The organism is Kribbella sp. NPDC051718 (genome assembly GCF_040681515.1).
Classification (GTDB): Bacteria; Actinomycetota; Actinomycetes; order Propionibacteriales; family Kribbellaceae; genus Kribbella.
This window is the reverse complement of record NZ_JBFAYZ010000004.1, coordinates 670,833-724,172: the sequence shown is the minus strand read 5'-3', so window position 1 is coordinate 724,172 and position 53,340 is coordinate 670,833. Positions and strand designations below refer to the sequence as shown.

At 67.3% G+C, this 53,340-nt stretch carries 63 protein-coding genes and 2 pseudogenes (2 of these 65 running past the window's edge); 33 read left to right on the top strand and 32 right to left on the bottom strand.

Annotation, left to right across the window (positions count from 1 at the left end; translation table 11 throughout):
* The 10 genes from AB0M15_RS19160 to AB0M15_RS19115 form a co-directional block, all read right to left on the bottom strand.
* A protein-coding gene (locus tag AB0M15_RS19160; protein WP_363820186.1) for a hypothetical protein crosses the window boundary here: on the bottom strand, window positions 1-569 show its 5' portion. Its footprint begins 67 nt before the window's first position; the window shows 569 of its 636 coding nt (coding positions 1-569); the start codon lies at window positions 567-569; the stop codon falls past the left edge of the window.
* On the bottom strand, window positions 566-1,153 hold the full coding sequence (locus tag AB0M15_RS19155; protein WP_363820183.1) for a hypothetical protein: 588 nt from the start codon (window positions 1,151-1,153) through the stop codon (window positions 566-568). Before AB0M15_RS19155 ends, AB0M15_RS19160 begins: the two co-directional genes overlap by 4 nt.
* 235 nt (window positions 1,154-1,388) lie before the next feature.
* Window positions 1,389-1,562, bottom strand: a complete 174-nt coding sequence (locus AB0M15_RS19150; RefSeq protein WP_363820180.1) for a CsbD family protein — start codon at window positions 1,560-1,562, stop codon at window positions 1,389-1,391.
* 88 nt (window positions 1,563-1,650) lie between these two features.
* Window positions 1,651-2,226, bottom strand: coding sequence for a hypothetical protein (locus AB0M15_RS19145; RefSeq protein ID WP_363820177.1), 576 nt, complete (start codon window positions 2,224-2,226; stop codon window positions 1,651-1,653).
* A gap of 1 nt (window position 2,227) precedes the next feature.
* Window positions 2,228-2,755 (bottom strand): DUF6286 domain-containing protein, encoded by a 528-nt coding sequence (locus tag AB0M15_RS19140; RefSeq protein ID WP_363820174.1) that lies wholly within the window; start codon window positions 2,753-2,755, stop codon window positions 2,228-2,230.
* Window positions 2,752-3,144, bottom strand: a complete 393-nt coding sequence (locus tag AB0M15_RS19135) for an Asp23/Gls24 family envelope stress response protein (RefSeq protein ID WP_363820171.1) — start codon at window positions 3,142-3,144, stop codon at window positions 2,752-2,754. Before AB0M15_RS19135 ends, AB0M15_RS19140 begins: the two co-directional genes overlap by 4 nt.
* A gap of 19 nt (window positions 3,145-3,163) precedes the next feature.
* Entirely contained in the window at window positions 3,164-3,346 is a 183-nt protein-coding gene (locus tag AB0M15_RS19130; RefSeq protein WP_363820168.1) for a hypothetical protein, read from the bottom strand.
* Between the two features lie 42 nt (window positions 3,347-3,388).
* Window positions 3,389-3,598 carry a hypothetical protein gene (locus AB0M15_RS19125; protein WP_363820165.1) on the bottom strand — a complete coding sequence of 70 codons (210 nt, stop codon included), beginning with the start codon at window positions 3,596-3,598 and terminating at the stop codon, window positions 3,389-3,391.
* Window positions 3,599-3,738: 140 nt separating this feature from the next.
* Window positions 3,739-4,266 (bottom strand): Asp23/Gls24 family envelope stress response protein, encoded by a 528-nt coding sequence (locus AB0M15_RS19120; RefSeq protein ID WP_363820162.1) that lies wholly within the window; start codon window positions 4,264-4,266, stop codon window positions 3,739-3,741.
* 17 nt (window positions 4,267-4,283) lie between these two features.
* Entirely contained in the window at window positions 4,284-4,520 is a 237-nt protein-coding gene (locus tag AB0M15_RS19115; RefSeq protein WP_363820159.1) for a hypothetical protein, read from the bottom strand.
* Window positions 4,521-4,720: 200 nt separating this feature from the next.
* Here AB0M15_RS19115 and AB0M15_RS19110 point away from each other — a divergent pair, with 200 nt between their 5' ends.
* The 5 genes from AB0M15_RS19110 (at window position 4,721) to AB0M15_RS19090 (ending at window position 7,132) form a co-directional block, all read left to right on the top strand.
* A complete protein-coding gene (locus AB0M15_RS19110) occupies window positions 4,721-5,284 on the top strand; it encodes an RNA polymerase sigma factor (RefSeq protein ID WP_363820157.1) in 564 nt (187 codons plus the stop codon).
* Window positions 5,275-5,850 (top strand): hypothetical protein, encoded by a 576-nt coding sequence (locus AB0M15_RS19105; protein WP_363820155.1) that lies wholly within the window; start codon window positions 5,275-5,277, stop codon window positions 5,848-5,850. The genes AB0M15_RS19110 and AB0M15_RS19105 overlap by 10 nt, the downstream gene beginning before the upstream one ends.
* The gene (locus AB0M15_RS19100) at window positions 5,847-6,263 is read left to right on the top strand and encodes an Asp23/Gls24 family envelope stress response protein (protein WP_363820152.1); all 417 of its coding nucleotides are present in this window, start codon (window positions 5,847-5,849) and stop codon (window positions 6,261-6,263) included. The genes AB0M15_RS19105 and AB0M15_RS19100 overlap by 4 nt, the downstream gene beginning before the upstream one ends.
* Before the next feature lie 423 nt (window positions 6,264-6,686).
* Complete coding sequence (locus tag AB0M15_RS19095; protein WP_363820149.1) at window positions 6,687-6,941, top strand: TraM recognition domain-containing protein; 255 nt, start codon at window positions 6,687-6,689, stop codon at window positions 6,939-6,941.
* The gene (locus tag AB0M15_RS19090; protein ID WP_363820146.1) at window positions 6,938-7,132 is read left to right on the top strand and encodes a hypothetical protein; all 195 of its coding nucleotides are present in this window, start codon (window positions 6,938-6,940) and stop codon (window positions 7,130-7,132) included. Before AB0M15_RS19095 ends, AB0M15_RS19090 begins: the two co-directional genes overlap by 4 nt.
* A gap of 435 nt (window positions 7,133-7,567) precedes the next feature.
* Here the strand turns inward: AB0M15_RS19090 and AB0M15_RS19085 are convergent, their stop codons facing one another.
* Window positions 7,568-9,571 carry a heavy metal translocating P-type ATPase gene (locus AB0M15_RS19085; RefSeq protein ID WP_363820144.1) on the bottom strand — a complete coding sequence of 668 codons (2,004 nt, stop codon included), beginning with the start codon at window positions 9,569-9,571 and terminating at the stop codon, window positions 7,568-7,570.
* A 64-nt stretch (window positions 9,572-9,635) separates the two neighbouring features.
* On the opposite strand from AB0M15_RS19085, the gene AB0M15_RS19080 reads away from it, so the two are divergent.
* Window positions 9,636-9,998: a metalloregulator ArsR/SmtB family transcription factor gene (locus AB0M15_RS19080; protein WP_363820141.1), complete on the top strand. Its 363-nt coding sequence runs from the start codon at window positions 9,636-9,638 to the stop codon at window positions 9,996-9,998.
* Between the two features lie 303 nt (window positions 9,999-10,301).
* Here AB0M15_RS19080 and AB0M15_RS19075 read toward each other — a convergent pair whose 3' ends face one another.
* From AB0M15_RS19075 to AB0M15_RS19060, 4 genes are all read right to left on the bottom strand, one after another.
* Entirely contained in the window at window positions 10,302-11,036 is a 735-nt protein-coding gene (locus AB0M15_RS19075) for a GAF and ANTAR domain-containing protein (RefSeq protein ID WP_363820139.1), read from the bottom strand.
* A gap of 246 nt (window positions 11,037-11,282) precedes the next feature.
* Window positions 11,283-12,533, bottom strand: coding sequence for a hypothetical protein (locus AB0M15_RS19070; protein WP_363820137.1), 1,251 nt, complete (start codon window positions 12,531-12,533; stop codon window positions 11,283-11,285).
* A gap of 48 nt (window positions 12,534-12,581) precedes the next feature.
* Complete coding sequence (locus AB0M15_RS19065) at window positions 12,582-13,835, bottom strand: HAMP domain-containing sensor histidine kinase (protein ID WP_363820134.1); 1,254 nt, start codon at window positions 13,833-13,835, stop codon at window positions 12,582-12,584.
* A complete protein-coding gene (locus AB0M15_RS19060) occupies window positions 13,826-14,479 on the bottom strand; it encodes a response regulator transcription factor (RefSeq protein WP_363820131.1) in 654 nt (217 codons plus the stop codon). Before AB0M15_RS19060 ends, AB0M15_RS19065 begins: the two co-directional genes overlap by 10 nt.
* 546 nt (window positions 14,480-15,025) lie before the next feature.
* Between AB0M15_RS19060 and AB0M15_RS19055 the strand changes: the two genes are divergently transcribed.
* The 3 genes and pseudogenes from AB0M15_RS19055 (at window position 15,026) to AB0M15_RS19045 (ending at window position 16,823) form a co-directional block, all read left to right on the top strand.
* Window positions 15,026-15,736, top strand: a complete 711-nt coding sequence (locus AB0M15_RS19055) for a GAF and ANTAR domain-containing protein (protein WP_363820128.1) — start codon at window positions 15,026-15,028, stop codon at window positions 15,734-15,736.
* 72 nt (window positions 15,737-15,808) lie between these two features.
* A pseudogene (locus AB0M15_RS19050) lies at window positions 15,809-15,919 on the top strand (helix-turn-helix domain-containing protein); the annotation flags it as partial.
* 46 nt (window positions 15,920-15,965) lie between these two features.
* Window positions 15,966-16,823, top strand: a complete 858-nt coding sequence (locus tag AB0M15_RS19045; protein WP_363820125.1) for an IS30 family transposase — start codon at window positions 15,966-15,968, stop codon at window positions 16,821-16,823.
* Window positions 16,824-17,284: 461 nt separating this feature from the next.
* Here AB0M15_RS19045 and AB0M15_RS19040 read toward each other — a convergent pair whose 3' ends face one another.
* Both AB0M15_RS19040 and AB0M15_RS19035 read right to left on the bottom strand, forming a co-directional pair.
* Window positions 17,285-17,455: a hypothetical protein gene (locus tag AB0M15_RS19040; protein ID WP_363820253.1), complete on the bottom strand. Its 171-nt coding sequence runs from the start codon at window positions 17,453-17,455 to the stop codon at window positions 17,285-17,287.
* Between the two features lie 91 nt (window positions 17,456-17,546).
* Window positions 17,547-17,969, bottom strand: coding sequence for a DUF1761 domain-containing protein (locus AB0M15_RS19035; protein ID WP_363820122.1), 423 nt, complete (start codon window positions 17,967-17,969; stop codon window positions 17,547-17,549).
* A 48-nt stretch (window positions 17,970-18,017) separates the two neighbouring features.
* On the opposite strand from AB0M15_RS19035, the gene AB0M15_RS19030 reads away from it, so the two are divergent.
* Entirely contained in the window at window positions 18,018-18,698 is a 681-nt protein-coding gene (locus AB0M15_RS19030; protein WP_363820120.1) for a helix-turn-helix domain-containing protein, read from the top strand.
* A gap of 640 nt (window positions 18,699-19,338) precedes the next feature.
* Here the strand turns inward: AB0M15_RS19030 and AB0M15_RS19025 are convergent.
* Together AB0M15_RS19025 and AB0M15_RS19020 are read right to left on the bottom strand one after the other, a co-directional pair.
* Window positions 19,339-19,752 carry a hypothetical protein gene (locus AB0M15_RS19025; protein WP_363820117.1) on the bottom strand — a complete coding sequence of 138 codons (414 nt, stop codon included), beginning with the start codon at window positions 19,750-19,752 and terminating at the stop codon, window positions 19,339-19,341.
* A gap of 51 nt (window positions 19,753-19,803) precedes the next feature.
* Complete coding sequence (locus AB0M15_RS19020; protein WP_363820114.1) at window positions 19,804-20,451, bottom strand: NAD(P)/FAD-dependent oxidoreductase; 648 nt, start codon at window positions 20,449-20,451, stop codon at window positions 19,804-19,806.
* An 83-nt stretch (window positions 20,452-20,534) separates the two neighbouring features.
* Here AB0M15_RS19020 and AB0M15_RS19015 point away from each other — a divergent pair, with 83 nt between their 5' ends.
* Entirely contained in the window at window positions 20,535-20,834 is a 300-nt protein-coding gene (locus AB0M15_RS19015) for a thioredoxin family protein (RefSeq protein ID WP_363820111.1), read from the top strand.
* A gap of 386 nt (window positions 20,835-21,220) precedes the next feature.
* On the opposite strand, the gene AB0M15_RS19010 is transcribed toward AB0M15_RS19015, so the two are convergent.
* Window positions 21,221-22,921, bottom strand: coding sequence for a phosphatidylglycerol lysyltransferase domain-containing protein (locus AB0M15_RS19010; RefSeq protein ID WP_363820108.1), 1,701 nt, complete (start codon window positions 22,919-22,921; stop codon window positions 21,221-21,223).
* 177 nt (window positions 22,922-23,098) lie between these two features.
* Between AB0M15_RS19010 and AB0M15_RS19005 the strand changes: the two genes are divergently transcribed.
* Complete coding sequence (locus tag AB0M15_RS19005) at window positions 23,099-24,493, top strand: ATP-binding protein (RefSeq protein WP_363820105.1); 1,395 nt, start codon at window positions 23,099-23,101, stop codon at window positions 24,491-24,493.
* Between the two features lie 107 nt (window positions 24,494-24,600).
* Here the strand turns inward: AB0M15_RS19005 and AB0M15_RS19000 are convergent, their stop codons facing one another.
* Window positions 24,601-24,864: a metal-sensitive transcriptional regulator gene (locus AB0M15_RS19000; RefSeq protein WP_363820103.1), complete on the bottom strand. Its 264-nt coding sequence runs from the start codon at window positions 24,862-24,864 to the stop codon at window positions 24,601-24,603.
* On the bottom strand, window positions 24,864-25,274 hold the full coding sequence (locus tag AB0M15_RS18995; RefSeq protein WP_363820100.1) for a DUF302 domain-containing protein: 411 nt from the start codon (window positions 25,272-25,274) through the stop codon (window positions 24,864-24,866). Before AB0M15_RS18995 ends, AB0M15_RS19000 begins: the two co-directional genes overlap by 1 nt.
* 246 nt (window positions 25,275-25,520) lie before the next feature.
* Here AB0M15_RS18995 and AB0M15_RS18990 point away from each other — a divergent pair, with 246 nt between their 5' ends.
* From AB0M15_RS18990 to AB0M15_RS18965, 6 genes and pseudogenes are all read left to right on the top strand, one after another.
* Window positions 25,521-25,853, top strand: a complete 333-nt coding sequence (locus AB0M15_RS18990; RefSeq protein ID WP_363820097.1) for a rhodanese-like domain-containing protein — start codon at window positions 25,521-25,523, stop codon at window positions 25,851-25,853.
* Window positions 25,854-25,891: 38 nt separating this feature from the next.
* Window positions 25,892-26,686, top strand: coding sequence for an MBL fold metallo-hydrolase (locus AB0M15_RS18985; protein ID WP_363820095.1), 795 nt, complete (start codon window positions 25,892-25,894; stop codon window positions 26,684-26,686).
* Between the two features lie 121 nt (window positions 26,687-26,807).
* Window positions 26,808-27,281: a rhodanese-like domain-containing protein gene (locus tag AB0M15_RS18980; RefSeq protein ID WP_363820092.1), complete on the top strand. Its 474-nt coding sequence runs from the start codon at window positions 26,808-26,810 to the stop codon at window positions 27,279-27,281.
* Window positions 27,278-28,030, top strand: a pseudogene (locus tag AB0M15_RS18975) (sulfite exporter TauE/SafE family protein); the annotation flags it as partial. The gene AB0M15_RS18980 and the pseudogene AB0M15_RS18975, both read left to right, overlap by 4 nt.
* Before the next feature lie 581 nt (window positions 28,031-28,611).
* Window positions 28,612-28,734: a hypothetical protein gene (locus tag AB0M15_RS18970; RefSeq protein ID WP_363820090.1), complete on the top strand. Its 123-nt coding sequence runs from the start codon at window positions 28,612-28,614 to the stop codon at window positions 28,732-28,734.
* Window positions 28,731-29,135 (top strand): ATP-binding protein, encoded by a 405-nt coding sequence (locus tag AB0M15_RS18965; protein WP_363820087.1) that lies wholly within the window; start codon window positions 28,731-28,733, stop codon window positions 29,133-29,135. Before AB0M15_RS18970 ends, AB0M15_RS18965 begins: the two co-directional genes overlap by 4 nt.
* Here AB0M15_RS18965 and AB0M15_RS18960 read toward each other — a convergent pair.
* From AB0M15_RS18960 to AB0M15_RS18950, 3 genes are read right to left on the bottom strand one after another with little or no spacing between them, the layout of a single operon-like run.
* Window positions 29,101-29,793, bottom strand: a complete 693-nt coding sequence (locus tag AB0M15_RS18960) for a phosphatase PAP2 family protein (protein WP_363820085.1) — start codon at window positions 29,791-29,793, stop codon at window positions 29,101-29,103. The two genes, AB0M15_RS18965 and AB0M15_RS18960, sit on opposite strands and share 35 nt — an antisense overlap.
* A gap of 3 nt (window positions 29,794-29,796) precedes the next feature.
* Window positions 29,797-30,474 (bottom strand): response regulator transcription factor, encoded by a 678-nt coding sequence (locus AB0M15_RS18955; RefSeq protein ID WP_363820082.1) that lies wholly within the window; start codon window positions 30,472-30,474, stop codon window positions 29,797-29,799.
* A 15-nt stretch (window positions 30,475-30,489) separates the two neighbouring features.
* Window positions 30,490-31,305 (bottom strand): PIG-L family deacetylase, encoded by an 816-nt coding sequence (locus AB0M15_RS18950; RefSeq protein ID WP_363820079.1) that lies wholly within the window; start codon window positions 31,303-31,305, stop codon window positions 30,490-30,492.
* Between the two features lie 108 nt (window positions 31,306-31,413).
* Here AB0M15_RS18950 and AB0M15_RS18945 point away from each other — a divergent pair, with 108 nt between their 5' ends.
* From AB0M15_RS18945 to AB0M15_RS18915, 7 genes are read left to right on the top strand one after another with little or no spacing between them, the layout of a single operon-like run.
* Window positions 31,414-32,400, top strand: coding sequence for a YbhN family protein (locus tag AB0M15_RS18945; RefSeq protein ID WP_363820076.1), 987 nt, complete (start codon window positions 31,414-31,416; stop codon window positions 32,398-32,400).
* Complete coding sequence (locus AB0M15_RS18940; protein ID WP_363820074.1) at window positions 32,397-33,500, top strand: glycosyltransferase family 4 protein; 1,104 nt, start codon at window positions 32,397-32,399, stop codon at window positions 33,498-33,500. Before AB0M15_RS18945 ends, AB0M15_RS18940 begins: the two co-directional genes overlap by 4 nt.
* Complete coding sequence (locus AB0M15_RS18935; protein ID WP_363820072.1) at window positions 33,497-34,096, top strand: DedA family protein; 600 nt, start codon at window positions 33,497-33,499, stop codon at window positions 34,094-34,096. Before AB0M15_RS18940 ends, AB0M15_RS18935 begins: the two co-directional genes overlap by 4 nt.
* The gene (locus tag AB0M15_RS18930) at window positions 34,093-35,466 is read left to right on the top strand and encodes an FAD-binding oxidoreductase (RefSeq protein WP_363820070.1); all 1,374 of its coding nucleotides are present in this window, start codon (window positions 34,093-34,095) and stop codon (window positions 35,464-35,466) included. The genes AB0M15_RS18935 and AB0M15_RS18930 overlap by 4 nt, the downstream gene beginning before the upstream one ends.
* On the top strand, window positions 35,463-36,170 hold the full coding sequence (locus AB0M15_RS18925) for an SDR family NAD(P)-dependent oxidoreductase (RefSeq protein ID WP_363820067.1): 708 nt from the start codon (window positions 35,463-35,465) through the stop codon (window positions 36,168-36,170). Before AB0M15_RS18930 ends, AB0M15_RS18925 begins: the two co-directional genes overlap by 4 nt.
* 47 nt (window positions 36,171-36,217) lie before the next feature.
* On the top strand, window positions 36,218-37,342 hold the full coding sequence (locus AB0M15_RS18920; protein ID WP_363820063.1) for a phosphodiester glycosidase family protein: 1,125 nt from the start codon (window positions 36,218-36,220) through the stop codon (window positions 37,340-37,342).
* A complete protein-coding gene (locus tag AB0M15_RS18915) occupies window positions 37,339-38,247 on the top strand; it encodes a decaprenyl-phosphate phosphoribosyltransferase (RefSeq protein ID WP_363820060.1) in 909 nt (302 codons plus the stop codon). Before AB0M15_RS18920 ends, AB0M15_RS18915 begins: the two co-directional genes overlap by 4 nt.
* Here the strand turns inward: AB0M15_RS18915 and AB0M15_RS18910 are convergent.
* The gene (locus AB0M15_RS18910) at window positions 38,244-39,572 is read right to left on the bottom strand and encodes a HAMP domain-containing sensor histidine kinase (protein WP_363820057.1); all 1,329 of its coding nucleotides are present in this window, start codon (window positions 39,570-39,572) and stop codon (window positions 38,244-38,246) included. The genes AB0M15_RS18915 and AB0M15_RS18910 overlap by 4 nt on opposite strands.
* 131 nt (window positions 39,573-39,703) lie before the next feature.
* Here AB0M15_RS18910 and AB0M15_RS18905 point away from each other — a divergent pair, with 131 nt between their 5' ends.
* From AB0M15_RS18905 to AB0M15_RS18875, 7 genes are all read left to right on the top strand, one after another.
* Window positions 39,704-40,393 (top strand): hypothetical protein, encoded by a 690-nt coding sequence (locus AB0M15_RS18905; protein ID WP_363820054.1) that lies wholly within the window; start codon window positions 39,704-39,706, stop codon window positions 40,391-40,393.
* Entirely contained in the window at window positions 40,390-41,058 is a 669-nt protein-coding gene (locus tag AB0M15_RS18900) for an ATP-binding cassette domain-containing protein (protein ID WP_363820051.1), read from the top strand. Before AB0M15_RS18905 ends, AB0M15_RS18900 begins: the two co-directional genes overlap by 4 nt.
* Complete coding sequence (locus AB0M15_RS18895; protein ID WP_363820048.1) at window positions 41,055-41,726, top strand: ABC transporter ATP-binding protein; 672 nt, start codon at window positions 41,055-41,057, stop codon at window positions 41,724-41,726. Before AB0M15_RS18900 ends, AB0M15_RS18895 begins: the two co-directional genes overlap by 4 nt.
* The gene (locus AB0M15_RS18890) at window positions 41,726-44,383 is read left to right on the top strand and encodes an FtsX-like permease family protein (RefSeq protein WP_363820045.1); all 2,658 of its coding nucleotides are present in this window, start codon (window positions 41,726-41,728) and stop codon (window positions 44,381-44,383) included. The genes AB0M15_RS18895 and AB0M15_RS18890 overlap by 1 nt, the downstream gene beginning before the upstream one ends.
* A gap of 40 nt (window positions 44,384-44,423) precedes the next feature.
* Window positions 44,424-45,143 carry a response regulator transcription factor gene (locus AB0M15_RS18885; protein WP_363820042.1) on the top strand — a complete coding sequence of 240 codons (720 nt, stop codon included), beginning with the start codon at window positions 44,424-44,426 and terminating at the stop codon, window positions 45,141-45,143.
* A 153-nt stretch (window positions 45,144-45,296) separates the two neighbouring features.
* Window positions 45,297-46,124 carry an undecaprenyl-diphosphate phosphatase gene (locus AB0M15_RS18880; RefSeq protein ID WP_363820039.1) on the top strand — a complete coding sequence of 276 codons (828 nt, stop codon included), beginning with the start codon at window positions 45,297-45,299 and terminating at the stop codon, window positions 46,122-46,124.
* A gap of 161 nt (window positions 46,125-46,285) precedes the next feature.
* The gene (locus AB0M15_RS18875; RefSeq protein ID WP_363820036.1) at window positions 46,286-46,474 is read left to right on the top strand and encodes a hypothetical protein; all 189 of its coding nucleotides are present in this window, start codon (window positions 46,286-46,288) and stop codon (window positions 46,472-46,474) included.
* A 24-nt stretch (window positions 46,475-46,498) separates the two neighbouring features.
* Here the strand turns inward: AB0M15_RS18875 and AB0M15_RS18870 are convergent, their stop codons facing one another.
* From AB0M15_RS18870 to AB0M15_RS18850, 5 genes are all read right to left on the bottom strand, one after another.
* Entirely contained in the window at window positions 46,499-46,822 is a 324-nt protein-coding gene (locus AB0M15_RS18870) for a heavy-metal-associated domain-containing protein (RefSeq protein ID WP_363820033.1), read from the bottom strand.
* Entirely contained in the window at window positions 46,705-48,840 is a 2,136-nt protein-coding gene (locus AB0M15_RS18865) for a heavy metal translocating P-type ATPase (protein ID WP_363820030.1), read from the bottom strand. The genes AB0M15_RS18870 and AB0M15_RS18865 overlap by 118 nt, the downstream gene beginning before the upstream one ends.
* Window positions 48,841-49,008: 168 nt before the next feature.
* A complete protein-coding gene (locus AB0M15_RS18860) occupies window positions 49,009-49,656 on the bottom strand; it encodes a DUF305 domain-containing protein (protein WP_363820028.1) in 648 nt (215 codons plus the stop codon).
* Window positions 49,657-49,749: 93 nt separating this feature from the next.
* Window positions 49,750-50,274 carry a hypothetical protein gene (locus AB0M15_RS18855; RefSeq protein ID WP_363820025.1) on the bottom strand — a complete coding sequence of 175 codons (525 nt, stop codon included), beginning with the start codon at window positions 50,272-50,274 and terminating at the stop codon, window positions 49,750-49,752.
* Window positions 50,275-50,416: 142 nt separating this feature from the next.
* Window positions 50,417-51,877 carry an MFS transporter gene (locus AB0M15_RS18850; RefSeq protein WP_363820023.1) on the bottom strand — a complete coding sequence of 487 codons (1,461 nt, stop codon included), beginning with the start codon at window positions 51,875-51,877 and terminating at the stop codon, window positions 50,417-50,419.
* A 176-nt stretch (window positions 51,878-52,053) separates the two neighbouring features.
* Here AB0M15_RS18850 and AB0M15_RS18845 point away from each other — a divergent pair, with 176 nt between their 5' ends.
* The gene (locus tag AB0M15_RS18845) at window positions 52,054-52,350 is read left to right on the top strand and encodes a metal-sensitive transcriptional regulator (RefSeq protein WP_363820021.1); all 297 of its coding nucleotides are present in this window, start codon (window positions 52,054-52,056) and stop codon (window positions 52,348-52,350) included.
* A 23-nt stretch (window positions 52,351-52,373) separates the two neighbouring features.
* Here AB0M15_RS18845 and AB0M15_RS18840 read toward each other — a convergent pair whose 3' ends face one another.
* A protein-coding gene (locus tag AB0M15_RS18840; RefSeq protein WP_363820018.1) for a cation diffusion facilitator family transporter crosses the window boundary here: on the bottom strand, window positions 52,374-53,340 show its 3' portion. Its footprint extends 110 nt past the window's final position; only the last 967 of its 1,077 coding nucleotides appear in the window; its start codon lies beyond the right edge, outside the window; its stop codon occupies window positions 52,374-52,376.

Here is a 53,340-nt window from a genome sequence, read left to right as displayed (position 1 = left end):
GTGCCTCCCTGATCCAGGGAGGCACCACCGTCTGCGTTACCCCTGCGCCGGATTCGAGCACGTCGACGGATCGCTACTTGGAGTTCGAGCCTCTGGGTGCTCTGTAGCCAACTGGTGAAGGCTTCTACGTGTTTGACGTGGTCGCGGGTGATGTCGATACGGCGGGGCCTGTGGTGTGCTTGGACCCGTACCCATGGTGGGCCGAAGCCGAGATAGCGCAGTACGGCAGAGGTCGGTCGGAGGGTGATGTCGTGGATGTCGGCCCAGTTGAGCTGGTGCTCGCCGAGGGTGATGCCTTGTGGTCCGATGGTCAGCCTGGATCGACCGGTGATGATTCCGTAGTACATGCGTAGTGCCCCGGCGCCGTAGACGCCGACACCCGCCGCGGTGACGTAGAGGGCGAACCGCATCGGGTCGCCCATCGGGTCGTGGCCGCTGGAGACGATGAGGTAGGTGGCGAAGCCGGCGAACAGCGTCGCTCCGATCAGGTAGAAGAGCCGCTGGGCGCGCCGGACAGGGATCTCGATCGTCTCGCCGGTCGGCAGCGGGCGTGTCCAGTCTTCCTTCATCGGCTGGCGGAGTTTCGTTGTTCTTCGAGTCTGGCGCGTAGCCAGAGTGCGAAGAGGTGCAGTTCGTCGACGTATGCGTGGTTGATGGGGATCCGTTGGGGCTTCTCGTTGTACGGGCGGATGTTGACGTAGGCGAACAGCCATGTGCCGATCGGATCGCTGATCGTTTCGATGCGCTCCCAGGGGATCTGGTAGCGCCGTCTGGTTCCGTAGTGGATGCCTATCTGATCGATCCTGAGGATCGGCCGTCCGGTGACCAGTTGCCATGTCGTGTAGCCGAAGAACCAGGCCCAGCAGGGGATCGCGAGGACCATCACCACCAGGTAGATGAGAGGTTCGTCGCGGTCCTGCAGGTTGTGCACCAGACTGAGGCTCGAGTTGGCAGTCAGAACGAAGGTCAGGCCGGCTCGCCACCACAGAGTACGTCGGCGGTGGGGCAACACCACCTCACCGTGGGCTTGCCACGCTGCGATCCACTCGGCTGGACCTTCATTTTCCTGTTCGCGCACGCCGCCCCCTTTGAGTCTCAGGCGTCTGGTACCCCTTGGGGCGACGCGAAACCGCTTGAGGCGTTGCAACAACATGCAGGTCGATGACCGCGAGGGACAGCCGGGCCGGTCAGCTCTTGTGCGGGAGGTCAGCGTCTCGGCCTTGCCTACCAGGACTATGGCGCGACGACGAAGCCGAGGACGTTGAGTTCGCAGATACCGCCGGTGCCGAGCATTGCGCTGCCTGCTCACAGTGCTCCTCGAGAGGTGGATGCCGTTGTCCGGACGGTGAGGCGGCCGGACAACGGCACCGCCAGGAGCCCCGTTGGGCTTACTTCTTGAAGGCGTCCTTGATGTTCTCGCCGGCGTTCTTCACGTCGGCCTTGGTCTGATCGGTCTTGCCTTCGGCTTCGAGGTCCTTGTTGTCGGTCAGGTCACCGATGACCTCTTTGGCCTTGCCGGCCAGCTCTTCTGCTGCGTTCTTGGCCTTGTCTGCGATACCCATTGCTGTCATCTCCTGTTGATCGACCGGCCTGGTGAGGTCGGTGCTCGTGGTGGCCCTGGTCGGGCCTGCTGGTCAGCCGTGGGCGAGGTCACGTCACGCGGCTGGGTGTGGTGGTCTTGTCGGTGCGTGCGACGCGTAGTTCGGTGCGGTGGTGGAGGTCGTCGCGGCTGATGACCTGGTGGAGTTTCTGGCTGGTGAGTTCCGCGGCGGCTCGTACGACGTCAAGGTCGGCGCTGGGCTCTAAGGTCGCTGTCAGTTCTGCGACGAGTTGGCCGCGGTCCAGGACGATTCGTCCCGAGCCGTCGCGGACGCCGATCGTCTGGGCCAAGACCTGCCCGGCTGTCCGGGCGGCGGCGTTGGCGTCGGTTGTGAGACGTCCGCTCGAGTCGCTGCCGGTGAGGCGGAGTTGTCCAGTCCCACGGCGAGGCAGATGCCTGGCGAGCCAGGTGAGACCGAAGAGAACCAGGAGCACCCCGCCGGCTCCGATTGCCCACGACCACCATGCGGTCTGCGATAGGTCGCTGAGTCCGTCGATCTCCAGCCGCTGACTTGAGCCGGGGATGAGGTCGTAGCGCCAGCCGAGTGCGGCTGCGCCGGCCGCCATCAGCACCACGGCGATGATCAGGGCGGCCAGACGATCGAAGGTGATGAGTCCGCGGCGCATGTCAGTTCTCCTCGACGTTGATCCGGGTACGGACCCGGGGGAGAGGCGTGATGGTCTGCAGGCGTTGACTGATCGCGGCGGTCAGGTCGTCGCGGACCCGGCTCACATCTCCGGTTGCTGTCGCGATGACGTTCAACTTCCGTCCCTTGGCTTTTGTGTCTGCCGTGATGACCGAGTCGATCGTCGTCGCGGTGTTGTTGGCCAACCGGGCGGCGTCGCGGTTCCTGATCCAGATACCGGCGTCACCGACGGCCAGGTGAGTGGACTTTCTCGGCTTGAGTGCTGCGATGAGGATCCACAAACCGATCAGCATTGCGGCGATCCCGGCCGGGATCATCCAGTCGACGGGCTTCAACACTTCCGCCTTGCTGAACAGCCATTCCAGCCACGAAGTACCAGTGATCGTTCCGGTGGAGACGAGCGCATCGCGAATCCCGACGGCACCGATAGCGGTGACGCCGACTGCGGCGATGATGCCGACGGTCGCTGCGGCGGGTGCTGCGACCGGTTTCTTGGCCGGGTTGCTCATACGACCCTCCTCGGGTTCTTGCCTGCCCGGTTGACGGACTCGGGAAGTTCGACGGCGGAGATGTCGACGCTAACTGCGTCGACGGCCAGCCCGGTGAGCTCGGCGACTGTGCCGGTGATCCGGCCGCGGATCTCGGCAGCCAAGTCAGCCAGCGGGTATCCCCACTCGACGGCGATCTCCACGTCCAGCCGGACCCGTTGCCCCGCCAGTTGAGCCTTGGCTGCGGGGAGCCCGCGTCCGAAGGTTGCTTGCTGCCGAAATACGCCCCGGGCCTTGAGTGCGGTCGCCTCGGCGATCCGCTCTACCGCCCGAGGACTGATCTCCAGCCGGCCTCTGTCACCGCTGTTGCTGTCCCTGACCTCCTGGGAGCGCGCGGGATCCGCTTTCACAGGTTCGAGGGTGGAGGTGTCAGCCACGGCCGCGGCGCGACATCAGGTCGTCGAGACCTTTGGTGCCATCGGTCAGGTACCGGCCGACAGCGAGCCCGGCGGCGCCGAGGACGAGGGCGAGCAGGAATCCGCCGAAACCGCCGGCTGCCGCGGCGATGGCGATCAGCAGGCCGGCGAACAGGCCGATGGTCGAGGTGTTCACGAGGTTCTCCTTCTGGTGACCCGGGCTCCGTGCCCGGTGCCGCTACTGCGCTTGGATCAAGGGGGTGCTGGTGAGTACGAGGTCCTCGACGGTGATGTCGACCGGCGTGCTGGTCAGTTGTCGGACTGAGGTCCGTACTGCGTCGGCGAGGTCGTGAACCGCGTATCCCGCTAGTACCGTGAGGTGGATTTCGGCCCGGTGCTCCGTGAGCCGTACGCCGGCGATCTGACGGCCGGCCAGGTAGGTGGCCACCTCTCCGAAGGTGCCCCCATGGAGTCCGGCGACTCCGGGTACTTGCCGGACTGCCGCCGCGATTCGCTCCGCGAGTTCAGGTGGCCCGGCCGGATCAGGCCAGCCTGCTCGGACGCCGGAAGTCAGGCTGGTCGGGGTGGTCACTGGACCCGGCGCTCGGCGGGCTCGATGTCGGCGTCGGCGGTGTTGTCGTCTTCGCCTTCGAGGTGGATGTCGCTGACGGCGATGTTCACCTCGGTGACCTCCAGGCCGGTCATTCGCTCGACCGCGGAGATCACGTTGCGGCGGATGCCGTCGGCGAGGTCGGCGATGCTGACGCCGTACTCGGCGATGATCTGCAGGTCGATCGCGGCCTGCTTCTCGCCGACCTCGACCGTCACGCCCTGGGACAGGTTGGTCTTCGAGCCGGGGATCCGGTCGCGGATCATGCCGACCGTGCGTGCCGCGGTACCGCCCAGGTCGTAGACGCCGCCGACCTCACGGGTCGCGATCCCGGCGATCTTTGAGACCACTGTGTCCGCGATGGTGGTCTTGCCCTGCGCGCCGCCCAGGTTGCCGTCGGCAACGAGATCCTTGGTGCCCGGCTTGAGCGAAGTGCCGGTGGTGGTGTCAGTCATCAGATCGTCCTTCGGTTGGTGGTTCTGGATGGTCTGTCTCTGGTTGGACATCGGCAGGTAGTGATTCGTCACGGTCGACCGGCCGGCTGGTTCGACTTGCCGACGTGTTCGTGATCACGTGCCAGCGGTCCGCGGGCTTTGCCGCCGATCGTGCTGCTGCTCCTACGCAGAACGTTGCTGATCCGCGTGGGGCCGTTCCGGGTCTCGAGCTGCTGCCCGATCCGGGCGAGCAGCCATGACGCAAGGGGAGCGCCGACGGCGAGCACGAGCCAGAGCTGGAAGCGGCGGGACAGGAAGGCCCACATGGTTTCTCCTCGGCGGTCGGAGTTGATTCGGTTTCGTTGCCAGTGAGACATCGGCGGGCGGCCAGATGTCATGGTGGTGTGCTTGTGAGCACGATCACTGGGGCAATCCCGGGTTGTGCCGTGACATCTGCGACCCTGGCGTCGTCTCCACTTCAATGGGCCTGCCAGGCTCCAGAGTGGGAACACGGAGGAGGAGATCGGTGACGCCGGCTGGGATGGTCGAGCTCGACGAGGCGACGCTCGTGGCCCGAGCACGCGATCGGGATCCCGCGTCCTTCGAGATGCTCGTACGCCGGTACCAGCGGCGGATCTACTCGTTGTGTCTACGGATGCTCAACGGCGCGAGCGGCGAAGCCGAAGATGTCGCGCAAGAGGTCTTCGTGACCGCCTGGCGCAAACTGCCGGAGATCCAGCAGGACGGTGCCTTCGGGAGTTGGCTGTACCGGACGGCGACGAACAAGTGCCTGACGATCCTGCAGCGGCGCAAGCCCGTCGACGAGCTCGACGACCACAACACCCCGGTCGCGACCGGCGCGGACAGCGATCCGGCCCGCGCGGTCAACAACAGCGAGGCCATGAACGCACTGACCCTGGCGCTGGCACAACTGCCACCACCACAGCGGGCCTGTTGGCTCCTGCGCGAGGTGCATGGCAGGTCGTACAACGAAATCGCCGACCTCGTCGGGGCGACGCCGACAGCGGTCCGAGGACGAATAGCCAGAGCACGCGCCGAGCTAGCGGAGGTGATGAAGCCGTGGAGATGAACCCCACCCAGGAGACCGGGCACCTGCTGCCGTGCGGCCGCTCGGTCGAGGAGGTCTGGGACGAGATGGAGGCCGGCCGCGCCAGCGCGCACAGCCTCGACTGTCCGCACTGCACCACGGCACGCGCCAGCCTGGACGAACTCAGTGAGGCCACCCGAGCGCTGATCGATGATCCCGCCGAGCCGTCGGCCGGCTTTCTGGACAAGATCATGACCGCGGTCCGCGCCGACCTCAGCCTCGGCCAGACCATCCCACTGCCGACCCCCACCGCACAAGTGGACATCTCCACCTCGGCGCTGGCCGCCGTACTGCGGTACGTCGTAGACGGCGTGGACGGGATCCGGGCACACCAATGCAAAATCGAGATGCCCCCGGCCAGCCCTGAGTCGGTGCGGGTATGGATGTCGGTGGCACTGCGCTTCGGATCCGGTCAGGTCGCAGCGTTGGACGAGGCGCGCCTGCGGGTAGCGGCAGCATTGCCCGAGCGGATCGGATTGGCGCTCGAGACCCTGGACTTCGAGGTAGTCGACGTCTGGACCGACCCCGATCGCCCGGAGGCACGATGATGACCCCGAAGTGGACTCCAGGAAAGCTGATCCCTTCCGGCCTGCTGACCGAGATTCGCGTCGCTGACGCCGCCGCCACAGCGGCTCGTGCGGTGCCGGGTGTCGTACGACTCCAGCCTGGAGTCCTCGGCTTGCTGCGCCAATTCGCCGCACAGGCCTGGACCCAGGCAACCGGGAAAGCCCTGCCGGACATCGGCGGGGTCGAAGTCGACCTCACCAGCGATCGCGAACATCTCCGCATCGAGTTGAGAATCGTGGTCAGCATCCACCACCAGAGCGCCCAAGTCGGCGAAGCAGTCCATCAGGCCGTAACCGCCGCGGTCGCTGGCATCACCGGCACACCTGCGCAGATCCAGGTACACATTGTCGAGATCGACCTCGAACCCCACTTGAACAGTCGACTGATCAGCTGAGCCGTATCTGACGGATTCGTCGAGGTCGCCGCGGACGGCTTAGAGCTCTGGCAGTAGTAGAGGTTCTAGTGCGGTGGCCACCTAACCTCGATGAGTCCTGCGTCGGCGATCGCGTGGGTGGCCTGACGGTCGATCAGGTGCGCAGAGGCGATGGTGTGGTCGCTAGAGGCTTGCGAGGACTTGCTGTGAGGCTCAGCAGGCCCTCGAACCGTGAACCATCGGTCAGCGGGATCTCCACGACCGACTGCGCCCCAGGAGCGTCGGCGAGGAGCCCGGCGGCAAGGGCAGTCTCGATGGACAGCCAACTGCCCGTGAGTAGGCGGGACTTCTGCGGGCGGTGTGGTGTGACCAACTCAGCTGACTCCCTTCGCCCGCCAAATTGCTGCCGGCAACTTGGGCGGCCGCCTCGAGCCGCCGTTGGGCATGATCCTCGACGGGATCGCCAACCTCTGCGCCGTGGGCGAACAGGTCGCTGCCGCGATGTGGGACGCCGCCACCCTCCGCCTTGTCCTCGGCGGCTCAGCCCAGCCTCGCGATCTCCAAGACCTCGCCGCCGTCTGCGGTGAACGCGACGAAGAAATCCGCAACTGGAGCCGCGGCAGCGACGGCGCCAGGACGGCCCGTCGCGGCGCCGACCAGATCCAACGAAGCATCGACCAAGCGACGCGTGCCCGATGACCTCCCAAGACGACCTGATCCGAGCCCTGTCGATGACAAGCACCGCCATCGACAATCCTTTCGTCGTCTGCTGGCGCGACCTGGACGACGCCACCACCACCGAAGAACTCTCCGCGCTACGCACATTCTGGGAATCCTGCTACCTGGAAGACGCCGCCCCCTCCGACCCCTCGCCGTCCACCGCGACCTAGAACACGCCCTTCGCCGCCTCCGCGAGTGGAGCTCCTACCTCGGCTGCTCACGCACCACCCACCGTCCAGAGCCCGACGACGGATAGCCGATCGTCTCTAGCGCACCGGGCGCCAGGTAGCGTCCGCGATGAGCTGAGGTCAGCCGTGCGGTCTGCTCCGGCCCGTCTGGTCCGGTACCCACGGTGACCACTTACCTCATGAAGAGAGGCCTCGCGGATCGGCGCCGCTAGGCCTCTCCCTTCATATTCTTCACCGTTCAGCGCGCAATTGCTTCGCTGGTGGCAGTGCCCGTGTCTCGATCAGTGCCGCGGCCACATCACGCAGCTTGCGGTTGTGCTGGGAGTACCGCTTCAGCACCTCGAACGTGCGCCACTGCGAAATCGTCGTCGCCGAACGCGTCCGACCGCGCCCGGCCCTGCCGGGGAGGTCATAGGGCTATCCATTCTGGTTGGTGGCGCGGTTCCAGGCGGCGTTGCGAAGCAGCCGCAGGCCGTTGAGGCCGACGATGACTGTGGAGCCTTCGTGGCCTGCGACGCCGAGCGGCAGGGGCAGGTGGCCTGCAAGGTCCCAGATCACCAGGACGGTGATGAAGGTGGCTGCGATGAGCAAGTTCGCGGTCACGACCCGGCGGGCCCTTCGCGACAGCGCGATCACGGCCGGGATGGTAGTCAGGTCGTCGCGGACGACGACCGCGTCGGCGGTCTGCAGGGTCAGGTCGGATCCGGCGCCGCCCATGGCAATCCCGGCGTGCGCGGCGGCAAGCGCTGGTGCGTCATTGATGCCGTCGCCGATGACGGTGACGCGCTCGCCGGCGGCTTGGAGTTCGCGGACCGCGGCGACCTTGCCGTCGGGCAGCAGCTCGGCATGGACGCTGGTGATACCGACCGCTGCTGCGACCTGGCCGGCGGTGGCGGCATTGTCGCCGGTGAGCAGGAGTGGCGGCTTCCCGGTGAGATGGGTCAGGCGCTGGACCGCTGCTCCCGCTTCGGGGCGGAGCTGGTCGACGATCCCCAGGATCGCAACCGGGGCTCTGTCGATCAGGACGACCACCGCGGTCGCTCCCGTTTCCTGGAGTTCGGCGATGGCCGAGCGGGCGGCTTGGTGGCGGCCGGTGGAGCTGGTGAGGAGCGTGGACGGCGCGCCGATCTGCACTTGCCGGCCGTCGATCGTGGCCGTCACGCCGAGGCCTGCGGTCGCGGTGAACGCCTCGACCGGCGCCAGGGTGAGTCCGGCGATGCGAGCGGCCGACACGACTGCCGCGGCGAGTGGGTGCTCGCTGGGGTGCTCGGCTGAGGCGGCGATCGCGAGCACTTCGTCGCGGGTGAACGAGATGTCGTCGAGGAGCCGGATCTCCGCCAGGTGCGGTGTGCCGCGGGTGAGAGTTCCGGTCTTGTCGATCGCGACCTGTGTGGTCGCGCCGAGCTGTTCCATCACGACCGCTGACTTCACCAGGACGCCGTGGCGGCCGGCGTTGGCGATCGCCGCCAGCAGCGGCGGCATGGTCGCGAGGACGACCGCGCAAGGTGAGGCGACGATCATGAAGGTCATCGCCCGCAGCAGCGTCGGCGTGACCGGTTGCCCGAGCAGCAGCGGGATCACGAACAGCGCGACGGTCGCTGCGACCATGCCGATCGAGTATCGCTGTTCCATCTTCTCGATGAACAACTGTGTCTTGGCCTTGGTCCGGGCTGCTTCCTCGACCAGTCCGGCGATCCGTGCGACCACAGACTCGGCGGCCGGGTGGTCGACCCGGATCCGCAGTGCGCCGGTGCAGTTGAGGGTGCCGGCGAACACCTCGTCACCGGCAGTCTTGTCGACCGGCATCGGTTCGCCGGTGATAGTGGCCTGGTCGACCTCGCCGGCGCCGCCGAGCACGGTCCCGTCGGCCCCGATCCGTTCGCCCGGCCGCACCAAGACGACGTCCCCGACGTCCAGGAGGGCGACCTGGACAGTCTCCTCCATTGACCCGGCGGCATTGACCGTCGCGATTCGGGTGGCGGTGTCGGGCGCCAGGTCGAGCAGTCCGCGGACGGAGTCCTCGGTGCGTTTGGTCGCGACCGCCTCCAACGCGCCGGAGGTGGCGAAGATGACGATCAGCAGTCCGCCGTCCAGGACCTGTCCGATCGAGGCGGCGCCGATCGCTGCCGCAACCATCAACAGGTCGACGTCGAGGCGCTTGTTCCTCAGCTCCTGTAGCCCCGCCCAGCCCGGTTCCCACCCGCCTGCGCCGTAGCAGGCCAAGAACAGCGACCAGTAGACCCACGTCGGTCCACCGCTCAGATGAACGACCAGCCCGGCCAGGAACAGAACCGTTGCCGCGGTCGCCCAGCGCACCGCGGGCAGCGTCCACGCGCTGCGCCACCATCCGCCACCGGGGGCCGTTCGAGCTGAAAGTGAGGTCTCGCTGCGGGCTGCCGCTGTGTCGGTATCTGTGGCCACCTATGCATGTTACCTGCGCATACATGCATATACGCAAGCAGGCGGGCAGTTGTAGTGTGGGTGGATGCACTCGTCAATCGAGAACTTCGAGATGCCCAACGAGGAACAGGTCCACCTCGCTGCGGAATCGTTCCGGCTGATGGCCGACCCGACCCGGATCAAGGTCTTGTGGGCACTGCTGCAGGGCGAGTCGTCGGTGGCCTGTCTGGCCGAGCTCGCGGGCGCCGCTCCCGCGGCTGTTAGCCAGCACCTGGCCAAGCTGCGCCTGGCCGGCCTGGTGAAGGGGCGCCGAGAGGGCACCTTCGTGTACTACTCGGCCGCCGACGATCACGTGAAGGGGCTGCTGGACCAGGCGCTCTTCCATGCCGATCACCTCGACCGTGATCTTCCCGACGCCGACAGCGAGCTGGCGGCTCGTCCAGTCTGACGCCGAATCTCTGGCTGATCTGGTGGAGGTGACCGCTGGATTCTGCGCCTACTGTGGGAGCGCCGTTGGTTGCTCGGTGTGGACGTCCAAGGATCGTCGTGGTGGCCCGTTGGCTGGTGGTTGGAGTGTCTTCCCTGAGGCCGACCTCGGGGTTGTGCGGGCGAGAGACTGGGCGGCGGTTCCAGCGCTGTTGTCTCAACGCCGGAACCTGGACCTCCCGGGCTGCTCGAGCAACCCGGTCGTCCTAGGGGGTAGGTGCCCCTGCGGATTCGCCGTCAACGCCGACGGCGAGTCTCAGTATTCCTATCGATCGGACAGCCCGGTTGTTACGCGGTCCGGGGTCAGGTGGGGGAGTTTGCGGGTTTCGATGAGGTGCTGGGCAACATCGCGCAGTTTGGTGTTGGTGTCCTGGGAATAGCGACGCAGGACCGCGAAGGCCTGGTCGCCGTCGAGGTCGAAGCGCTCCATCAAGATGCCCATTGCCAGCCCGACCAGTTTGCGGGCATCCACTGCCCGGGCCATCGTGTCTTCATGTCGCGCGGTCGCGACCGCGACCGACGCGTACCGAGCCAGGATGTGTGCGATCGCCTCGTCGTCGGCAGTGAACGCGTCCGGGTGAAGGGTGTAGAGCGACAACCCCCCGATCACCTTGTCACCAGCTTTCATCGGAACGTGCAGCACGCTGCGAACCTTCCCCGCGGCGACTTCGCTCAGCCAGCGTGGCCAGCGTGTTTCCTTGGCAACGTCGGCAACGTAGACGGTTGTCCCGGAGTTCAGTGCTTGCAGCATCGGCCCGTCGGCGGCGTCGATCTGTGCGGCATAGATCGCTTCGACGAGCGGATCGGTGACCGCGCCGATCTCGACCCCGCCGCCAGTCGTTGCGAGCGCGACGCCGGCGTACGAGCAGTTCTCGGCCTGGAGCGCGAACTGCACCACCGTCTCGACAGTCTCATCGAAGCCGTCAGCATCATGCAGCTCAAGAGCCAACCTGGCGAAGGCGTCAGCATCCAGCCGCGCAGCAGAATCAGAAGACGTCACAAAGCTCCCGGGCACGTCGAGGAACCCCCACTAATGAGAGTTCAACTCCCACATCATGCCCCGAAAAGACCGAGAACGCTGACTCTCGTCGCTAGGGCTGCTTGCCGCGCTCTTGGTTGATCCGCCCCGTCCAGGCTCCGCAGAAATCCTGGCGTGGCGCCGAGTCATGCATGACGACGTCCAGCGGGTTTGTCGGGCCGCTGGCGGTGCTGGGGCTGCTCCGCCCACGGCCCGACGTGGTGCGCCCTAACCGCCGAGGGTTTTCAGCAGCGTCTGGATGGCTGCCTTCTCGGTGTCCGGGTTCTTGGTTTCGCGGACCGAGGTGAAGACGGCGTCGTTCTGGCTGTCGATGAAGCCCCAGGCCTTCTTGTCCAGCTTCTCGAGCTTGGGCTGGTCGTCGTCCCAGGCTTTCTCGTAGCTGTCGACAGCGATGTTCAGGGCGGGCTGGTCGCCCTTGGCGAGGGCGGTGTCCATGCTGCTGACGAGGGTACGGAACTGGGCCACATCGGCCTTGGGGAAGGCGGCTGTCGACTGTTCGGGGGTGAGGTGAGCGTTCGCTGCGGGGTTCGGGCCTTCCTTCTCGGCGGCTGCGTTGGTGTGGGGTTGCGCGGAGGCCCAGCTCAGCAGCGCCCCGGCGGCGATGGCAGCGATCGCCATGACGGCGATGAGGGACAGTTCCCGGGCGGGGCGGTGGTACTTCGGCGTACGGGCGCGGTGGCCGTCGATGATGTCGCTCTTGGTGAAGGTCAGGTAGACGACGGTCGCCAGGATCGCGCTCAAGAAGATGAGGCTGGTGACGAGTGTGCCTAGGCCCAGACCCTGATCGGGGACCTTCGGAGCGGCCAGCCAGTCGCCGAGGTTCGCGCCGAGTGGGCGGGTGAGGATGTAGACGAGCCAGAAGGCAAGGACCGGGTTCGCGCCGAGTCGCCAGCAGCTGACGATGATCGCGATGAGAGCGAGGGGGAGGAGGACCGAGACGCCGGGGCTCCAGCCGGTGAGCTCGAGGGTCCAGTCGCCGGTCGCGGTACCGAGGGCGAAGGTGACCAGTACGGCCAGCCAGTAGAAGGCCTCGCGGGGCAGGCTGATGATGCTGTGGATCGAGAGGGTGCGTTCACGGGCGTACCAAATGCCGAAGACGGCAGCGAGCGCCACGGCGAACACCGAGGAGCTGAGCCACAGCGGTACGCCGAGCTGGTCGGTCAGGATGTCGGTGTAGAGCGTGCCGGTGACACTGACGACCACGACGGTGAGCCAGTAGGCGGCCGGCTTGTACTGCCTGGTGCTCAGTTGCCAGCCGAGGACGACTGCGAAGACCACGGTGAAGATGACCGCGGTGGCGACGAGTCCGACGCCGAGCTGCATGTTGATCCAGTCGGCGAAGCTCTCACCGACCGTCGTGCAGAGGATCTTGATCAGCCAGAACCAGATGGTTACCTCGGGCACCTTGTTCAGCAGCGCCCGGGGTACTGCCGAACGGGTCGCGGTATTAGTAGTCATGGCGGCTACCCTTGCGCGGATCACCTGCAGACAACCTGACTGCAGCTGTCAGGCCGGCGGGAACCGTACTTCGACATGGCCCCGGCCGTCAGCCACCGCCCGGACGCCGACACCAGTGGCGTTCGCGATCCGGCGGACCACTGCCAGGCCGAGGCCATGCCTGTCCGAAGCGCTGTGCCCGGCTTCGAAGACGCGCTCGAGTTCGTCCGGCCGGAAGCCGGGTCCGTCGTCGAGAACATGCACGAGGATGCCGTGGTCGGTCGTCTCCACCTGCAGGAATGCGGACGTTCGCGCATGGCGTATGGCGTTGTCGAGCAGGGGAGCCACGACGGATGTCACGACGCCGGCTGGGACGGCCACGGCGACGTCCGGTGCGCTGTCGACCCGCACCTCGCGACCCCTGCAGACATGCCGCAGGGCCACCGCAAGTCGGCAAGTCTCGGCTTGTCGGGTGCGCGAGCGGGCTGCGTCGAGGATGGTGCTGACGGCGGTGTCGAGCCGGTCTGCCTCGGTGAGGACGACTTGTGGCTCGATGTGTGTGCTCGAGAGCTCGGCCAGTTGGGCTTCGCCGCGGAGTACGGCGATCGGCGTCCGTAGCTCGTGAGCGATCTCGTCGGTCAGCCGCCGCTCGTCGGCGATGGTGTCCGAGACGCGATCGAGCAGGCGGTCGAGGGTCCGGGCCAGCGCGCCGAACTCGTCGCGGGACTCCAGCCCGAAGCGGCGGGTCGGGTCGTGATTTCCCCACTCATCAGCGAGGACCGACATACGCTGAACGACGCGTAAGGCACGGCTGACGCCGAGGTACGCGATGAAGCCGGCCAACGCGACCGCGAGGGCGCCGAGGGCGAGCGACATCACCAGGCTGCGCTGTTCCGAGTGCTCGTACGAGGTGAGGTCCACCGTGACGACGATGGTGACCTGGTGCCCCTTCACCGGCAGCGGTTCGGCGTGCAGCAGATAGCGATCGGTGATCAGGAATTCGTCCTGGCCGGTGCTGCCGAGCCGGTCGACGGCAGCTGCGACGGTTGGGTGATCGACCCCGTCGATGAGGTAGCCGTCCTCGAAGACCCAGGCGACTGTGTCGAAGGCGTCGCCAGTGCCCTCGACGAGCCGTACTTTTCCGTTGTGTACCTGGACTGTCCCGGCGACCGCCTCGACCCGGGTACGGGCCAGCGTCCGGATGTCCGCATCCGTCGATCGGGTCAGCAGGACATGGCTGAGCACCACGAAGACGGCCACGACCAGGGTCGCTGTCAGCACCGCGAGCGAGATGATCCGGGACTGGAAGCCGCTCAGTCCCATCGATAGCCCACGCCGCGGACGGTCGCGACCCGATCGGCGATCCCCAGCCGGTGAAGCTTCACGCGAAGGCGCCGCAGATACGAGTCCAGAGTGTTCTCGCTGACCGAGGCCCCATGTGGCCAGCCGGCGGCGACCAGCGAATGCCGGCGGACCACTTCGCCAGGCACCGAAATCAGCCGTCCGAGCAGCCGGAACTCGGTCGGTGTCAGCGCCTCCCCAGCCTTGCCTCGACGCACCTGGTGGCTGGTCGGATCAAGCTCCACTTCGCCGCTGGCCACCGTGACCGTGACCCGGCGCAGCAGGGCACGAACCCGCACGAGCAACTCCGGCAGGTCGAAGGGTTTGGTGAGGTAGTCGTCCGCGCCGGCCTCGAAGCCGCTGACCTTTTGATGCATGCCGCCCATTGCCGTGAGCATGAGCACCGGGGCGTCTACCCCTTGCGCTCGCAATGCCAGACAGACATCGCGGCCGTCGGCGTCGGGCAGACCGATGTCGAGGATTACGACATCGGGAGCTGGGTCGAGCTGGATCAGAAGCTCGGAGGCGCTCGCTGCGACAGCGATCGAGTAGCCGTCGGTCAGCAGGGCTCGTCGCAGCAGACCGCGCAGCGCCGGGTCGTCCTCACAGACAGCAATCCTGGCCATGGCGAGGACCGTAGCGGCCCATGTCTGAGCGTTAGCTGAGAACTGGTGTCATTCTGTCTGGCTGCTCTGCTCCGGAACTTCACCGGAGGATCAAGCGTCGGCTCAGCTGCTTCCGGCCCCGGGTAGTACTACGTGCTGACGACACCGTGCACGACAGCCAGACTCGCGCCAGTCTTGGTAACGATGACCCGAATGCTTTCACCTTCGGCCAGGCACATGAGCGTTCAGGCTGAAGGTTGAGCTGGACGTGGCGTCTGCGAAAAGGCTCCGTGTAACAGCCGTGCCCCCTGGCCGGATACTGTTAGTGAGCGGAAGCATTTTGCCGCCAAGGTGACGGTTGCTCGGGCGGCCGACATTTCCAGGCCTCGACGTTCAGCAGCCAGCGCCGAGACCGACCTCACCCGACCAGGCGTAACGCGCGATGAGGTCAATCCTTGCTTCGGATCGTGACCTTGTGTGACGTTCCCGGCCCCGGCTGTAATGGTCCATTCGGCTGCCGCTAACGCACTAGGGTGAGCCGAGATCGCCGTAGCTGAGGAGTTGTCGATGACCCCGGATTCGCCCGATGACCTCGCTGCGGTGATGACCGCAGTGGCCGCAACACTGGCGGGGCCGCTTGAGCTGGACGAGACGCTCGACCAACTCCTGGCCAGTGTGCTCGACACCGTTCCCGGCATCACCCAGGCCAGCCTGTCGGTGACGACTCGTGATGGCCGGATCGAGACTCTCGCGCCGACCGACGAGCGGGTGGTTCTGGCCGATCAGATCCAGTACAAGTTGCGCCAGGGACCGTGCCTGGAGGCGGCGCTGTCCGAGCCGGTGGTCGAGACTGGTGAGCTGGCTACCGACCCACGGTGGCCCGAGTACGGGCCGGCCGCCGCGGCGCTCGGGTTCGGTGCGCAGATCGCCTTCCAGTTTCGGGCCGAGCCGCACGCTCGGGGTGCGCTGAATCTTTACGCGGATGAGCCGCACAGTCTCGATAGTGAGACCCGTGCGCTGGGCGCGATGTACGCCGGCCTGGTCGCGATTGCGATGGGGTGGGCCAGGCACGAAGAGACCATGACTCAGGCGCTGGCCAGCCGCAATGTGATCGGTCAGGCGGTCGGGGTCGTGATGGAGCGTTACACAATCGACCCCGACCGCGCCTTCGCGTTCCTGGTCCGGATCTCCCAAGACAGCAACACCAAACTCAAGACGGTCGCAGACCGAGTCGTTGCTGACGTCGTCGCCAAGACCACTGCTCACCGCGCAGGCTAGATGTATGAGGCCAGGACGTTGTCGACGGCAACGGGAGCGGGCTAGCCAGGCGGTTGGATCAGCTCGCGGTTCTTGTCGCAGGAGGAGCGGATCGAGATTGCAGATCTGCGGCACGCTGGCTTGAGCATCCGCGGGATCGCGGAGCGTCTGGGCCGGGCGCCGTCGACGATCTCGCGTGAGCTGCGCCGCAACGCCAGCACAGGCAGACACGGCGGTTATCGTCCGTTCGATGCGCACCGCCAGGCGACCACTCGAAGAACCCGCCTACATTCGCGACGCCTCGACGCCAACCCTGCACTGCATGACCTGGTGGCGGAGTGGCTGTCGCAGCGTTGGAGTCCACAGCAGCTCAGCCGGCATCTTCGGCTCCGCCATCCGGGACAGCCGCAGATGTGGTTGTGTCACGAGAGTATCTACCAGGCCGTCTACCAACCTGGAACGACGCTGGTGCGCCCGGCGCAGGTCGCGCCTCAGCATCGATCGCCGCTGCGCACCGGACGAGACCACCGACGAGCGCATCAGAAGACCGAGCGTCGTCGGCCCCCTTCGAGCAGCCCATGCTGTCCATCCACGACAGACCATTCCCCCACAGGACCGGTCCGAGGCTGGCCATTGGGAGGGAGACCTCATCATCGGCAAAGACCAGGCGTCGGCGATCGGGACTCTGATCGAGCGGACGACCAGAACCATCCGGTTGCTGCACCTTCCGCAATGCGACAGCGATGCCCTGCACGCCGCGTTGAAGCAGCACATGAGCGATCTTCCGGCGGTGCTGCTGCGTTCGATCACCTGGGACCAGGGAACCGAGCCGGCCCGCCACACTGCCATCGCCGCCACGCTCGGCGCGTCAATCTACTTCTGCGACTCCCGCTCACCCTGGCAACGCGGCTCGAACGAGAACGGCAACGGCCTCCTGCGTCAATACTTCCCGAAAGGAACCGACCTGAGCATCCACACCCCAGAACACCTGCGGGCCGTCGAGAACGAGATCAACAACCGGCCCCGTCGGGTCCTCGAAGATCGCTCACCCGCCGAGCTGTTCAGTGCGCTGCTAGCCTCCGCGGAGCACCACGTATTGCAACGATGACTAGAACCTGCCCTGCCGCCTGGGGGTCAGTTTCCACGCGCCGTCGACAGCGAACCAGGTCTTCGCACGTTCGAGGTTACCCAGAGGCCCTTCTAGTCATAGAGGGCTTCTGTGTAGCGAGCCTGGTCCGACCGTTGATAGCGGAGTGGAGGTAGACGTATCCGCGTTTGCTGCCATGTCTTTGAGCGTTCGGCGGCGCGACCTTCGGGATTGTCACGACCGTGGACGCGCTGGCCGACGCCGTCGGGGAAACGCCCCACTGTCTCACGTCGATATGCACCATGTGGCCGTGACGTTTGGCGACGACCTTTCGTGGCTAGCGGTTGCTGTCGCCGTTCGGATGAATGAACCGTCTGCGGTTGAGGCCGAGCTGAAGCAGGATGCGCGAGACGGTGCGGCGGCTGATCGCGACGTCTTCAAGGGAGAGCTCGAGCTCGATCCGCGCTGCGGATCACTTGTGCTCATGCCGCATCCACTCGACGCGGGTGACCACCGATGAATAGGTCGCAGTCGGGTGGCGCAGCGGTGTCGACGACCGGTCGTCGACACCGCTTGCTGAACTGCTTGTATCGGTTGACCCACTTTGATGCGGTTGCACGGGAGATGCTCATCTCGGCCGCAACGTGCGCGATCGGGCGTGTTCTGCAGCGCTCGACCGAGCGACGCCTTCACCCAGGACCAACGGCGCGTTGTGATGTCCCATCGACTACTGCCCTTGCTCTGTTACTGCTGGAGCAATCCGATCGGGGTTGCCATGCCTAAGAACAGGACCAGCTGGTAGGCGCTATTTATCGCGGTGAGCCGCGCAGGCTTCTGCTCGAAGCCGTTGTGCTGCGCCAAGGTCGAGAGCGAGAACCCGAGCCAGGCGACGACGCCTACGACTAGGGCGAGCCATACGGACTCACCGCCGAAGAAGGCGGACACGATGGAACAGGCGACGGCGAGGGCGAGACCGGTCGCGATGATCGATATCACCAGGATTGCGAACGGACCCTTGCCGGCCTTTGCGGAGTCCTCCTTGGTCACGCGGGTCAGCTTCCGCCAGGCGGGGCCGAGAAGTCCCCAATCGCTGTACCAGACCCATGCGATCGCTAGTCCGACCACGATCGCGACCACGACTGCCCACCAGCTGATGCTCAGCTCCACAGGAGCCCCTCTCCTCGACGACGAATCTCTCAGTTGATATAATCAACCATGATGGATCAAGTAAACCAGAAGCCGAAGAGACCCAAGAGCTACGGGCAGTTCTGCGCTCTCGCGCGCTCCCTGGACGTTGTGGGCGAACGCTGGACCCTCCTGATCGTGCGGGAGCTCCTTCCCGGCTCGATGCGCTACACCGAGCTGAAGACGTCACTCAAAGGCATCGCGACGAACCTCCTCGCTGAGCGACTGCGGACCCTGGAGGCACATGGCGTCGTCGAGCGCCGCCTGGAAGGCGGAGGAGTTGCGTACGCACTCACGCCGTGGGGCGAGGAACTGCGTGAGCCCATGGAAACGCTCGGCCGCTGGGGAGCGCCGCTGCTCGCGTCCGGCCGCGGAGACGATGCGTTCCAGCCGCGCTGGCTTACCCTCGCGCTGCCTGCTCTACTTCGAGGTGCTACCTCATCGACTCCCGTCGAGCTTGGCATCGAGACGGACGGCTTCGCCATGGTTCTGCGGATCGATGAAGAAGGGCCGAGCGCGTTTGTCCGCCCGGACGATATCCCCGAGACGCTCCTCGTCGCTCCGCCCGACGTCATTGTCGGGCTCGCCGCGGGAGCGATCAGCATTGAGCAGGCCGTCGCGACGGGCGGGTTCCAGGGCGATCTGCGAGTCCTGCACATTACGTTCGGCAATAGTGCGGCGAATGCTGCTCCCTCGACGGGCAGGGACTGACACGCCTACAGCTCACTCGACCAGACAACTGGCGGCTGATCCGGCCGCGCACAGTGGTCAGCGCCGCGACGCCAGATCGTCCGCTCGTGTCCGCAGCCGACCACCGTCAACAACCTCCTGCCCAGCAACAGCTAGACCCGGCAGCGCGCTGCGCGCCGGTGTACCGACCTGTAGGTCGACGAACTGGTGACGGCCGCGGCAGACCTGTGCGAAGGCCCGGCCAGCGCGCCCCTCATCCGACGACAGCATTAGGCAGTGCGTGGGTATTGAGCAACCGGTAAGCCGCTTCGACCGGTGCGATGCCGGCCGCGGCCGTGCGTGACTCGGGGAGAGCGCCGGCAAGGTCAGGGTTGATCTCGTAACGCTCGATCACGATTCCCGCTCGATGGCGATGATGAACACCGAGTGGGCTTGGCTGAAGTCGAAAAGGGTCAATCGCTCCTGGTTGCCCCCAACAGCCCGCCTGTCTGCGGTCGTACTGCGGCCGGTGATGATTCGCCGAAGACGGCGCACCTTGGCTGGCGAACCCGACAAACCGTCGGTCGACTTCCACCGTACGAGGTAGGGCCACGTCACAGGCCCCCTTTCTGGGAGACGCCTGTCCGGGCGTCATGTCGCTTGACCCAGCAGCGGGTTGCCTTCAGGCGTCGTCCGGCTCATTCTCGCCGGGGAGAGCGACAGTGGTCACGGGTCGTGGGGGCTTGCCGGTGATCTGTTGGCTGAGCCAAGCGGCGTCGTGCTGGACGAAGCCGAGGAGAGCGGATCCGATGGTGTGTTGCCAGGCGCGGCCGAGGGTGAACAGGCCGGGGACGGTGGTGATGCCTCGGTGCTGGTTGAGGCGACCATGGTGGTCGAGTGCTTGGGGGATCTGGATCCAGACGTCGTCGACGAAGAAGCCAGTGGCCCAGACGATTGTCTGCAGGCTGGTGGTCGTGCCGTCATTGAAGCGTGCGATCCGGCCATCGACTGCGGAAAGCCGTGGTCGCAGCATGACGCCTCGACGGCGAAGGCCGCGCCGGGTTGAGCCGATCACCGTGCCGTCGTTGTCTTTCATCAATTGGCCTAGCCGCGAGTCGGCGGTGACGCTGAGCAGTCCGATCCGGTCTTACCACCAGAACACGTCGCGGCCGTGTGGACGCTGGGGAGCGCAGGCGTTGCGGCAGTCTTCGGCCAGCTCGACTTGATGGCCGACATCTGCCAGTTCGGCCGCGATCTGGAAACCGGAGTTCCCGCCGCCGACTACCAGCACCGGGCCGGGCGGTATTTGAGTGGGGTTGCGGTAGTCGACCGTGTGCAGTTGCCCTAGGTTCTCGTCCAGGGCTGCTGCTAGCGCGGGCGTGAACGGCCGCGAGAAGGGTCCGGTCGCAACAACGACCTGCTTCGCGTGGACCGTTTGACCGGTGCTGCTGGTGGCGGTGAATCGGTCGCTGGTCTTGGTGAGACTGGTGATGGTGGTGTCCAGTTGGATCGGCAAGCTGAGTCGTTCGGCGTAAGCGGCCAGGTAGTCGGCGACATCGTCGCGCCCGGGGTAGGAGTCGGCTGGGGCGGGGAACGGGACGCCCGGCAGGCCAGCGTACTGAGCGGGGGTGAACAGCCGCAGCGAGTCCCAGCGTGACCGCCACACGTGCCCGACCTGGGATCCTGAGTCCACGATCACGAAGTCGGTTCCAGCGCGCTGCAGGTGGTAGCCCATCGCCAGCCCTGCCTGGCCAGCACCAATCACCAGCAGTTGGCGGACACTCGCTTCATCCATGGAAGTGACTCTGCCAGCCAGCCAGACCACCGCCACCGAGCCAGAAGATGCTGGCCGGCGCGGCGATGCGGGACGATTGTGTGATGAGGCTTGAGGTGCTGCACGTCCCGGATTGCCCGAATTTGCCGCCGCTACTGGAGCGGCTCGCCCAGGCCAGCGACCTGCTGGTCGTCACCCATACCATCGACAGCGATGCTGATGCGGCACGGTTCGGCATGGCGGGCTCGCCCACGCTACTGATCGACGGCGTGGACCCGTTCGCCGTACCGGGCCAGCCTTCGTACGGATTGTCGTGTCGGCTCTATCGCGACGAGCAAGGCCGAATCGTCTCGGTCCCGTCGGCGGACCAGCTACGTGACGCGCTCGACACGATCACCCGTTAGAGCAGCAGCCCGTGCCAGTACTGGTCGTTTCGAGATGATGGGCGAGGCCTTCGTAGTGGTCGTGTCCAGCGAAGTCGCGGGGATGACGTGGACGATAGCGTCGATCAGGCGCGGAACGTTGCCCATCAGGCCTGGTCCGGCCTCAGGACCGACCAGGCGTGCGATCGCTTCGGAGGCCTCCTTGAGTTTGCGGGCGGGGACTCTCCCCCGGGGCTGCGCCTGCGTGGCCCGGGGAACCACGAGGCTCCCGGCTGCCGGTGTCAGCTTTGTCGCCGGGTGGTGCCCGTTGGTTCACCTGGCGCCGGCGGGGTAGCGGCGGCAATCGCAGCAGCCCGCGCATGGCCAGATGATCGCGGCATCCGTGCGGTGCTCGACTCTGTGGCGGGCTACGGCTGGAGATGCTCCACGCCTGATCTGGCGCGTTGCCACGGCAGCCTGAAGAATGATTCGGCCCTGAGGGCCGCGGTGCTGATCTTGGGTAGGTCGCGAGCGCGGGGGAAGCAGATGAATCTGGGTTGCCAGGTCGGCTGGTATTTCGCGTTCGCGCGGTAGAGCGACTCGATCTGCCAGAAGCGGCTTGCCAGCAGCAGCGTGCGGTACCAGAGCCGCAGTATCGGACCCGCGCCGAGCTTGCCGCCTCGTTCGAAGACCGAGCGGAAAACGGCGAAGTTCAGCGAGATGCGGTCGATTCCCAGCGCGGCCGAGGTGGCGAGAAGCCGGGTCACCATCAGCTCGACGACGCCGTTGTCGGCCCCAGGGGACCTTGTCATCAGATCCAGCGAGAGTCCGTCGGTCCCCCACGGCACTAGAGCGAGAATCGCGGCGACGGTTCTGCCGCTGTCGCGGCAGCTGACAATGACCGTACCGGGGTCGCGCGGGTCACCGAAACGGCCGAGCGCCATCGAGAAGCCGCGCTCGGCCTGACCGACCCGCCAATCGGCGGCGAGTTCGCCAAGCCGCGCCAGCTCGACCGGGTGCAGGTCGGCGGCACGATCGACTGTGACCGTGTAGCCACGCCGTTCGGCTCGCGTCGCCGCCTGCCGAACGGACCGCATGGCCCTGCTTTGAAGGGTGAAGGAACCGACCTCGAGCACAGCCTCGTCGCCCAGCTCGAGCGCATCCAGTCCATGTCGTCGATAGACCGTCGCGCCCTGCTCGCTCGCGCCGAGTACGGCAGGTATCCAGGCGTAGTTTCTGGCTTCGGTGAGCCAGGCGTCGATCGCACCAGGCCAGGCCTCTCGATCTCCTAGCGGATCACCACTGGCCAGGGAGACCCCGCCGACGACCCGGTACGCGATGGCTGCCTTGCCGGTCGGTGAGACGACGGCGGACTTGTCGTCGCGTAAGGCGAAGTACCCCAGGGAATCTGCGAGCGGTCGGGTGAGGAGTTCGCGAAGCTGCGCAGCCTCGTCCGGGAGGAGATGGTGAGGTCCGCGAGCTGACCGCAAGGCGACGCTCAGGGTCGCGATCACGACCATGACACCAAGCAGGAGCAGGGTGGTTTCGACTCGGCCCTGGACCTTGGACGACGAAAAAGAAACCGGCCCACTGATACCTACGAGACCAACCCACGTCTGTGCCAGAACCTGAGGGAAGCGAGGTGAACCAACCAGTGCGTCGCGGTCGACTACCAGTGAGCCGATACCGATTGCGGTGGCGAAGACGCCGGACAGCAAGAACGTCGACGCCGTACGCAACCGGCTTCGGGGATCCGGCCGGCCAGTGAATGCCTGCCGCGAGCACAGCAGTAGCCCGACCACGAGAAGTACACCGATGAGTTGCTCCGGTTCGTGTGCGGCCAGGTGCAGGCCGGCCAGCACGAGACAGGCCACAAGCGAACCCAACCAGGCGCGTCGCTTGCGGCGTGCCAGTCCTCGGGACAGGAGCACCAGCACTGCGCCCAGGGGCGCTGCGGCACCGGCGATTTCGGGAACGAACGCGGGCAGGATCTCGGCCAAGGTCTGCAGCCGTGGTCTCAGCGGCGGGATGGTGGCGTCGAGAACGCTGAGTAGTCCGAGCAGACCGACCAGGCCGGTGACCACGGGCGCGAGTCGGCTCGGGTGGAGCCGCCACCGTCGGACCGGCACTTGGGTGTCCCGTTGAGCGGGTGCGCGGCGCGGTCTTTGCAAGGTCTGCATGACGACACTTTCGTGGGTAGGCGCTGAGGGCAAGCTGAGAGTCGTTCCCGCCGGATTGCGTGGATCTGCCGGTTGCTGGTGGCACTATGACGTCACTAGCCGCAGCGGTGAAGGAAGGTGTACCCGATGAGGATGCCGGCGTTCATTGGCAGGTCCGGCGTGCGGGTGCGCTCGACTGCCGCCGCGCTGATGGTGGTCGCTGCCGCGCTGACCATCGGCGCGGCGATCCTTCTGCTGTTGCTGCAGCGCACGCTGATCACCAGCGTCGCTGACCAAGCTGAGTCACGGGCCTTCGATGTAGCCAGCCAGGTGGCCGAAGAAGGCGAGAGTGGACTGGCCCGGGAGCTGGTCGAAAACACCCGGGTTTCGCAGTTGATCCAGGTGGTGAACGCGCAGAACAAGGTGGTGGCGAGTTCGTCACCCCGTGGGACCGGCGAGCCGCTGACCACGACGAGACCGGGCGCGGGTCAGTCGGTCCGCGACGAGGTCGGCCGGATGCCTTTGCTCGACGACGACAATCCGTACCTGATCGTTGCCCGCGGCACCGAATTTCAGGGGTCCCGGTACACGGTCGTGGTCGCCTCATCGGTCGGAACTCAGCGCGAGACGGTGACGACCGTGACGAGATATCTCCTGGTCGGCTTCCCGCTGCTACTAGTGCTGGTCGGTGTCGCCACCTGGATGCTGGTCGGGAGAGCGCTGCGGCCGGTCGAGCGGATCAGGTCGAGGGTGCATGGCATAGGTGTCGGGCAGCTCACCGAACGCGTTCCGGTGCCGGGCGCCGACGATGAGATCGCCCGGCTGGCGGTGACGATGAACGAGATGCTCGACCGTCTGCAGTCCGGCCAGGAGACACAGCGGCGCTTTGTCGCGGACGCGAGCCATGAACTGCGGTCGCCGATCGCCAGTCTGATGGCGGCGCTGGACGTGATCATGGCCGACGAGTCCGGGCAGGCTGCGCCTGAACTGCACCAGGTGATGCAGGCGGAGACCGAGCGGATGCGGCGACTGGTCGAGGATCTCCTGCTACTGGCCAAAGCGGACGACACCGGCCTGCAGATTCAGCATGCCGACGTCGACCTCGACGACCTGATCGACATCGAACTCCGCCGTTTACGCGCTGCAGGCGGTCTCGTCGTGGAGGGCGTCATACCGGCTGTCCGAGTCAGAGGCGATGCGGCAAAGCTCAGCCAGGTACTTCGGAATCTCGCTGACAACGCAGTTAGCGCGGCGCACGGCAAGGTGCGTTTCACCCTCGCCGAAGGAGCCGGTACAGCGACGGTGACCGTGGAAGATGATGGTGAGGGTATCCCCGTGCCGGAGCGGTGGCGTGTGTTCGAGCGCTTCGTGCGGCTGGATGCGAGCCGGGACCGCGGTAGCGGTGGCTCGGGCCTCGGGTTGGCGATCGTCCGGGAAGTAGTTAGCGGCCACGGCGGAACAGTTGAGATCACCGAATCGGGCCTGGGTGGTGCCCGGTTCGTTGTCAGGCTTCCGCTTGCTGCTCCGGACCCGGTCGGGTAGAGATCAAGGAATCTCTCGCCGCAAGGTTGCGGGTGGTGGCAATCTCCATCCGCTCATCTCTCCTGGGCCAGGTCCCGCGGCCGGGACGTCCGCCGGATCGGCGGCGTTCATGCGAGAGAGAGGAACAGCTTCTCCATTTTCTTCACGTCCACGCTGTCGATGGTGTCGCCGCCCGCAAGACACTGCTGCAGGCCCGTTGCGACGATTGCGAAGCCGGCCCGGTCCAGCGCACGGGATACTGCGGCGAGCTGAGTGATGACGTCTTCGCAGTCGCGTCCCTGCTCGAGCATTCGCAGCACACCGTCGAGCTGCCCACGGGCGCGCTTGATACGGTTGATCACTGAAGTCATCTCGGCGGGGTCGAGCTCCATCAGTTTTCTCCTTCAGTCGAGTCCAGCGCCGCTAATGCGGCGGTGAGCCGCTGCTTGGCGTCGGCGGCGACGGTGCGCAGGATGTCGTTGTTTGCTAGTCCCATCATCGCGTCCGGGTCGAACGCCTCCACGACCGTAGCGGTGTCATCGACGGCTCGGACCACGACGTTGCAGGGTAGGACTGCGGCGATGGACGGTTCCGCGGTCATCGCCTCGTACGCCAGGGCAGGCCGGCAGGCACCGAGGATCACCTGGGGCGCTACATCGACGTCGAGCTTGTCCTTCAATGTCGCCTTGAGATCGATCTCGGTCAGGATCCCGAACCCCTGCTCGTGGAGCGCGACGCGGACCGCCGCTACGACGACGTCGTAAGGCTGGGTGAGCGTCTTGGCGATTGTGTAGCTGTTCATCGACTGCTCCGCTTCTTCTCGGCACCTGCGGCCTCGACGTCGAGGCCACGAATGGGGCACCGGCACCCACCAACTATACCCCCCGAGGTATTTCTCCAGCGGGAAGGCCGGGCGAATCCGCGACTGACGAGCTGCGGCGGTAGGCGGTGCCCTCAGTTGAAGAATACCCCCGGGGGTGTGTAAGTTGGCTTGGGTTGAATACCCCACCCGGTATCTGGGTACCGCAAGAATGGAGGAATACCAGCGATGAGCGAAACAACGCCCGAGATTGATGTGGATCGGCTCGCGCGTGCGCGATCCGATGGCGCGACCGTGGTCGACGTCCGCGAGTCGAGCGAGTATTTGGCCGGTCATGTGCCCGGCTCCGTGCCGGTGCCGATGGGGCGATTGCCCTCCCGGCTAGCGGACCTGGACAAGTCGCGGCCTGTGTATCTGGTCTGCGCCTCGGGGAACCGCAGTGCGGCGATGGCCGACCTGCTGCTCGTTGCCGGGTTCGACGCCTACTCCGTGGCTGGTGGTACCGCCGCTTGGGTGCGATCGGGACGATCCGTCGAGACCGACGCTCCCGGCTCCAGCTGACCAGTCCACCCGAACGACACACGACAGGAGTGACCCTGATGAGCGCCGATCTGACGATCGTCCCGATCGAGACGCCCTCGCTCGGCGACCGCAGCTACGTGGTCCACGACGGCGAGGTGGCTTTCGTAGTCGACCCGGAGCGCGACATCGACCGCGTGCTGAGAACTCTCGAGAAGCACGGGGTCCGGCTGACCGATGTTTTCGAGACTCACATCCACAACGACTATGTCACCGGCGGCCTCGCCCTGGCCAAGCACACCGGTGCCGCCTACTACGTCAACGCCGAGGACGAGGTTTCCTTCGAGCGCACACCGATTCGCGACGACGATACCGTCGAGGTCGGCGGACGAATGCGCATCACGGCGCTGTCGACTCCGGGCCACACCTTCAGCCACCTCTCCTACGCCCTGACGGACGCGCACGCTGCCAGCGGCGTCGACAACTCGGTCGGGGTGTTCTCCGGCGGTTCGCTGCTGTACGGCGCGACCGGCCGCCCCGACCTGCTCGGCGCGGAGCACACCGACGCGCTGGTCCGTCACCAGCACGCTTCGGCCCACAAGCTGGCCGAGTTGCTGCCCGACCAGACCGAGGTCTTCCCCACCCATGGCTTCGGCTCCTTCTGTGCCGCGACCCAGTCCGATGCGACCGAGTCCACGATCGGGCAGGAGAAGCAGTCGAACCCGGCACTCGCCCAGGACGAGGAGACCTACGTCCGTGAGCTCCTCGACGGGCTCGGCGCCTACCCGGCGTACTACGCCCACATGAGCCCCGCGAACGCGGCCGGGCCGTCGGAGCCCGACCTCACCCCTTCCGTCGGAGGCCGACCCCGGTGAGCTGCGCCGGCGCATCGAGGCCGGTGAGTGGGTCGTCGACCTGCGCAATCGGACCGCGTTCGCGGCCCGCCACGCCAAAGGCACACTCAACTTCGGACTCGACGGCGCGTTCGCCACCTACGTGGGTTGGCTGATCACCTGGGGAACCCCCCTCACCCTCCTCGGCGAAACGGCCGAGGACGTCGCCGCGGCCCAGCGCGAACTCGTCCGCATCGGCATTGACCGTCCAGCCGCCCGAGCCACCGGGAGCCCGGAAGACTGGACCGACAAAGAGCTTGCGTCTTTTCCGACTGGAACCTTCGCCGATCTGGAGCAGGCCCGACGGCACCGCCCGGTGGTCGTTGTCGACGTCCGCCGCGCTGACGAGCACGACTCGGCCCGGATCAAGGGTGCGGTCAACGTCCCCATTCACGAGCTGCCCCAGCGCGTCGCCGACGTTCCCGAGGGTGAACTGTGGGTGCACTGCGCGAGCGGCTATCGCGCCAGCATCGCCGCCTCGATCCTCGATGCCGCCGGACGTCAGGTCGTCGCGATCGACGACAGCTTCGACAACGCCGAGAAAGTCGGGCTGCACCTCGTGGGCCCCGAGGCGTGATCCTGCTCCTGGCGCTCGTCGCCGGCGCGCTCGTCGGGCTGAGCCTGGGCGCGCTCGGCAGTGGCGGCTCCATCCTCGCCGTCCCGGTCCTGGTCTACCTGCTGGACCAGGACGCGGGACAGGCGACCACCGGCTCCCTGATCGTAGTCGGCGTCACCTCGCTGATCGGCGCGGTCACCGCGCACCGGGCCGGGAACGTGATGCTCGGTCGAGGTGTCGCCTTCGGCGTCGTGGCGATCGGTGGCGCCGCCGCGGGAGCGAAGGCCGCGGCCCATGTGGCCGACTCCGTCCTGCTCGCCGCGTTCGCCGCGCTGATGCTGCTCGTCGGCGGCCTGATGGCGTTGCGGCAGCTCCGGCTCGCGCGCCAGTCCCGGCGCTCCGGTCGCGGACACGAGAGCGATCCCAGTCGCCCGGGCCCGCCGCGACCGATGCTGGACGACCCGATCATCACCTTCCGCGAAGGGTTCATGTGCGACTGCCCCCGGGCGGTGAAGATGCTGGTCACCGCCACCGTCGTCGGGCTGCTGACCGGCTTCCTAGGCGTCGGCGGTGGCTTCCTCGTCGTGCCGGCCCTCGTCCTCGCGCTCGGACTGCCTGTGACCTACGCTGCCGGCACATCGCTGGTGGTCATCACCGTGACCAGCGCCGCCGCTCTCGCGGTCCGCGCCGGCTCCGGAACCAGCCCTGACTGGGCGCTGGTCGCCGCACTCACCGTCGCCTCCGCGGTCGGCGGCTTCGGCGGCGCCCGGCTCGCCGATCGCATCGACACCACCAAGCTCTCCGCCGCGTTCACCGTCTTGTACTTGGTGTCGCCGTTTACACCGCCAGCCAGGCGCTCCCCACGCTCACCTGAACCCTCAACCTCAACCCACCGACACCTCAGCCCTCTCCGCTCCTGCCCGTGCAGCTGCGGCCTACAGACCAGGCCGGCCTGCTACACCTCTCGGCCTTGGCTCACGAGGGCACCGCCAACGGCACCTTCGCCCACGACGGATCACCACCACACCACAAGGAGAACCACCATGTGCCGACCGGCCACCTGCAAGACCTGCGGCAAGACCACTTGGGCCGGCTGCGGCCAGCACGTCACCCAGGTCAAGTCCAGCGTCCCCGCCGACCAATGGTGCAGCGGCCACCCCAAGGCCGAGCGCACCGGCGGCGGCTTCCTCAGCAGGCTCCTCGGCCGCCGCTGATCCCAACCCTCACCACTCCCGCTCCCTGACCTGCTCGACCGGTCCATCACCTCCTATTTCACTATCCATTGGAGGAATGAATAACCGAACCTTCACGGATGGGAGGTTCGTCCTTGGCCGGGCCTGCAACTGGTTTCATGCTGAGACGAGCGGACCTGAAGGCCGACAACACCGTTCTGCGCCTCCATCACACCGACGTGGACCTGAACGATCTGATCGACACGGAGCTGCGCCGGCTGCGAAACGCGGGCGGCCAGTGATCGAGGGTGTCGTACCGGCGGTCCGGGTGTCCGGGGACGCGGACAAGCTGAGCCAGGTGATCCGAAATCTCGCGGACAACGCGGACAACGCGGACAACGCGGTCCGCAGTACCGTGCGCTTCACGCTCGCCGAGAGCTCCGAGACTGTGACGGTCGAAGTGGAAGACGACGGGGACGGGATCCCTCCGGGCGCACGAGCCCGGGTGTTCGAGCGATTCGTCCGGCTGGACGCCAGCCGCGACCCCAGCAGTGCGGTTCCGGGCTCGGGTTGTCGATTGTCCAGGAGATTGTGCACGGACACGGCAGCACCGTCGAGGTTGGGTGAGTCGTCTCTTGGCGGTGCCCGCTGCGTTGTCAGACTGCCGGTCAGAGGCCCCGCGGCCGGACCAAATCTCGCGTGAAGTAGGCCACCGCCGCCACGATGGTGAGCCAGGTAACCGCGATGGCCCAGCCGGCCAGGACATCGGTGGCCCAGTGATAGCCGAGGTAAACCCGGCTCAGCCCGATACCGAGGCTCAGCACCGTGGCGGTGAGCCCGACGGCGGTCCTGGCTCTGCTCGATCGAAGGCTCGCCCACATCAGCCCGGCGAGCATGCCGAAGAAGACGGTGGAGTTCAGCGTGTGGCCGGACGGAAACGCATATCCGTTGTCGACCGGGCCGAGGACAAAGGTGATGCCGGGCCGTTTCCGCTCGACCAGCAGCTTGAGCACATACGTCAGTGCCGCCGACCCCGCCATGGCGAACAGCAGCAGCCCCGGCGCGCGCAGGGTCCCCGTCCACCGCCACAACAACACGGCCGCGACCAGCATCAGCGCGACGAGAACCGGCACCGAACCGATGAAGGTCAACGCGTGCGCCAGGCTCGTCAACGGCTCCCGCCGAGCAGCCACCGCATCCGCAGTGAACCCGGGATCGAACGCCGCCAGGCCGTCGGACTCGGTGGCGGCGTCCGCGAGCGCAATAGCCCCGACTGTGCCGGCCGCAGCCAGCGCAGTGCCCGCGGCGGGTAGGACGTACCGGCGGCGAGCTGGGCTTGTTCGTTGCTGCGTCAAAGTCATCTCCTAGCCGCCGTCGCTGTCGAGCCGGTACCCCATGCCGCGCACGGTCTCGATCGCGTGCCGGCCGAAGGGGGCGTCCAGTTTGAGCCGCAGGTAGCGGATGTAGACCTCGACGACGTTCGGGTCGCCATCGAAGGCGGGGTCCCAGACGCTCTCGAGGATCTCCATCTTGCTGACGGTGTCGCCGCGATGCCGTAGGAGGAACTCCAGCAGGCCGTACTCGCGTGGCGTCAACGCGATCTCCTCGCCTGACCGCTCGACCCGGCGCCGTGCCGGGTCGAGCGTCAGGTCGCCCGCCACCAGTACGACAGGGCGCTCGGGGCCGCCTCGCCGAATCAGGGCTCGCAGCCGGGCGACCAGTACCAGGAAGCTGAACGGCTTGGTCAGGTAGTCGTCGGCGCCGAGATCGAAGGCATCGGTCTGGTCGTACTCGCCGTCCTTCGCGGTCAGCATCAGCACCGGCGTCCAGACTCCCCGTCCCCGTAGCTGCTCGAGCACTTTGTAGCCGTTGACCTTGGGCAGCATGATGTCGAGCACGATCACGTCGTAGCTGTGCTCGGTCGCCGCCCAGAGCGCGTCCTCGCCGTCATGCACCAGCTCGACCACGAAACCGGCGTCAGTGAGGCCGCGCCGGACCGTCTCGGCCAGCCGTTCCTCGTCCTCCACCATCAATACCCGCATGTCCTCAGTGTGTCTCTACGTCGCTGAGAATCCGCTGAGTGACGCGAAGAGGTCGTCCGACAGTGTGCCGGGGATGCGGCCGTGCTCGACGAACCATTCGTGCCCGAGGGCTTGGCGGAACAGCCACTGCGGCAGTTTGAGGAGAAGGGCGAGGGTGCGGGCGTCGTCGTCGGAGGTCGCCTGACTGGCGTGCGCCTCGAACGAGCGGCGTTTGGCGTCGGCGTACGCGCGGACGTCGATGCGGTGCGTGAGGTGCTCGCGGGCGCTGTAGGCGGTGGCGAAGTCCGCGGCGTGGACATCAGGAAGGACGCCGGGCAGCGCCTCGACCAGCCGGATCAACCGGCGGATCAACGTGCGGTCGATCGTGGCCTCCAGCACCAGAGGCGTCGTGGCCAGGCGGGCCGCGTAGAGGCCGGCGGTGTGGACCTGCCGGTGATCGGGATGACCGTAGCCGCCGGAGGGATCGTAAATAGTGAGCGCGTTGGCCTGCTCTTGGCTCAGGAGCTCAGCCAGTGGGCCGGCGGCCTCGTGCACCGGCCGGGCACTGAAGGCGCCGGCCTGCGGCGCCGAAGAGCGAGACCAGCCGGAGTCGCGGAAGCCGAAGCGGACGACGCGGGCGCAGCCGAGCGCTTCGGCGGACCGGTCGAGCTCGTCGCGTCGATGAGTCGCTAGGTCTTCGCGGTACTGCGAGGACGCGGCGCCGGCTTCACCGTCCGTCGCGACGGCGAGCACGACTCGGTGCCCCTGGGCGGCGAGGCGCGCGAGGGTGCCGCCCATCAGCAACGCCTCGTCGTCGGGATGCGCGTGGAAGGACACCAGCGTGTAGGCCACCTCACCACCATGGCACGTGGTTGCCCAAGGCCCGAACGGCTCTCAGCGCCCTCTCAGCGACCTGCTCCGACGATGAACGGACACAGCCCGACCGTGGACAGGATCGCGATGAGCACACCCCGGCGAACGATCACCTCCGTGCTGACCGGTGCCCTGACGATCGCCCTCCTAGCGCTGCTCCCACGAGCGGTCGGTACGAGCTGGGCAACCGTCGGTACGCTCCTCAGCCGGCTCTCGCTGCCTGCCATCGGCTTGCTGGGCGTGGTCTGGATCGCGGGCCTCGGCGCACATTCGTTCGTACTGGCCGCTTCGCTGCCAGGCCTCACCAAACGCCGGGGTCTCACCCTCAGCCTGACCGGCAGTGCGGTGGCCAACGTTCTGCCACTAGGCGGTGCCGTCGGTACCGGCCTGAACTTCGCGATGACCCGGCGCTGGGGCTTCAGCTCCGCGGCCTTCAGCGGCTTCCTCGCGATCACCACGCTCATCAACGTGCTGGCCAAGCTCGGTGTTGTCGCCGTCGCCCTGGCCCTTACGCCGATCGCCAACACCGCGGCCGCGTTGCCGATCGGTCGTACCAGCCTGCTGCTGATTCCGGTGCTGGCGGCCTTGGGGGCGGTCGCCTGGTTCCTCGCGGTCGAAACCGCCCCGACCACAACCGGCCGCGGCCTCGATCGGGTGACGAGGGGGCGCACCCAGCTAGAGCGGTCGCTGCCTGTTTTGCGGCGATCGGTCCGTGAAGTCTTCCGGCGTGGCTGGCGGCCGATGACCGGCGGGATGCTCGCCTATCTGCTGTTGCAACTGGCACTTCTCTGGTTGTGCTTCCAGCTCCTGGGTACTGCGTTCAGCCTGCCCGTCCTGATCACTGGATTGGCCGTCGAACGATTGCTGACCCTCATCCCGATCACGCCCGGCGGCGCCGGGGTCGTCGAGGTGGGCACGGTCGCAGCGTTGGTTGCCATGGGCGGTGATCCCGCCGCGGTGACCGCGGGGATGGTGTTGTTCCGCAGTTTTACCTACATGCTGGAGATTCCTGTCGGGGGAGTGACCCTGGCGTTTTGGTTGTTCGTCAACCGCAAGCAGGCGGTGGCGGCGTGAGGATCGCACTCGTCAGCGATGTGTACCTGCCACGCCTGGGTGGGATCGAGATGCACGTGCACGATCTCGCGGTCCAGCTCCAGCAGGCGGGCCATGCCGTCACCGTCTTCACCGCCACTCCGGCCGCGTCCCCGGCCACCGACGTGCCGGTACTACGGCTGCCCTCGCTCGCCGGCGTACCGACCTCCACCGACGTCCTCCGCCTCGCGCTCGGATCCGGCGAGTACGACATCGTGCATGCACACACCTCGTTCCTCTCCCCACTGGCCTGGAATGCGACCCGGATCGCGACCGACCTGGAACTACCCGCAGTCGTCACCCTCCATTCCCTGCCGGCCCCTGATGGGGTACTCCTTCCATGGCTGCTCGCACACGTCGACCGCGACTTCGGCCCTCGGGTGCAGTGGACAGCCGTCAGCCAGACAGTCGCACATCGCCTGCGCAAGGTCCTCCCGCACCGGGCGGTCGCAGTACTCCACAACGGCATCGATCCGGCACCCTGGCAGCAGCCTCCGGTGGCGGACCACCCGCTGACCATCGTCAGCACGATGCGCCTGACGCAGCGGAAGCGACCGGACGCGCTGCTCGAGACCCTGCAGGACATCCGCCGCAGAGTGCCGATCGAGATCCCGCTGCGAGCGGTGATCATCGGCGCAGGCCCGCGAGCGTCGGCCGTCACCAGAGTGATCAGACGCCGCGGCCTCGACTGGGTCGAATTGCCCGGCAGGTTGACCCGGTACGAGATCCAGCAGCTGTATCTGTCCGCCGATGTCTACCTGGCTCCCGCCGAGCTCGAATCGTTCGGCGTGGCCGCCCTGGAGGCTCGCTGTGCGGGTCTGGCCGTGGTCGCGATGGCTTCTGGCGGTGTCGGTGAGTTCGTCCGCGACGGCGTCGAGGGCTTCCTGGTGGACAGCCACAAGGCGATGGCGGAAATTGCCGCAGACCTGCTGACCGACGATCCGCTGCTGCGGAAGCTCCAGGCCCACAACAGGTTCACCGAGCCGGTGATGACCTGGCCGACGGTGATCGAACAGCACGTCGCCCGTTACACCGCCACTCAGCCTGCTCTCAGCGCCGGCTACCTACCGTCGACGGCATGATGAATCTGCTCGACCCGCACAGCCTGCTCTCCCAGCTGGGCCCGTGGGCGGTGCTGATGGTGATGTTCGCCGAGACCGGTCTGTTGATCGGGTTCTTTCTGCCCGGTGACTCGCTGCTTTTCACCGCCGGTCTGCTGACCACGACCGGCGTTCATCTGAACCTGCCGCTGACCCTGGTCTTCGCGCCGCTCGGTGCGGTCCTTGGCGCCCAGGTCGGCTATCTGATCGGCCGCAAGTTCGGCCCGGCCATCGTCGAGCGACCGAGACTCAAGCGCGCCGCCGACCGGGCCAGAGAGCACCTGGAGTCGTACGGCGTGGGCCGGGCGGTCGTGCTCGCCCGGTTCATCCCTGGCGTCCGTACCGTGATGAACCCACTGGCCGGAGCGTTGCGGATCGACGCCAAGGTCTTCACCCGCTGGCAGGTCGCCGGCGGTGTCGTCTGGACGATCGGACTCGTCCTGGCCGGTCACCTGCTCGGCTCGCAGATCCCCGGCGTCGACAAGTACCTGCTGCCCATCATCGCCGTCATCGTGATCGTCTCGCTCATACCGGTGGGACTCGAGTTCCTCCGGCAACGCTCGCGGCCGGCCGCATGACCAGCGACGAAACGAGTGTCTCGTTGAGCGGCTGGGGACGGTCGGCACATCGGCGCAGCATCCTCCGGACACCTGCAACCGACGCCGAGCTGGTCGAGGCGGTCACGGCGGCCGGTCAGGTGACGGTCCGAGGCGCCGGCTGCAGCTACGGTGACGCGGCTCTACCGGCCCAAGGGGTCGTGGTGGACATGACCGCGCGCAATCGGGTGCTGTCGTTCGACGGGCTCAAGGGCGTGATCGTGGTCGAAGCCGGTGTGACCCTGGGCGACCTCATGGACCAGGTACTTCCGCTGGGCTGGGCACTACCGGTCCTGCCCGGCACCGCCAAGATCACAGTCGGCGGAGCGTTGGCGAGCGACGTCCACGGCAAGAACCATCCCGGTGCGGGATCGTTCGGGCAGCACGTGATCTGGTTGTCCCTGCTCGACTCGGAAGGCATGGTCGCCGAACTGTCGGCCGAACGAGATTCCGACGGGTTCTGGGCAACGCTGGGCGGGATGGGGCTGACTGGCGTGATCCTGAAGGCTGCCATCCAGCTCCAGCCCGTCGAGACCGGATGGGCCAGGCAGCGTCGTCGCCGGACACGCTCGCTCGACGAGACGATCGCAGTACTGCGTGAGCTGGCTGCGCGGCAGGAGATCGACCCTGACCTGCATGTGGTGGCCTGGCTGGACACCCACACCCCTGGGCCGAGACTCGGCCGGGGAGTGATCGACGAGTCTCAGCCGGCGCAGTTGGGCGACCTACCGCGCGGTGTCTCGCCGGACCCGGAACGACGTCGATCTGTCAGCAGGCGGCCGGTGCGCTCGCTACCGGGAGCAGGAGTGGTCTTCGGCCCGACGATCACCGCGGCCTCGATGGCCAGGTGGCATTTCGCCGGAGCACAGGACGGCCGGCTACTACCCCTGATGTCAGCCCTCTGCCCTCTCGACCGAGCCGATGCCTGGCCAGCCGCCTTCGGACGGAGCGGTCTGGTTCAGTACCAGTTCGCCATTCCCAGCGAGGCGACTCCGGTACTGCGCCGCGTGCTGGCCTTCCTGGTCGGCAGCCGGATGTCACCCGCCCTGACGACGCTCAAGAACCTCGGCTTCGGCACGGCCGGTCCGTTGTCGTTCCCCCTGCACGGCTGGACTCTCGCGGCCGATCTGCCCGCCCGCTGGCTCCGAGACGGTCGAACCCTGCGCACGATCGACGCGATGGTCGCCGAGGCGGGCGGCCGCGTCTACCTGGCCAAGGACTCGACGGTCGACTCCGACCTCATCCCTCAGATGTACCCGAGGCTCAAGACCTGGCAACGGACCCGCGACCGCCTCGACCCGGATCGGCGCTTCAACTCCGCGCTGGCTGAGCGACTGCACCTGCTGCCATGACGAGTACCGCTTTGCTTGTCGGAGGGTCGTCCGAGATCGGGATGGCCGTCCTCAAGGAGTTGCTCGGCCCGCCGCCACGCGATGTCGTGCTGGCGGGCCGGCCCAGCGGTCAGCTCTGGCAGAACGCCGAGAAGCTGCGTGACCTCGGGTATCACGTCACCACAGCCCAGTACGACGCGATGCTGCAAGCCGGTGAGATCGACGGCCTGCTCGCGCATCTGTCGGCCCACCATCCGGTCGGGCTCGCCGTCGTCGCGGTCGGGTCGATGTCGACGACGTCCTTCGAGGACGGGCTGGTGGTGAACGGGGTTGCGGTCGCGCTGCTCGTGCACGCGCTGGTGCAACGTTTGAGCGAGGGTCAACTGGTGCTGTTGTCGTCAGCGGCGGCCGCCCGGCCTCGACGGTCGATCATGGCCTACTCGCTGGGCAAGCAGTTGGCGGACTCGACGGCGGTGATGCTTGCGCCTCTGGCCGCGGAGCGCGGAGTACGGGTGCTCGTGGTTCGCCCGGGATTCGTGGCGACCCGGATGACCGAGGGGGCTAAAAGGGCGCCCTTGGCCACTACGGCGGAGAAGGTCGCGCAGCGCGTAGTACGGGCCTTGCGGGGACGGCAGGTGGTCGTGTGGGCGCCGGCGCCGATGGGCGTGCTGGTGTGGTTGTTGCGTAGATTGCCGAGGCGGCTGCTGCCTGCCGAGTTGCGCTGATCGGCTCTCTCCGCTTCCTCTCAGCGGGGAATCGTTCTACTGGGACTATGAAGCCCAGATCTCCTGCCGAGAAAGTGCGGAGGCGCCGGCGACGGAGTGTCATTGCGTTGCTGTTGTGCCTACTGCTTGTCGTACCCGCGGTCTCCTACGTCCGTGCACTGCTCTACCCGGGCAACGCGTCCTTCGGGGTACGGACCGTGGAGTGGATCCGGGATCACGGCGCGGGCGCGGTGATCGACACCATCGAGACCTGGAAGTACTCGCGCCAGGCGCCGCCGGCGACCGGCCAGCCGCAGGACATCCCGGCGGTCGTACCCTCGAGGACGCCGGTCAAGGCCATGGGACTGCCCGCGATCAAGTTGTTGCCGGGTGTCAAAGCGTTGCCGCATGAGGGAACGTGGACGGTTGCCAGGCAGAGCCCCAAGGGCAAGCCGCTGCTCTGGACCGGGTGGTTCCGGGCGGACGGCGCGCATCTTCCCGTGACGGCCGCGGCGGCGCTCATCCCGCAAGGTGCGGACCGGGTGCGGTTGATGCCGGGCACCAGGGAGCCGGTGGTCGGGATGGCCTCCAAGGATGGGTACTCGGTCCCGGTCCGGGACTACTCGCGACTGGTGGCGACCTTCAACGGCGGGTTCAAGATGCACGACTCGCATGGTGGCTGGTGGACCAAGGAGTCGGACGCCGTGCCGCTGGTGGACGGCCGGGCATCCGCGGTGATCGACCGCTTCGGTGTGGTGCGGATCGGCGAGTGGGGCAAGACCGTACGGATGACCCCGGATGTGGTCGCGGTCCGGCAGAACCTGGATCCGGTGATTGTCGGCGGCCGGATCGTGGACGGCCTGACCAGCAACGCGAACGGGCGGTGGGGGAGCGTCCGCAGCCAGTTCCAGTTCACCTGGCGCTCCGGCCTCGGGACCGATGCCAAGGGCAACCTCATCTACGTCGCCGGTCAGGGGCTCACTCTCGCGACGCTGGCCGCCGCGATGCAGCAAGCCGGCATTCAGGAAGGTATGGAGTTGGATATCCATGCGGCCATGGTCAGCTTCGACATCGAGACTCCACAGAGCGGTGGATCGGTCGCGAGCAAGCGGCTGATCGAGTCGATGACGTCGCCGGCGAACCGCTATCTGATCGACGACCAGCGCGACTACTTCTACGTCGTGGCCCGATGACCGAGCTCCAGCAGCGCCCGGCCGTCGTCCTGCGAACCTCCCGCGTCCGCTCGCTGCTCAGACTCAGCCGGCCACAGCAGTGGCACAAGGCAATCATGGTGTACGCCGCCCCTGCAGCGGCCGGTGTCATCGACCAACCGTATGCGTTGCTCAGGGCAACCATCGCCGCCGTCGCGTTCACTCTGCTCTCCATCGCCGTCTATGCACTCAACGACGTCCGCGACGCCCCCGACGACTGTCGCCACCCAACCAAGCAACACCGGCCGATAGCATCAGGATCCCTGTCACCCAAGGTTGCCATCGCCTGGGCCGCAATCACTGCCGCGGCAGGCCTGGTGGTCATCGCCCAACTCGGCCCGCCAACGTTCGCGCTAGGAGTGGCCTACCTGGTGACACAGATGCTCTACGTCTACGGCCTCAAACACATCGCAGTCGTCGACGTGGTGGCCGTTGCCCTCGGCTTCGTCCTGCGAGCCGCGGCGGGCGCCACCGCGACCGGCGTACCGGTCTCCAACTGGTTCCTCCTCGTCTCCCTGTTCGGCGCCCTCTTCCTGGTCGCCGGCAAACGCCGGGCCGAACGCGGCGCCAGCACAGCCGACGCGCGGACCCGCCCCGTCCTCGCCGCCTACACGGCCGCCTGGCTCGACCAGCTCACCACCGTCGCCCTCCTCGGAACCTGCCTGTCCTACGGCCTATGGGCCTTCCAGTACCTCGGCGACGACGTCTACCGCCAACTCCTCACCGTCTCCTTCCTCCCCTTCCTGACCGGCCTCCTCCGCTACGGCTTCCTCGTATCGACGGGCCGCGGCGAACTCCCCGAACACGAACTCTTCCGCGACCGGGTTCTGGTGATCGCCGGTGTGTCCTGGGCAGCTCTCGTCGGGATCGGCGTGTACCTGGCCTAAGGCCGACTCGCGTCGAGAATCGTCAGCTCAGCATTCCGATCGGGTTCAGCAGGGATGAGAAGGGTGAAGCAGGTCGGGGTGTCGCTGGTGAGGTTGAGACGGCCTCCGAGGGACTCGGCCAGGGCGCAGGCCAAGGTCAGGCCGACGCCAGAGCCGGCCCGAGTTGTCACGCCGCGGCGGAACAAGTCGGCGCCGCCGGACCTGATCCGGCCTTCGTCGGCCACCTCGATGGCTATCGCGCCCAGCGCGTCGCGGGCCCGGATCTCGACTGCTCCGTGGCCGTGGGTCCTGGCGTTGTCGATGAGGATGTCGAGGATCTGCTGGCAGGCATTGAGCGGGACCTTGAGTGAGGCAACCGCAGGTGCCAGCAGACAGCGGATCCGGCGGCCGTCGAGGGCGAGCGCTCCGTGCCATCGTCGCAGCGAGGCGTCCCTGAGTTCCTCGATGCTGCCCAGCTGATCGTCGGTGGGCGGTTGCGTGGTCAGCCGGGACAGCGCCAGCACCTGTTCGACGGTGACCTGCAGCTCGTCCGTCCGTTGCAGAGCTTCCTCGAGTGGCCTTCGTGGATCGGCCTGCGGATCCTGGAGCGCGGTCTCGAGACCCAGACGCAGGCCGGCCAGGGGAGTCCGTAGCTGGTGTGAGGCGTCCGTCCCGAAGTGGCGTGCGTGATCCAGTACGGCCGACAGCCGGCTCACCATCGCGTTCTGGGTCGCCGAGGCAGCGTCGATCTCAGGGATGCCGCTGACGGGTACGCGAGCGGTGAAGTCGCCCGCGGTCACCGATCGCGCGACGTCGGCCAGCGACTCGAGCGGTCTGGTCAACCGGGCCGCCTGGCGGACCGCCACCAACCAGCCCACCAGCAAGGCGATCAGGGCCAAGGCCGCGATCCCGAGCCAGGCGAGGAGAACGCGGGTCCAGACGGCGGTGGCCGGGGACGCCGCGCGGACGACACCAATCACCTGCTCGGCCGCGACCACCGGCACCGCGACCACCAGTTCGCCGTCGGCCCTGCCCTGGCTCACCTTGCCGCCGAGAGCCGAGCGGGTGACCTCGTCGACAGCCCGGGGGCCGGTTCCGGCGCGCAGCTGGAACGACCGGTCGTAGACGGCCACAGAACCGTCGGTCAGCGACCGGGGCAGCTCCACCGGGTCACCGGCGGTGAAGTCCGGGCCGACCTGGACGGCCGCGGCCAGCGCAGCCCGCTCGAGTTCGGTCGACTCGTCGCTGAAGAAGGAGATCCGGATCCCGATCGCCAACGGGATCGCGAGCAGCAGCAAGGACATCACGACAGCGGTCAGCGCGACTCGGCTTACGCGTCGTCTCATCAAGTCATCATCGCGCGTTCCACCGGCATCCGGTCAGAACTTTTGCCGTCGTCTAACCAGCACGTGGGCAACCGCTCACCTGGTTCTTTCTAGCGTCGAAAGCATCCGATGTCCTGACCGGGAGAGTGCATATGAAGCATTGGCGTCCAGCGGGCGTAGCCCTCAGCGTGGTGGCTCTGATCGTCACCGGGTGCAGCAGCGGGGGTGGATCGGCGACCGCGCCGCCTTCGGGCTCAGCGAGTACACCTGCCACCACCCCGGCCTCCACACCGGCGACCGTTCCGAGCAGCACGCCACCGTCCACTTCCGAGAAGCCGTCCCTCACGCCACCGAGTCCCGCGGCCACCGAGTCGAACCCGCCGGGCGACATCCCGGACAACCAGGCGTTCGTGACCTTCAGCCCGCCGGCGGGTGGCTTCTCGGTCAAGGTGCCGGAAGGCTGGGCCCGCAGTACCGCGGGAGTCGCCACGTCCTTCACCGACAAATTGAACCGCATCCAGGTACAGGTCAGCGGCACGGCGACGCCGGTGACCGCGCAGAACGTCGACCGTCAGCTGGTACCGGCTCTCCAGCAACGCGTACCTCGCTTCGCGATGGGCAAGGTCAGCGAGGTATCCCGAGCAGCCGGCCGGGCGGTCCTCGTCACCTACCAGGGCGACTCCAGCCCGGATCCCGTGACCGGGAAGGTGGTCAGGGACGCGTTCGAGCTCTATCTGTTCCACCAGGGCGGCCGGGAGCTGGCGCTGACCCTGTCCGGTCCGACCAATGCCGACAACGTGGATCCCTGGAAGATCGTGTCCGACTCGGTGAGGTGGCGGTGAAGCCGGACGAGGCGTTGCGCTGCCGGGATCTGTACCGCTTCTTCCGGGCCGGTGACGAGGAGACGCTCGCGTTGCGGGGAGTTAGCCTGCAGGTGGGCCGGGGCGAGACGGTCGCGGTCGCCGGGCCCTCCGGCTCCGGCAAGACCACCCTGCTCAACTGCCTGGCCGGGCTGGACGAGCCGGCCGGTGGGGCCGTGACGATCGGTGGCGAGCAGATCAGCCATCGGCCCGAGCGGAGCCGGGCGCGGATCCGCAGCCGGCGTCTCGGCATCCTGCTCCAGTCGGGCAACCTGCTGGCCCACTTGAGTGTCCTGGACAACATCCGGTTGGCGCAGGCCGCGGCCGGCCGTCGTTCTGCGCAGGCGCCGGACGAGCTGCTCGAGCAGGTCGGGCTGGCAGGCCGCGCTCGCGCGGTGGCATCAGAGCTGTCCGGAGGCGAGCTGGCCCGGGCCGGACTGGCCGTTGCCCTGAGCAACGGTCCCGACGTACTGCTGGCGGACGAGCCGACCGGCGAGCTGGACGGGGTGACCGAGCAGGTCGTCCTGGACCTGATTCAGGACCGGGCGGCCGGTGGTCACGGCGTCCTGGTGGTCACCCACAGCGCGGTCGTGATGCGGATCGCCGACCGGGTGATCCGGTTGCACGACGGAAGGATCGTGGCATGAGTGTGGTGCGTTGTGTCGAGGTGGCCCGCACCTTCGGGTACGGCGACCGGGCGGTGGTCGCGGTGCACGGTTGCAGCTGCGAGATCGCAGCCGGTGCGCGGATCGCGATCACCGGGGCGTCCGGGTCGGGCAAGTCGACGCTGCTGCATCTTTTGGCAGGGTTGGAGAAGCCGACGAGCGGGACGGTGAGCTGGCCGGAGTTCGGAGCGTCACCGGTGGAGCGTGCGCGCGATATCGCTGTGGTGTTCCAGGGGCCGAGTTTGTTGCCGGCTCTCGACGTACTGGAGAACACAGTGATGGCAGCGGTACTGACCGGCGCAGATGAGGAAGAGGCGACCCGGCGGGCGCTCGTCGCGCTGGACGACGTCGGTATTCCGGGCCTGGTCGATCAGTTACCGGAGACGTTGTCCGGTGGGCAGGCGCAACGCGTCGCAGTGGCAAGGGCGCTGACGCTGCGGCCCAGATTGCTTCTGGCGGACGAGCCGACCGGTCAGCTTGACGAGGTGACGGGTCGTCAGGTGATGGACGTGCTGCTCGCGGCCGCGGACACGCTCGGTGCGGCGCTGGTGGTCAGTACGCACGATCCGGCGGTCGGCGACCGGCTGGACGAGCAATGGGAGATGCGCGACGGCCGGCTGTTCCTGCCGATTCTGGATGGTGCCTCGTGATGGGCCTCTGGCTGCGTGGACTGATCCGGCATCGCGGGCGTCGGCTGGCCGCCACCGCCGCGGGGGTGTCCTTGTCGGTGGCGTTGATCGCTGCGTTGGGGGCTTTCCTGACCGCCTCGAAGGCGACGATGACGACTCGGGCCGCCTCGTCGGTGGCTGTCGACTGGCAGGTCGAGGTGCAGTCCGGTGCCGATCCGGCGGCGGTCCTGGACGCGGCCCGCGCGGCGACGGGGACGGGCGCGGCGGAGGTGGTCGGCTTCGGTCGCAGTACCGGGTTCGAAGCGACTGTCGCGGGGTCGACCCAGACCACGGGGCCCGGCGTCGTCCTGGGCTTGCCGCCGGGGTACAGAGCGACTTTCCCGGGCGAGATCCGGACCCTGAGGGGTGCTTCCGACGGCGTACTGCTGGCCCAGCAAACGGCTGCCAACTTGCACGCGGCACCCGGTGACTCCATCTCGATCGGGCGACCCGGCCTGACGCCGGCCGTCGTCCGGGTGGCCGGCGTCATCGACCTACCGCAAGCGGATTCGCTGTTCCAGAAGGTCGGGGCTCCATCGCAGTCACAGCCGTCGGCTCCGCCGGACAACGTCGTCCTGCTGCCCAGACCGCTGTTCGACAAACTGATCGGGCCGGCGACGGCGACCGACCCGGAGGCGGTGAAGACGCAGATCCATGTACGCCGTACCGCCACCCTCCCGCCGGATCCGGCCGGCGCCTACACGGCGGTCGTCGGCGCGGCACACAACCTGGAGGCGAAGCTCGCCGGCGCCGGACTGGTCGGCGACAATCTCGGGGCCGCGTTGGACGCGGCGCGTGGCGACGCGTCGTACGCACAGATCCTGTTCCTGTTCCTCGGTCTGCCAGGGGCTGTCCTGGCGGCGCTACTGACGGCGGCGCTGGCCGGCGCGGGAGCGTCCCGGAGGCGGCGGGAGCAAGCCCTGCTGAGAGTCCGGGGTCTGTCGGTCGGACAGGTCACGCGCCTCGCGGCAGTGGAGGCGTGCCTGGTCGGGGTCGGTGGGGGAGTGATCGGTCTGGCCGTCGCCGCCATCGTGGGCCGGACGGCGTTCGGCGCCGCCTCGTTCGGGGCCCGTGGCGGCGCGGCCTTGCTGTGGTTCGCGATCGCGTTCGTCGTGGGCTTGTCGGTGGCCGCGATGACCGTCCTGGCCCCGGCTGTGCGAGATGTCCGGTCGGCGACGATCAGCGAGGCCAGGCAACAGATCGGCCCGGTCCGCGCGCCGCTCTGGATGCGGTTCGGGCTGGACTTCGTTCTGCTGATCGTGTCGCTGCTCGTGTTCCGGGCCTCGGGCACCAACAACTACTCGCTGGTGCTCGCGCCGGAAGGCGTACCGGCCATCTCGGTGTCCTACTGGGCGTTCTTCGGGCCGGCGTTGCTCTGGGTGGGCGGGGCGATGTTGTTGTGGCGGATCGCCTCGGTCGCGCTGACCTACGGCCGTCGTCCGCTGACCGGCTTGGTCCGGCCCTTGACCGGCACGCTCGCGACGACCACCGCCGCCGGGATGTCCCGGCAACGGCGTCCGCTGATCAGATCCGTGGTCCTGCTCGCGCTGGCGGTCTCCTTCGCCGTCTCCACCGCGACCTTCAACGCGACGTACAAGCAGCAGGCCGAGGTCGATGCCCTGCTGACAAACGGCGCCGACGTCACCGTCACCGAGTCGCCGGGCGTCGTCGTCGGGCCGGGGGCGGGCGACCGGCTGGCCGCGACGCCCGGCGTCCGCAGGGTCGAGCCGATCCAGCACCGGTTCGCCTACGTCGGTTCGGATCTGCAGGATCTGTACGGCGTACGGCCTTCGACCATCACCGCCGCGACCGCGCTGCAGGACGCCTATTTCGTCGGCGGCACCGCGCGGCAGTTGATGGACACGCTGGCCAGGCAGCCCGACGCGATCCTGGTCAGCGACGAGACGGTCAAGGACTTTCAGCTCGCCCCGGGCGACCTGCTCAGGTTGCGGCTGCAGGACAGCCGGACGAAGGCGTTCCGCGAGGTGCCGTTCCACTACGCGGGCATCGTGAAGGAGTTTCCGACGGCGCCGCACGACAGCTTCTTCGTGGCGAACGCGGACTACGTCGCCAAAGTCAGTGGCAGCGATGCGGTCGGGGCGTTCCTGCTGGACACAGGGGGAAGCAAGCAACAGGAGATCGCGGCGGTACTGCGGCAGCAGTTCGGCGCCTCGGCCCAGATCACCGATCTGACCCAGAGCCGGTCGCAGATCGGATCCAGCCTGACCTCGGTCGATCTCGCCGGGTTGACCAGGTTCGAGCTCACCTTCGCGGTGCTGATCGCGGCCGGAGCGGGCGGTCTCGTGCTGGCCCTCGGGCTGGCCGAACGCCGGCGGGCGTTTGCCATCGCGACCGTGCTGGGGGCCGGCCGACGGCAGCTTCGCGGACTGGTGCTGAGCGAGGCCGCCGTCGTCACGATCGGCGGGCTGGCCGGTGGCGCTCTGATCGCATGGGCGTTGACCAGGATGCTGGTCAAGGTGCTCACCGGTGTCTTCGATCCGCCGCCTTCGGTGATCGCCGTGCCCTGGCCGTACCTGAACGTCACCGTGGCCGTCGCCGTGGCAGCCATTCTCGGCGGTGCCCTGATGGGTGCGCGCGGGACGGCCAGACCTCCGGTAGAGGAGCTTCGGGACCTCTGACTCAGCTGCTTCTCAGCACCGCGGTACTAGGTTCAGTAACGTGAGAACCAGGATCGAACCGGGCGTCGCCGTTGTGATCGAGGACGACGAGACGGTCGGCCGACTGCTCGACCGCGCCCTGCGCGGAAACGGCTATCGATCTTCCTGGTATCGCACCGGCTTCGCCGGTCTGGCCGGAGCGCGCCGTGAGCAGGCTGAGGTCGTGCTCCTGGATCTCGGCCTGCCCGACGTCGACGGCGTCGATCTCGCCCGCCGCCTGCGAACTGAGCTCCCCGAGCTGCTGATCATCATGCTGACCGCCCGCGGTGAGGAGATCGACGTCGTGTCCGGCCTCGACGCCGGCGCCGACGATTATCTGGTCAAGCCGTTCAGCCTCACCGTGCTACTCGCCAGGCTGCGGGCGCATCTGCGTCGGAGGCCGGCCCCCGACTCCGGATCACCGGTGACGATCGCCGACCTGACGCTGGACATCGCGGGCCGTCGCTGCAGCGTCGCGGGCAGCGAGGTGGCCTTGCGGCCGAAGGAGTACGACTTGCTCGAGACGTTGGTGCTGAACTTTGGGTCTGCAGTGTCGCGGGAAGAGCTGATGGCCCGGGTCTGGGACGAGAACTGGTTCGGATCGACCAAGACGCTGGATGTGACGATCGCGTCCCTGCGCAGCCGGCTCCACGCCGCCGCCGAACACTCCGGCGCAGCCACACTACCGACCGTTTCGACGCTGCGGGGGCACGGATACCGACTCGATCCGCCCGAGCTGTGACCGGTCCCACTCGGTGACGAGCCGGTCAACGTCGCCTCTCAGCGGATCCTCAGGTGCCGGTGACTACGGTCCTCGTCGAGCAGCCGTCGACCCGGGAGACCACGTGAAGCAGACCATGCCGGTACGCCGTTCTGAGCGGGAGATCTCCTGCCGATGACGATCTGGGCGTCCATCGTTCTCGGCATCGTCGAGGGCCTGACCGAGTTTCTGCCGGTGTCGAGCACCGGGCATCTGACCATCGCCGCGAAGATCCTGGGTCTCCGCATCGACGATCCGGCGATCACCGGCTACACCGCCGTCATCCAGGTCGGCGCGATCGCTGCCGTGGTGCTCTACTTCTGGGGCGACATCCGCCGGATCGTCGTTGCTTGGGTACGGGGCCTGGTACACCGTGAGCATCGTGGTGAGGTCGACTACCGGATGGGCTGGTACGTCTTGGTCGGGTCGCTGCCGATCGGTGTCGTCGGCTTCGTTGCCCGCGACCTCATCTCCGGACCGTTGCGCAGCCTGTGGTGGGTCGCCGGCGCGCTGATCGTCTGGTCCTTCGTGATGGTCGCGGCCGAGCGGCTGAGCAGGAAGACCCGCTCGCTCGACGATCTGACCCTCCGTGACGCTGTGGTGATGGGCGCGGTTCAATGTCTGGCGCTGATCCCCGGTGTGTCCCGCTCCGGCGCAACCATCTCGGCCGGTCTGTTCCGTGGCCTGGATCGTGTTGCGGCGACCAGGATCGCTTTCCTCCTCGGAATCCCCGCCCTGGTCGGCGCCGGACTCTATGAGTTGAAGGATGCCGTAAGCGGCGGGGTAGGAGCAGCGGCACTGATCGTGGGAACGGTGGTGAGCTTCGTCGTGGCCTACGCCTCGGTGGCCTGGCTCCTACGTTTCGTCACCAAGCACTCCATCGAGGTGTTCGCGCTCTACCGTGTCGCGGTCGGCGTCGTCCTCGTCCTGCTGCTGGCGACAGCGACGATTTCGGCGCACTGACGCCGTCGTCATCCGCGGGTTGGCTCCTGGTTGCTCCGCCACGCTGTCGAGCGACAGACGTAATGTCGGGAGGACTCGCGCGCGTCGACAGGTGGGGGAGGGGCTGTGACAGACAACGGACGTCCGCGGCCAGATCGTTGCGAGCGCTGGTGGGGTTGAGCATGATCGCCGCGCTGGTCTCGGTGGGGCAGGCATCGGTCGGTACGTCGCCGGCGGCCGCACCAGGCAGCCTGACCTCGCACGTCGAGAGCGCGCGCCCGGTCAACTCCGGACCGGGATTCGTCCACGAGGGCGATCCGGTTCCGGATTGGTTAGGCGGTGGCCAGGTGGTAGCCGGCGTCCTCGGCTGAGGTTCGGACCTGGTTGTCGTCGAGTTAGGTGGTGCCGTGAACGGTGACTGTGCCGGTGGTGACGTCGACATCGACCGAGGTGACGCCGTCGAGCTTGCCGATGCTGGTGCTGACCGAGCTGGCGCAACCTCCGCATGTCATGCCAGCGACCTCGTAAGTCGTCCCGGTCCTGTCCGCAGCGGTCGGTGGGGCGGTCTCGATGTTGACGGTGCTGCAGTTGCAGTCGGTGCTTAGCGGTCCGGCGTCAGCCGGATTCGTCGCAGGAGTTGGGCGTTGGCGGCTACGACGATCGTCGATGCCGACATCAGTACGGCTCCGATGGCAGGGCTGAGGGTGAAGCCGGCCCATGCGAACACGCCGGCAGCGAGCGGGATCGCGACGATGTTGTAGCCGGCGGCCCAGGCGAGGTTCTGGATCATCTTGCGGTACGACGCCCTGGACAGCCGGATGACGCCGGTGACGCCGCGCGGGTCGGATGAGGCCAGGACGACTCCAGCCGACTCGATGGCGACGTCGGTGCCGGCGCCGATCGCGATGCCTACGTCGGCGCGGGCCAGGGCGGGTGCGTCGTTGACGCCGTCGCCGACCATCGCCACGGTGAGACCGCGGGCCTGTAATTCGCTGACGGCTTTGTCCTTGTCGGCGGGCAGTACTTCGGCGAAGACCTCGTCGATGCCGTCACGGAAGCCCAGGTCCGCAGCGACGGCCCGGGCGACCGGTTCGGCGTCGCCGGTGATCATGACGATCTTGGATACACCGATCGCGCGGAGCTGCTCGACGGCTTCGCGGGCCTCGGGCCGCACTTCGTCCTCGAGTGCGATCGCTCCGGTCGCCACTGACGTCGATTCCTCGACGCGGAGCAGGTAGAGCACAGCGGCTCCCCGCCTCGACCACTCCTCGGCCCTGTCCCGCAGAACACTCGGCACCGTCGCGTCCAGTTCCCGCAGCAGCGCGGGCCCGCCCACCGCATACGTGGCGCCGTCGACCGAGGCCTGCACGCCGCGGCCGGTGAGCGACTTGAACTCGTCTGCCTTGGCTCGCCCGCCGCGCTGGTCGGCGGCGGTGACGATGGCCCGGGCCAGAGGGTGCTCGCTGTCGGCTTCGACGGCGCCGGCGATCCGCAGCACCTCGTGCTCGTCGATTCCGTCGCCTGCGATGCCGGTGACGGCGTGTTCGCCCTTGGTCAGGGTGCCGGTCTTGTCGAACAGTACGGCGTTGACGGTCCGCATCCGTTCCAGCGCCAGCCGGTCCTTGACCAGGATGCCCGCCTTTGCGGCGACCGCGGTGGACAGTGCGATCACCAGCGGGATGGCCAGCCCAAGGGCGTGCGGGCAGGCGATGACCAGGACGGTGACGGTTCGTACGACCGCCTCGTCGAGGGTGCCGAAGGCCCACCAGGCGAGGAAGGTGATCAGCGCTGCCGCCGTGGCGATGTAGAACAGCATGGCCGCGAACCGGTCGGCCAGGACCTGGGCGCGGCCACTGGACTCCTGCGCCTCGGTGACCAGCCGCTGAATACCGGCCAACGCGGTGTCCTCGCCGACCGCGTTCACCCGGACCCGGATCGCGGAGTCGGTCGCCACGGTTCCGGCCACCACGCGGTCGCCGGCGGATCGGGAGACCGGCCGGGATTCGCCGGTGATCATCGACTCGTCCAGTTCGGCGGCGCCCTCGACAATCTCGCCGTCGGCCGGCACCCGGGCACCGGACCTGACCAGGACGACGTCGCCGACGCGCAGGTCGGAGACCGAGACGGTCTCGACTCCGTCATCGGTGACCCGGTCGGCGTCGTCGGGCAGCAGCGCGGCCAACGCCGCGAGCGCGCCTTGCGCCTGTCCGATGGCCTTCATCTCCTGCCAGTGACCCAGCAACATGATCGTGACCAGCGCGGCCAGCTCCCACCAGAAGTCCAGGTCGAACACGCCGAGACTGGTGGCCAGCGACGCTACGTAGGCAACGGTGATCGCCATCGAGATCAGCAGCATCATCCCGGGCACCCGGTCGCGGGCCTCGCTGACGCCGCCGACCAGGAACGGCCAGCCGCCGTAGAAGAACACGAATGTGCCCAGCACCGGGCCGACCCAGGTCATGGCGGGGAAGTCCAGGGTGTAGCCGAACCAGTCCATCACCATGTGGCTGGTGGCAACGATCGGCAGTGTCACCAGCAGGCTGAGCCAGAACTTGCGCCGGAACATCTCCGGATCGTGACCGGCGTGCTTGTCGTGACCGCCGTGCCCTGCCGCCTGGCCGTGGCCAGCGTGGGCGGCATGGTCGATGGCTGTACCGGTCGGCGCGGTGTGCGCGTTGTGGTGGTGTTCGTCGCCAGGGTGTTGGTGATCCTGGCCGGATGGGGTGGCCTTCACCATGATCTGTCCTCTCGATCTCCGTGTCGTGGGACCGCGGCCGTGAAGTCGCTGCCTCACAACTCCGAACCATATACCCCATGGGGGTATTCCGGATAGGTGCAAAATCTATTGCCCTAGATGACCGTGTCCCGTCAGATGCGGGCGGCCTGCAGTCAGGGAAAGCGGCGGTCAGTTGGCGGGGAGGCGGCCGAGGAGTCGCTGCATGGTGGCGATTTCACGGTTCTGATCGGTCTCGATCTTCTTGGCCAGCGCGATCGCTTCGGTGTTCTTGCCCGTGGTCTGTTCGGTTTTGGCCATGGTGACCGCGCCCTTGTGGTGCTCGATCATCATCTGGGTCCACATCCGGTCGAACATCGAGCCGCTGGCGTTGCCGAGGTCGGACATCTCGTCCTCGGTCATCATGCCGGGCATCGCTTCCATGCTGTGGTCGTGGTGATTGGCCACGGGCACAGGCTTGCCCCAGCTGGTCAACCAGCCCGACAGGGTCTTGATCTCGGGGTCCTGCGCGGCCTTGATGGCCGTGGAGAGCTTCTTGACCTCGGCTGTGGTCGCCTTGCGGCTCCCCATCGTCGCCATCTGTACGGCCTGCTGGTGATGGGGGATCATCTGGGTCGCGAACGTGACATCGGCGTCGTTGAACTCCCCGGCCGGTGCGGGTGCAGGCGAGAGCGAGGTGCTCGGGCCAGTGGCTCGTGAGCCATGGTTCATGCCAGGCATCGAGCCGCTGTCGGTGTCGTCGCCGCAGGCGGCGAGGGTGAGGCTGCCCAGGATGATCAAGGCGATCGGGGCAGCGGTTTTCCATAGGTGGTGTCGCATGGTTTCAGTCCTTGTCGTTCGAAGTCGGGTACTGCGGACCCCGGGCGGACGCGCGAAAGAGCGGCCGACGCCCAGTTTTGGGCAGGGTTCGGCCTAGGTCCGTAGAACGCAGAGCTTCGACAAGGTCGGCTGGCGCCAGGGCGGTGACGGGCCGTCGGCGGCCACAGGGAGCGTGGCGCCGGCCAGTTGGATGGGATGCGCGACGGTGAGGCTGCGCTGCGCGAGGGAAACGATGAGCGCGAGCAGGAGCGCGGCGAGCATCGCCAGGCAGGCGTCGCCCATCGCATGCACGTGCCCGTCTTTGCCCGGCTCGACGGTCAGTGCCTTATGGGGTGGTGCGGGGGTGGGAGGGATCGGCGGTGCGACTGCCGGGCTCTTTGTGGTACTCATCGAGTGGGCCGCATCGGGCGGCGCGGGCTCACCAAGGATCGGTGCCGGCGCGTGGGCTGCGGCCGGCGCGGGTTCGTGTCCCAATGCGGCCGCCGGCATGTGGGTCATGACCATGGCGGCGTCGTGGTTGCCGGTCAGGCCGTGCATGGCGAAGACGCCTGCCAGCAGCAACACAGCGACCAAGGCCCTGGCGGACCCTCGCCGTGTACGGGTGTGCTGGCTGTTCATCGACCCCAGCCTAGCCAGTTCGCCACCCCAGGCCGTTCGTGGGCGGACTGTGGCCCGAGGCGGCGGGAAGCCTTCGGTGCGATCCGGAGCAGCCGTTCCCCAGGGCCGCGAAGGCGCGGTCCTGGGGACGTAGTACCGCCTGTCACCGGCTGGCCGGGGCGCCGGTGGACCGGGAAGCCGTCGCGTCACCGCCGGCCGATGCCGCCGGGGGTGCGCTTCGCAAGGAGATCGCGGCGAGTACCGCTCCGACGGCTGCGATGACGGCTGCACCGATGAAGGCCGCAGAGTACCCGGCTGTGAGTGCTGTCAGGTCGCCGAGCTTGTCGGCGCCGTTGGCCGCGGCGACTGCGGTCATTGCGGCCAGGCCGAGTGCCGAGCCGATCTGGTAGCTGGTATTCACGATTCCGGAGGCGAGTCCGCCTTCCTCGGGGCGCGCCGAGGACAATGCAATGCCGAGGCTGGGGATGAAGGCCAGCGACATCCCAGCCGCCGCGATGAGCGACGCGGGCAGCACGTCGGCCCAGAACGACCCGTCGGAACGTATCAGCGACAGCCCGGCCAGGCCGGCGGTGAGGACCGTCATGCCGGTGACGAGGGTCTTCTTCGGGCCGATCGCGGCGATCGCCTTCGGTGCCACCACGATCATGCCCAGCATGATGAACGTCGTCATCGGCAGCAGCGCCGATCCACTGGGGAACGCGCTCAGCCCGAGGACCTGCTGGAGGTACAGGTTCAGGAAGAACCACATCGGCACCCATGCCGCGCCCAGCAGAAGTTGCGCCACGTTGGCAGCGGCCAGGTTCGGTGCGGTGAAGATCCCCAGCCGCATCAACGGCTCACGCCGGCCTGCCTGAACCGCGACGAACACCAGCAGCAGAGCGACCGCCGCCGCGCCGGTGAGCAGGGTCGACCTGTCGGTCCAGCCGACCTCGGGTGCGCGAACGATCGTGTACACCGCGGCACCGAGCCCGATAGTGACCGTCAGTGCGCCGACGAGGTCGATCGAGCCGCGTCGCGCCGGGGCCTGCGGCATCAGTGCCGGGGTCGCGATCAGCGCGGCCACGGCGATGGGGACGTTGAGGAAGAACACCCAGGGCCACGAAAGGTACTCGGTGATGACACCGCCGAGGAACACTCCCGCTGTACCGCCGGCCGGAGCGGCCGCGCCGTACAGCGCGATTGCCTTGGTCAACTCCTTCGGATTGGCACCGAACAACATCATCAGCAGCGTCAGCGCGGCCGGCGCGATCAGCGCCGCGCCGATACCCTGGACAGCCCGGCCAGTGAGCTCGGCCGCGACGCCGTTGGCGAAACCGGCGACCAGCGACCCGGCCAGCAGCACCGCCCATCCGGCCGCGAAGACCCGGCGAGCACCCAGCAGGTCCGACAACCGGCCGCCGAGCAGCAGCAGACCACCGAACGCGACTACATAGGCGTTGAACACCCACGACAGGTCACCGGGGCTGAAGCCGAGCGCAGTCTGCATTTTCGGCAGCGCGACGCCGATGATCGAGGTGTCCATGATCACCATGAACTGCGCCGCGGCGATCAAGCCAAGCGCCCACCAACGCCGCGACGACGCCGGCACTCCAACATCACTCATTGCATACTCCTAACCGGTATGGGGTATCGAATGACCCCGTCAAGCCTCCCAGAGTCGATTCAGGGAGTCAGGTCGATACCCTAGGGGGGTACCCTATGAAATGCAAGGGGTCAGAAGATCTGGCGGCCGGCTGGTCGGTAGTGTTCACGGCGAGGTCAGGGAAGGAAGTGGTGGGCATGGTCCAGCAGGCACAGCACGGCTACATCGGCGACAAGGATGCTTATCTGCGTCGGTTGAAGCGCATCGAGGGTCAGGCCCGGGGCCTGCAGGGGATGGTCGACGACGAGAAGTACTGCATCGACATCCTCACCCAGATCTCGGCCATGACGAAGGCGCTGGAGTCCGTGGCGCTCGGGCTACTGGACGACCACCTGGCGCACTGCGTGCTCGACGCAGCGGCCGCCGGTGGACCGGAGGCCGACCGCAAGCTCAAGGAAGCATCTGAAGCGATCGCACGGCTGGTTCGCTCCTGAACCCGGTGCCCGGCTGAAAAGGTCTATTGGTGATGGGCAAGGCGTTCGTGGTGGGCGCGACCGGCGGCGCCGCCGGGGCTGACGTGGACGGTCGCGTCGATCAGTCGCGGCACACCGTGGAGCAGTGCATGCTGAGCTTCGACGGCGATCTCGTGACCGGCGATCACGTCCAGGGCGGGGTCGACGAGGACGCCTGTCTCGGCGCGCAGCCGGCGACCCGTCCAGCGCAGCCGCAAGGACTCGACATCGAGCACGCCGGGAACACCACGCAGTGAGGCTTCCGCGGCGTCGACCAGCTCGGGATCGACCGCGTCCATCAGACGCCGGTAGATGTTGACCGCCGCGCCCTTCAGTACAACCAGGATCGCCACGGTGATGACGAGACCGACGATCGGGTCGGCCAGTGGGAACCCGGCCATCACGCCGAGGGCGGCCGCGACCACAGCGAGCGAGGTGAAGCCATCGGTGCGGGCGTGCAGCCCGTCAGCCATCAGTGCGGCCGAGCCGATCTTGCGGCCGACGCGGATCCGGTAGACCGCGACCAGTTCGTTGCCGGCGAACCCGATCAGCCCTGCCGCCAGGACCACGCCGACGTTGCTGATCGGTTCGGGGTGGATCAGGCGCCGGATCGACTCGTATCCGGCGATCACGGCTGACAGCGCGATCATCAAGACGATGAATACTCCGGCCAGGTCTTCTGCTCGCCCGTAGCCGTAGGTGTAGCGGCGGGTGGGCGAGCGGCGGCCGAGGATGAAAGCGACCCACAACGGCAACGCCGTCAGGGCGTCGGAGAAGTTGTGGATGGTGTCGGCAAGCAATGCCGTCGACCCTGTCAGCAGTACGACCACGAGCTGCGCGACAGCGGTCACACCCAGCCCGATCAGGCTGATCTTCACCGCCCGGACTCCTTCAGCACTGGCCTCCAACGCGGAATCGGTGGAATCAGCCGCGTCGTGGCTGTGTGGCCTAAACAGCGACTCGAACACACCG

Coding starts and splice junctions, on each gene's coding strand:
- AB0M15_RS19155 (WP_363820183.1), bottom strand. CDS start 1,153: ATGTTGTTGCAACGCCTCAAGCGGTTTCGCGTCGCCCCAAGGGGTACC.
- AB0M15_RS19150 (WP_363820180.1), bottom strand. CDS start 1,562: ATGGGTATCGCAGACAAGGCCAAGAACGCAGCAGAAGAGCTGGCCGGC.
- AB0M15_RS19145 (WP_363820177.1), bottom strand. CDS start 2,226: ATGCGCCGCGGACTCATCACCTTCGATCGTCTGGCCGCCCTGATCATC.
- AB0M15_RS19140 (WP_363820174.1), bottom strand. CDS start 2,755: ATGAGCAACCCGGCCAAGAAACCGGTCGCAGCACCCGCCGCAGCGACC.
- AB0M15_RS19120 (WP_363820162.1), bottom strand. CDS start 4,266: ATGTCCAACCAGAGACAGACCATCCAGAACCACCAACCGAAGGACGAT.
- AB0M15_RS19115 (WP_363820159.1), bottom strand. CDS start 4,520: ATGTGGGCCTTCCTGTCCCGCCGCTTCCAGCTCTGGCTCGTGCTCGCC.
- AB0M15_RS19100 (WP_363820152.1), top strand. CDS start 5,847: ATGATGACCCCGAAGTGGACTCCAGGAAAGCTGATCCCTTCCGGCCTG.
- AB0M15_RS19095 (WP_363820149.1), top strand. CDS start 6,687: ATGATCCTCGACGGGATCGCCAACCTCTGCGCCGTGGGCGAACAGGTC.
- AB0M15_RS19090 (WP_363820146.1), top strand. CDS start 6,938: ATGACCTCCCAAGACGACCTGATCCGAGCCCTGTCGATGACAAGCACC.
- AB0M15_RS19080 (WP_363820141.1), top strand. CDS start 9,636: ATGCACTCGTCAATCGAGAACTTCGAGATGCCCAACGAGGAACAGGTC.
- AB0M15_RS19070 (WP_363820137.1), bottom strand. CDS start 12,533: ATGACTACTAATACCGCGACCCGTTCGGCAGTACCCCGGGCGCTGCTG.
- AB0M15_RS19065 (WP_363820134.1), bottom strand. CDS start 13,835: ATGGGACTGAGCGGCTTCCAGTCCCGGATCATCTCGCTCGCGGTGCTG.
- AB0M15_RS19060 (WP_363820131.1), bottom strand. CDS start 14,479: ATGGCCAGGATTGCTGTCTGTGAGGACGACCCGGCGCTGCGCGGTCTG.
- AB0M15_RS19055 (WP_363820128.1), top strand. CDS start 15,026: ATGACCCCGGATTCGCCCGATGACCTCGCTGCGGTGATGACCGCAGTG.
- AB0M15_RS19045 (WP_363820125.1), top strand. CDS start 15,966: ATGCGCACCGCCAGGCGACCACTCGAAGAACCCGCCTACATTCGCGAC.
- AB0M15_RS19030 (WP_363820120.1), top strand. CDS start 18,018: ATGATGGATCAAGTAAACCAGAAGCCGAAGAGACCCAAGAGCTACGGG.
- AB0M15_RS19025 (WP_363820117.1), bottom strand. CDS start 19,752: ATGAAAGACAACGACGGCACGGTGATCGGCTCAACCCGGCGCGGCCTT.
- AB0M15_RS19020 (WP_363820114.1), bottom strand. CDS start 20,451: ATGGATGAAGCGAGTGTCCGCCAACTGCTGGTGATTGGTGCTGGCCAG.
- AB0M15_RS19015 (WP_363820111.1), top strand. CDS start 20,535: ATGAGGCTTGAGGTGCTGCACGTCCCGGATTGCCCGAATTTGCCGCCG.
- AB0M15_RS19005 (WP_363820105.1), top strand. CDS start 23,099: ATGAGGATGCCGGCGTTCATTGGCAGGTCCGGCGTGCGGGTGCGCTCG.
- AB0M15_RS19000 (WP_363820103.1), bottom strand. CDS start 24,864: ATGGAGCTCGACCCCGCCGAGATGACTTCAGTGATCAACCGTATCAAG.
- AB0M15_RS18995 (WP_363820100.1), bottom strand. CDS start 25,274: ATGAACAGCTACACAATCGCCAAGACGCTCACCCAGCCTTACGACGTC.
- AB0M15_RS18990 (WP_363820097.1), top strand. CDS start 25,521: ATGAGCGAAACAACGCCCGAGATTGATGTGGATCGGCTCGCGCGTGCG.
- AB0M15_RS18985 (WP_363820095.1), top strand. CDS start 25,892: ATGAGCGCCGATCTGACGATCGTCCCGATCGAGACGCCCTCGCTCGGC.
- AB0M15_RS18970 (WP_363820090.1), top strand. CDS start 28,612: ATGCTGAGACGAGCGGACCTGAAGGCCGACAACACCGTTCTGCGCCTC.
- AB0M15_RS18960 (WP_363820085.1), bottom strand. CDS start 29,793: ATGACTTTGACGCAGCAACGAACAAGCCCAGCTCGCCGCCGGTACGTC.
- AB0M15_RS18955 (WP_363820082.1), bottom strand. CDS start 30,474: ATGCGGGTATTGATGGTGGAGGACGAGGAACGGCTGGCCGAGACGGTC.
- AB0M15_RS18945 (WP_363820076.1), top strand. CDS start 31,414: ATGAGCACACCCCGGCGAACGATCACCTCCGTGCTGACCGGTGCCCTG.
- AB0M15_RS18935 (WP_363820072.1), top strand. CDS start 33,497: ATGATGAATCTGCTCGACCCGCACAGCCTGCTCTCCCAGCTGGGCCCG.
- AB0M15_RS18930 (WP_363820070.1), top strand. CDS start 34,093: ATGACCAGCGACGAAACGAGTGTCTCGTTGAGCGGCTGGGGACGGTCG.
- AB0M15_RS18925 (WP_363820067.1), top strand. CDS start 35,463: ATGACGAGTACCGCTTTGCTTGTCGGAGGGTCGTCCGAGATCGGGATG.
- AB0M15_RS18920 (WP_363820063.1), top strand. CDS start 36,218: ATGAAGCCCAGATCTCCTGCCGAGAAAGTGCGGAGGCGCCGGCGACGG.
- AB0M15_RS18915 (WP_363820060.1), top strand. CDS start 37,339: ATGACCGAGCTCCAGCAGCGCCCGGCCGTCGTCCTGCGAACCTCCCGC.
- AB0M15_RS18910 (WP_363820057.1), bottom strand. CDS start 39,572: ATGAGACGACGCGTAAGCCGAGTCGCGCTGACCGCTGTCGTGATGTCC.
- AB0M15_RS18905 (WP_363820054.1), top strand. CDS start 39,704: ATGAAGCATTGGCGTCCAGCGGGCGTAGCCCTCAGCGTGGTGGCTCTG.
- AB0M15_RS18895 (WP_363820048.1), top strand. CDS start 41,055: ATGAGTGTGGTGCGTTGTGTCGAGGTGGCCCGCACCTTCGGGTACGGC.
- AB0M15_RS18890 (WP_363820045.1), top strand. CDS start 41,726: ATGGGCCTCTGGCTGCGTGGACTGATCCGGCATCGCGGGCGTCGGCTG.
- AB0M15_RS18880 (WP_363820039.1), top strand. CDS start 45,297: ATGACGATCTGGGCGTCCATCGTTCTCGGCATCGTCGAGGGCCTGACC.
- AB0M15_RS18875 (WP_363820036.1), top strand. CDS start 46,286: ATGATCGCCGCGCTGGTCTCGGTGGGGCAGGCATCGGTCGGTACGTCG.
- AB0M15_RS18870 (WP_363820033.1), bottom strand. CDS start 46,822: ATGGGCCGGCTTCACCCTCAGCCCTGCCATCGGAGCCGTACTGATGTC.
- AB0M15_RS18865 (WP_363820030.1), bottom strand. CDS start 48,840: ATGGTGAAGGCCACCCCATCCGGCCAGGATCACCAACACCCTGGCGAC.
- AB0M15_RS18860 (WP_363820028.1), bottom strand. CDS start 49,656: ATGCGACACCACCTATGGAAAACCGCTGCCCCGATCGCCTTGATCATC.
- AB0M15_RS18855 (WP_363820025.1), bottom strand. CDS start 50,274: ATGAACAGCCAGCACACCCGTACACGGCGAGGGTCCGCCAGGGCCTTG.
- AB0M15_RS18850 (WP_363820023.1), bottom strand. CDS start 51,877: ATGAGTGATGTTGGAGTGCCGGCGTCGTCGCGGCGTTGGTGGGCGCTT.
- AB0M15_RS18845 (WP_363820021.1), top strand. CDS start 52,054: ATGGTCCAGCAGGCACAGCACGGCTACATCGGCGACAAGGATGCTTAT.